The organism is Bradyrhizobium sp. HKCCYLRH1030 (assembly GCF_051168395.1).
Taxonomy (GTDB): domain Bacteria; phylum Pseudomonadota; class Alphaproteobacteria; order Rhizobiales; family Xanthobacteraceae; genus Bradyrhizobium.
Window position 1 is genome coordinate 340,202 of sequence record NZ_JBNPUY010000007.1, and the last position, 57,671, is coordinate 397,872.

The 57,671-nt window shown below is 62.5% G+C and carries 43 protein-coding genes and 2 pseudogenes (1 of these 45 cut by a window edge); 17 read left to right on the top strand and 28 right to left on the bottom strand.

Translation table 11 applies throughout. The features are described 5' to 3' along the window. The 4 genes from ACQR1E_RS22220 to ACQR1E_RS22235 all read right to left on the bottom strand — a co-directional run. A protein-coding gene (locus tag ACQR1E_RS22220; protein WP_315754100.1) for a 3-hydroxyacyl-CoA dehydrogenase NAD-binding domain-containing protein crosses the window boundary here: on the bottom strand, nucleotides 1-851 show its 5' end (the start). It extends 1,291 nt beyond the left edge of the window; the window shows 851 of its 2,142 coding nt (coding positions 1-851); its start codon is at nucleotides 849-851; its stop codon lies off the left edge, out of view. Between the two features lie 13 nt (nucleotides 852-864). Beyond that, nucleotides 865-2,073, bottom strand: a complete 1,209-nt coding sequence (locus ACQR1E_RS22225) for an acetyl-CoA C-acetyltransferase (RefSeq protein WP_315754098.1) — start codon at nucleotides 2,071-2,073, stop codon at nucleotides 865-867. 91 nt (nucleotides 2,074-2,164) lie between these two features. After that, nucleotides 2,165-3,418, bottom strand: coding sequence for a cytochrome P450 (locus ACQR1E_RS22230; RefSeq protein ID WP_315754096.1), 1,254 nt, complete (start codon nucleotides 3,416-3,418; stop codon nucleotides 2,165-2,167). A 100-nt stretch (nucleotides 3,419-3,518) separates the two neighbouring features. Next, complete coding sequence (locus ACQR1E_RS22235; RefSeq protein WP_315828351.1) at nucleotides 3,519-4,493, bottom strand: helix-turn-helix domain-containing protein; 975 nt, start codon at nucleotides 4,491-4,493, stop codon at nucleotides 3,519-3,521. A gap of 130 nt (nucleotides 4,494-4,623) precedes the next feature. Here ACQR1E_RS22235 and ACQR1E_RS22240 point away from each other — a divergent pair, with 130 nt between their 5' ends. The 5 genes and pseudogenes from ACQR1E_RS22240 (at nucleotide 4,624) to ACQR1E_RS22260 (ending at nucleotide 10,535) form a co-directional block, all read left to right on the top strand. Beyond that, the gene (locus tag ACQR1E_RS22240) at nucleotides 4,624-5,832 is read left to right on the top strand and encodes a CaiB/BaiF CoA transferase family protein (protein WP_315754092.1); all 1,209 of its coding nucleotides are present in this window, start codon (nucleotides 4,624-4,626) and stop codon (nucleotides 5,830-5,832) included. A 76-nt stretch (nucleotides 5,833-5,908) separates the two neighbouring features. Further along, nucleotides 5,909-7,144, top strand: coding sequence for an ABC transporter substrate-binding protein (locus tag ACQR1E_RS22245; RefSeq protein ID WP_434897561.1), 1,236 nt, complete (start codon nucleotides 5,909-5,911; stop codon nucleotides 7,142-7,144). A gap of 513 nt (nucleotides 7,145-7,657) precedes the next feature. Then, nucleotides 7,658-8,635, top strand: coding sequence for an NADPH:quinone oxidoreductase family protein (locus tag ACQR1E_RS22250; protein ID WP_315754088.1), 978 nt, complete (start codon nucleotides 7,658-7,660; stop codon nucleotides 8,633-8,635). A 34-nt stretch (nucleotides 8,636-8,669) separates the two neighbouring features. Next, a complete protein-coding gene (locus ACQR1E_RS22255; RefSeq protein WP_315754086.1) occupies nucleotides 8,670-9,341 on the top strand; it encodes a nitroreductase in 672 nt (223 codons plus the stop codon). Between the two features lie 209 nt (nucleotides 9,342-9,550). Then, a pseudogene (locus ACQR1E_RS22260) lies at nucleotides 9,551-10,535 on the top strand (NAD(P)H-dependent flavin oxidoreductase). A gap of 251 nt (nucleotides 10,536-10,786) precedes the next feature. Here the strand turns inward: ACQR1E_RS22260 and ACQR1E_RS22265 are convergent. Next, entirely contained in the window at nucleotides 10,787-11,035 is a 249-nt protein-coding gene (locus tag ACQR1E_RS22265; RefSeq protein WP_409998687.1) for a helix-turn-helix domain-containing protein, read from the bottom strand. A gap of 223 nt (nucleotides 11,036-11,258) precedes the next feature. Here ACQR1E_RS22265 and ACQR1E_RS22270 point away from each other — a divergent pair. Then, nucleotides 11,259-11,426 (top strand): annotated as a pseudogene (locus ACQR1E_RS22270) (ion channel); the annotation flags it as partial. Between the two features lie 340 nt (nucleotides 11,427-11,766). Here ACQR1E_RS22270 and ACQR1E_RS22275 read toward each other — a convergent pair. Further along, nucleotides 11,767-12,237 (bottom strand): Lrp/AsnC family transcriptional regulator, encoded by a 471-nt coding sequence (locus ACQR1E_RS22275; RefSeq protein ID WP_315754084.1) that lies wholly within the window; start codon nucleotides 12,235-12,237, stop codon nucleotides 11,767-11,769. Nucleotides 12,238-12,383: 146 nt separating this feature from the next. On the opposite strand from ACQR1E_RS22275, the gene putA reads away from it, so the two are divergent. Beyond that, nucleotides 12,384-16,082, top strand: coding sequence for a trifunctional transcriptional regulator/proline dehydrogenase/L-glutamate gamma-semialdehyde dehydrogenase (gene putA, locus ACQR1E_RS22280; protein ID WP_315828357.1), 3,699 nt, complete (start codon nucleotides 12,384-12,386; stop codon nucleotides 16,080-16,082). A 92-nt stretch (nucleotides 16,083-16,174) separates the two neighbouring features. On the opposite strand, the gene ACQR1E_RS22285 is transcribed toward putA, so the two are convergent. From ACQR1E_RS22285 to ACQR1E_RS22310, 6 genes are read right to left on the bottom strand one after another with little or no spacing between them, the layout of a single operon-like run. Continuing rightward, nucleotides 16,175-17,005: an ABC transporter permease gene (locus tag ACQR1E_RS22285; protein WP_315828350.1), complete on the bottom strand. Its 831-nt coding sequence runs from the start codon at nucleotides 17,003-17,005 to the stop codon at nucleotides 16,175-16,177. Between the two features lie 8 nt (nucleotides 17,006-17,013). After that, nucleotides 17,014-18,042, bottom strand: coding sequence for an extracellular solute-binding protein (locus ACQR1E_RS22290; protein ID WP_315828349.1), 1,029 nt, complete (start codon nucleotides 18,040-18,042; stop codon nucleotides 17,014-17,016). A 32-nt stretch (nucleotides 18,043-18,074) separates the two neighbouring features. Then, complete coding sequence (locus tag ACQR1E_RS22295) at nucleotides 18,075-19,127, bottom strand: ABC transporter ATP-binding protein (protein WP_315754078.1); 1,053 nt, start codon at nucleotides 19,125-19,127, stop codon at nucleotides 18,075-18,077. Between the two features lie 20 nt (nucleotides 19,128-19,147). Then, complete coding sequence (locus ACQR1E_RS22300) at nucleotides 19,148-19,948, bottom strand: ABC transporter permease (RefSeq protein WP_315754076.1); 801 nt, start codon at nucleotides 19,946-19,948, stop codon at nucleotides 19,148-19,150. Continuing rightward, on the bottom strand, nucleotides 19,945-20,478 hold the full coding sequence (locus ACQR1E_RS22305) for a GAF domain-containing protein (RefSeq protein WP_315754074.1): 534 nt from the start codon (nucleotides 20,476-20,478) through the stop codon (nucleotides 19,945-19,947). Before ACQR1E_RS22305 ends, ACQR1E_RS22300 begins: the two co-directional genes overlap by 4 nt. Further along, the gene (locus ACQR1E_RS22310; protein ID WP_315754072.1) at nucleotides 20,475-22,241 is read right to left on the bottom strand and encodes a CocE/NonD family hydrolase; all 1,767 of its coding nucleotides are present in this window, start codon (nucleotides 22,239-22,241) and stop codon (nucleotides 20,475-20,477) included. The genes ACQR1E_RS22305 and ACQR1E_RS22310 overlap by 4 nt, the downstream gene beginning before the upstream one ends. A gap of 182 nt (nucleotides 22,242-22,423) precedes the next feature. Here ACQR1E_RS22310 and ACQR1E_RS22315 point away from each other — a divergent pair, with 182 nt between their 5' ends. Further along, the gene (locus ACQR1E_RS22315) at nucleotides 22,424-23,359 is read left to right on the top strand and encodes a LysR family transcriptional regulator (RefSeq protein WP_315754070.1); all 936 of its coding nucleotides are present in this window, start codon (nucleotides 22,424-22,426) and stop codon (nucleotides 23,357-23,359) included. 666 nt (nucleotides 23,360-24,025) lie between these two features. On the opposite strand, the gene ACQR1E_RS22320 is transcribed toward ACQR1E_RS22315, so the two are convergent. From ACQR1E_RS22320 to ACQR1E_RS22345, 6 genes are all read right to left on the bottom strand, one after another. Next, nucleotides 24,026-24,652: a GAF domain-containing protein gene (locus ACQR1E_RS22320; protein WP_316159595.1), complete on the bottom strand. Its 627-nt coding sequence runs from the start codon at nucleotides 24,650-24,652 to the stop codon at nucleotides 24,026-24,028. 90 nt (nucleotides 24,653-24,742) lie between these two features. Further along, on the bottom strand, nucleotides 24,743-25,606 hold the full coding sequence (locus tag ACQR1E_RS22325) for an ABC transporter permease (RefSeq protein ID WP_315754067.1): 864 nt from the start codon (nucleotides 25,604-25,606) through the stop codon (nucleotides 24,743-24,745). 2 nt (nucleotides 25,607-25,608) lie between these two features. After that, entirely contained in the window at nucleotides 25,609-26,649 is a 1,041-nt protein-coding gene (locus ACQR1E_RS22330) for an ABC transporter substrate-binding protein (protein WP_315754065.1), read from the bottom strand. Nucleotides 26,650-26,654: 5 nt separating this feature from the next. Further along, nucleotides 26,655-27,725, bottom strand: coding sequence for an ABC transporter ATP-binding protein (locus ACQR1E_RS22335; RefSeq protein ID WP_315754063.1), 1,071 nt, complete (start codon nucleotides 27,723-27,725; stop codon nucleotides 26,655-26,657). Then, nucleotides 27,725-28,453 (bottom strand): ABC transporter permease, encoded by a 729-nt coding sequence (locus tag ACQR1E_RS22340; protein ID WP_315754154.1) that lies wholly within the window; start codon nucleotides 28,451-28,453, stop codon nucleotides 27,725-27,727. The genes ACQR1E_RS22335 and ACQR1E_RS22340 overlap by 1 nt, the downstream gene beginning before the upstream one ends. Nucleotides 28,454-28,581: 128 nt before the next feature. After that, the gene (locus tag ACQR1E_RS22345; protein ID WP_315754061.1) at nucleotides 28,582-29,958 is read right to left on the bottom strand and encodes a M24 family metallopeptidase; all 1,377 of its coding nucleotides are present in this window, start codon (nucleotides 29,956-29,958) and stop codon (nucleotides 28,582-28,584) included. Nucleotides 29,959-30,211: 253 nt separating this feature from the next. Here ACQR1E_RS22345 and ACQR1E_RS22350 point away from each other — a divergent pair, with 253 nt between their 5' ends. Beyond that, nucleotides 30,212-31,420: a M24 family metallopeptidase gene (locus ACQR1E_RS22350; RefSeq protein WP_315754059.1), complete on the top strand. Its 1,209-nt coding sequence runs from the start codon at nucleotides 30,212-30,214 to the stop codon at nucleotides 31,418-31,420. Here ACQR1E_RS22350 and ACQR1E_RS22355 read toward each other — a convergent pair. Further along, nucleotides 31,413-32,348: an AraC family transcriptional regulator gene (locus tag ACQR1E_RS22355; RefSeq protein WP_315754057.1), complete on the bottom strand. Its 936-nt coding sequence runs from the start codon at nucleotides 32,346-32,348 to the stop codon at nucleotides 31,413-31,415. The genes ACQR1E_RS22350 and ACQR1E_RS22355 overlap by 8 nt on opposite strands. Nucleotides 32,349-33,181: 833 nt before the next feature. Here ACQR1E_RS22355 and ACQR1E_RS22360 point away from each other — a divergent pair. After that, a complete protein-coding gene (locus ACQR1E_RS22360) occupies nucleotides 33,182-34,468 on the top strand; it encodes a site-specific integrase (RefSeq protein ID WP_434897562.1) in 1,287 nt (428 codons plus the stop codon). Between the two features lie 236 nt (nucleotides 34,469-34,704). Here the strand turns inward: ACQR1E_RS22360 and ACQR1E_RS22365 are convergent, their stop codons facing one another. Next, nucleotides 34,705-35,691, bottom strand: a complete 987-nt coding sequence (locus tag ACQR1E_RS22365; protein WP_315802217.1) for a Bug family tripartite tricarboxylate transporter substrate binding protein — start codon at nucleotides 35,689-35,691, stop codon at nucleotides 34,705-34,707. A gap of 291 nt (nucleotides 35,692-35,982) precedes the next feature. On the opposite strand from ACQR1E_RS22365, the gene ACQR1E_RS22370 reads away from it, so the two are divergent. Continuing rightward, nucleotides 35,983-38,856 carry an ATP-binding protein gene (locus ACQR1E_RS22370; RefSeq protein WP_434897601.1) on the top strand — a complete coding sequence of 958 codons (2,874 nt, stop codon included), beginning with the start codon at nucleotides 35,983-35,985 and terminating at the stop codon, nucleotides 38,854-38,856. Here the strand turns inward: ACQR1E_RS22370 and msrA are convergent. The 7 genes from msrA to ACQR1E_RS22405 form a co-directional block, all read right to left on the bottom strand. Beyond that, nucleotides 38,807-39,319, bottom strand: a complete 513-nt coding sequence (msrA, locus tag ACQR1E_RS22375) for a peptide-methionine (S)-S-oxide reductase MsrA (protein ID WP_315802215.1) — start codon at nucleotides 39,317-39,319, stop codon at nucleotides 38,807-38,809. The two genes, ACQR1E_RS22370 and msrA, sit on opposite strands and share 50 nt — an antisense overlap. Before the next feature lie 228 nt (nucleotides 39,320-39,547). Continuing rightward, on the bottom strand, nucleotides 39,548-39,970 hold the full coding sequence (locus ACQR1E_RS22380) for an OsmC family protein (RefSeq protein ID WP_250171816.1): 423 nt from the start codon (nucleotides 39,968-39,970) through the stop codon (nucleotides 39,548-39,550). Nucleotides 39,971-40,000: 30 nt separating this feature from the next. Then, nucleotides 40,001-42,172 carry a molybdopterin cofactor-binding domain-containing protein gene (locus ACQR1E_RS22385; RefSeq protein ID WP_434897563.1) on the bottom strand — a complete coding sequence of 724 codons (2,172 nt, stop codon included), beginning with the start codon at nucleotides 42,170-42,172 and terminating at the stop codon, nucleotides 40,001-40,003. Between the two features lie 2 nt (nucleotides 42,173-42,174). After that, entirely contained in the window at nucleotides 42,175-42,645 is a 471-nt protein-coding gene (locus ACQR1E_RS22390) for a (2Fe-2S)-binding protein (RefSeq protein ID WP_250171818.1), read from the bottom strand. A gap of 107 nt (nucleotides 42,646-42,752) precedes the next feature. Next, nucleotides 42,753-43,601, bottom strand: coding sequence for an enoyl-CoA hydratase/isomerase family protein (locus ACQR1E_RS22395; RefSeq protein WP_315802213.1), 849 nt, complete (start codon nucleotides 43,599-43,601; stop codon nucleotides 42,753-42,755). Nucleotides 43,602-43,665: 64 nt separating this feature from the next. Further along, the gene (locus ACQR1E_RS22400) at nucleotides 43,666-44,979 is read right to left on the bottom strand and encodes an epoxide hydrolase family protein (RefSeq protein ID WP_250171820.1); all 1,314 of its coding nucleotides are present in this window, start codon (nucleotides 44,977-44,979) and stop codon (nucleotides 43,666-43,668) included. Nucleotides 44,980-45,260: 281 nt separating this feature from the next. Continuing rightward, nucleotides 45,261-45,950: a VOC family protein gene (locus ACQR1E_RS22405; RefSeq protein ID WP_434897564.1), complete on the bottom strand. Its 690-nt coding sequence runs from the start codon at nucleotides 45,948-45,950 to the stop codon at nucleotides 45,261-45,263. Between the two features lie 215 nt (nucleotides 45,951-46,165). On the opposite strand from ACQR1E_RS22405, the gene ACQR1E_RS22410 reads away from it, so the two are divergent. Further along, nucleotides 46,166-49,030, top strand: a complete 2,865-nt coding sequence (locus ACQR1E_RS22410; protein ID WP_434897565.1) for an ATP-binding protein — start codon at nucleotides 46,166-46,168, stop codon at nucleotides 49,028-49,030. A 49-nt stretch (nucleotides 49,031-49,079) separates the two neighbouring features. On the opposite strand, the gene ACQR1E_RS22415 is transcribed toward ACQR1E_RS22410, so the two are convergent. Further along, nucleotides 49,080-49,748 carry a sensor histidine kinase gene (locus ACQR1E_RS22415; protein WP_250171823.1) on the bottom strand — a complete coding sequence of 223 codons (669 nt, stop codon included), beginning with the start codon at nucleotides 49,746-49,748 and terminating at the stop codon, nucleotides 49,080-49,082. Between the two features lie 203 nt (nucleotides 49,749-49,951). On the opposite strand from ACQR1E_RS22415, the gene ACQR1E_RS22420 reads away from it, so the two are divergent. From ACQR1E_RS22420 to ACQR1E_RS22440, 5 genes are all read left to right on the top strand, one after another. After that, nucleotides 49,952-52,795, top strand: a complete 2,844-nt coding sequence (locus ACQR1E_RS22420; RefSeq protein WP_434897566.1) for an ATP-binding protein — start codon at nucleotides 49,952-49,954, stop codon at nucleotides 52,793-52,795. Nucleotides 52,796-52,914: 119 nt separating this feature from the next. Beyond that, a complete protein-coding gene (locus tag ACQR1E_RS22425) occupies nucleotides 52,915-53,619 on the top strand; it encodes a hypothetical protein (protein ID WP_434897567.1) in 705 nt (234 codons plus the stop codon). Nucleotides 53,620-53,815: 196 nt separating this feature from the next. After that, complete coding sequence (locus ACQR1E_RS22430; protein WP_434897568.1) at nucleotides 53,816-54,868, top strand: alpha/beta fold hydrolase; 1,053 nt, start codon at nucleotides 53,816-53,818, stop codon at nucleotides 54,866-54,868. A 153-nt stretch (nucleotides 54,869-55,021) separates the two neighbouring features. Next, complete coding sequence (locus tag ACQR1E_RS22435; RefSeq protein ID WP_434897569.1) at nucleotides 55,022-56,782, top strand: MOSC domain-containing protein; 1,761 nt, start codon at nucleotides 55,022-55,024, stop codon at nucleotides 56,780-56,782. A 45-nt stretch (nucleotides 56,783-56,827) separates the two neighbouring features. Further along, entirely contained in the window at nucleotides 56,828-57,424 is a 597-nt protein-coding gene (locus ACQR1E_RS22440) for a redoxin domain-containing protein (RefSeq protein ID WP_434897570.1), read from the top strand. Nucleotides 57,425-57,671 lie beyond the last annotated feature (247 nt).

Below are 57,671 nucleotides of genomic sequence, written 5' to 3' on the forward strand. Positions count from 1 at the left end.
GCAACGCTACCAACCGCGACGTTCGCGAGGTAACGGCTCTCGATCCGAGATGCCGTGTCAAAATCGAGGGCAGCCCCTTCGACCGCCGCAGACATCGCGGCTTCCAGGGCCGGGTAACGCAGGCGGTGCTTCTTCATCAGCAGCGTGGGCGCGGTTCGCAGCCAAGCCAGCGGCGCCGCGGCATTGGGCGTCGATCCTGGAATGCGAAAGCCTTTGCTATCCCACGGCTGGCTCGCCTCGGGATTGTCCAAGATCCAACTGCGCGCCTGCGCGAGCAACTCGTCTTTGTCCCGCGCGAGCCCATTCAGCAATTTCAGTTCAAGGGCGCGTTCCGCACCGAAGACTACGCCGTCGAGGACGAGCGGCATCGCAGCTTCGAGCCCCAGCATGCAGACCAGGCGCACGATACCTCCGGCACCCGGAATGAGCCCGAGAGTGGTCTCCGGAAGACCGAGTTGAAGGCCTCCGTCGTTGATGGCGAACCGCGCATGACAGGCGAGGCCGAGCTCGAAACCGCCGCCGAGCGCAGCACCATTGATGGCCGCGACCACGGGCTTTCCCAGCTTCTCCAGCCGACGCATCGTCGCCTTGGTGGCTTCGGCACGGGCAAAGAGCGCCGCGGCGTCATCGGCGGCGAGCAGCCCCTTGAGATCTCCGCCGGCAAAGAACGTCGGCTTGTTCGAGGTGAGGATGACCCCGATGATCATCTCGCGTTCCTGCTCGATCCGCTCAACCGTCCCGCGGTAAGCATCACGGAACGCCTGGGTCATGGTGTTCACGGCCTGACCTGGCATGTCCATGGTCAGCGTGACGATGCCCTGATCATCCCTGGCATAATCGATGGCGGTCATTCCGAATCCCCAATCAAACACGTTCAATGACAGTTGCGACGCCCATGCCGTCAGCTGCGCACAATGTGACAAGGCCCCGCTTCAGCTCGCGCCGCTCCAACTCGTCGAGCAACGTCCCAACCAGCACGCATCCGCTTGCGCCCAACGGATGCCCAAGCGCGATCGCGCCGCCGTTGACGTTGACTTTCGCCAGCGGCACCTTCGTTTCATCCAGGAAGCGCAACACTACGCTCGCAAACGCCTCGTTGACCTCGTAGAGATCAATGTCTTCGAAGCTCAACCCCGCCTTGCGGAGCGCCGCTTCCGCGACCGGTGCAGGCCCAGTGAGCATGATCGTCGGTTCGACGCCGAGCGCGGCCGTCGCGATGATCCGCGCGCGTTGCCTCAGGCCGAGTTCGCTCCCCTTTTCGGCGCTGCCGATCAGCATGAGCGCAGCGCCGTCGACGATGCCCGAGGAATTCCCGGCCGTATGAACGTGCCTGATCTCCTCGACCTGAGGATATTTCGACATTGCGATGGCGTCGAAACCGCCGAACTCGCCCATCTCGGCAAAGGACGGCATGAGCTTCGCCAGCCCCTCCACGGTCGCATCTGCCCTGATTGCCTCGTCCGCCGCAAGCAGGACGACGCCATTGATATCGCGCACCGGCACAAGAGATCCATCGAAGCGGCCTTCGGCGCGCGCTTGCGCCGCCAGTTGTTGCGAGCGCAGCGCGTAGGCATCGACATCCTCGCGCGTCCGACCATCGAGCGTGGCCAGCAAGTCCGCGCTCACACCCTGCGGAATCATCTTTAGCTCGAACGACAACCGCGGCTGATGATCACGCACACTCGGTGCTGCGCCGATGCCCATGCGCGACATCGATTCGACGCCACCGGCGACGATCAAGTCGTCCCACCCGGAACGGATCTTCTGCGCTGCCAGATTCACAGCATCGAGGCCCGAGCCGCAATAACGGTTGAGCTGAAGGCCCGGCCCCGTCCAGGACCATCCAGCGGCGAGCGCGGCGGTCTTGGCGATCACGCCACCCTGCTCGCCATACGGCTGCACGCAGCCGATCAGAACATCGTTGATCAGCGCGGTGTCGATTTCAGTCCGCCGCTCCAGCTCTTGCATCAGCCCGGCCAGGAGTTGAACCGGCCCCACTTCGTACAGCGCGCCGTCCCTCCTTCCCTTGCCTCGCGGCGTGCGGATCGCATCGAAGATAATCGCTTCACTCATTTCTGATTCCTGAAGTCGGTCTGAAAGATGATGTCGGAGCGCCCCCGCGGCAACGCACGGCACCTCGACCATCCGGCACGCGATGGCTTGATCACTGCACCGGGCAGCTCTTCATACGGTACGTGATCGGCAACCGCTTCGGGCCACTGACCAGATTGGCCTCAATCCACGCGGGCTCCCCCGCCAGTTCGATCGAGTCCACCCGAGCAACAATTTCCGTGAACAGCGCTTTCATCTCCATCCGCGCAAGGTTGAGGCCAAGGCACTGGTGCACGCCGTGCCCGAAAGCGATATGGCGGTTGGGCGTCCGATCGACACGGAACGCGAAAGGATCGACGAAAACCTCCTCGTCGCGATTGCCGGATGGAAAGCACATCATGAGCGAATCGCCGGCACGGATCTGCTTGCCCCGAAGCTGATAGTCCTGAGTCGCCGTGCGGAAGAAGTGCTTCACCGGCGAGGTCCAGCGCAACATCTCTTCGACTGCGGAATTCAGCAGCTCCGGCGACTCGCGCAACCGACGGAACTCCGCCGGATGCTCGATCAACGCATGCAATCCACCGGCCATCGCCGAACTTGTCGTATCATGGCCCGCGGTCGCAATGACCAGGTAGTACGAGAGGCTCTCGAAGACTCCGGCCGGATTGCCGCCGACCGACGCATTGGCGATTACCGAGGCGAGATCGTCCTTCGGGTTCCTGCGACGGTCCTCCGCGATAGCGCCGAAGTAAGCAAAAAACTCCTGAGCCGCGACTTGGCGGCTTTGGAAGTTGTTGCTTCCTCCCGACAAATCCTTGTCAGACGAAGCGAGCAGAGCTTGCGTGAACTTGAGCATCTTGGCGTCGTCTTCGCGCGGAACGCCGAGGATCGTCATGATGATCCGCAGCGGGTACCAAAGCGCGACGTCGTTGACGAAATCGCACCGGCCACCGCGCTCGTCCATCAAAGCGACAAACTCTCCGGCAAGATTCTTGATCTCCCCCTCGATCTTGCGCAGGTTCACCGGCATGAACCACGCCTGTGTGATGCCGCGGTAAGCACGATGGTCGGGCTCGTCCATGGTGATGAGCGTCCTGACTAATTTCGCGTTCCCCGCGCGGACTCGTCTTTCTTCCTCCTCGATCGGCACGAGGCTATTACGCGGATCGTTGATGAATTTGTCGTTCTGCCGCTCGATTTCGAGGATGTCGCTGTGCTTCGCGATGGTCCAGAATGGCCGATAGCCGGCAGGTTCTGTCCATCGCACGGGGTCGCTTCGCCGCAGTTCGGCGAAGATTTCGTCGTACTTGCGGGGCGTTCCGTATGTGACAGGGTCTACGACCTGGTCATCGATCCGTTCGACCATCGGTCTCCTCCAGATGTTTGATTATTTTCTGACACCCTAACATCGGCACGAAAATCAAACCTGCCTCACAGCGCCAGGCACGTGACGCACGGTGCCAAGTTTATCTCGCAGCGGCCTGCCCGTCGGTGCGGGACGACGACCATTGCCTGGGCGATTGACCGTACCGTGCCCGAAACACCCGGCTGAAATGCGCGGGGTCGACGAAGCCGACGAGGTACGACACGTCGGTGATGCTCTGAGGTTCCTCCGCGCGATCTCGCAACAATCGCGCAGCTCGCGCGAGACGTAGCTCTTGGACCAACCCCATAGGCGTCTGATTGATCCGGCGGACGAGCCGGTACAGCGAGCGGCGGGACAGGCCGACAGATCGGCCGATGCCGTCGGGGCTGAGATCGGGATTACTCAACTGAACCTCAATGGCCTGTCTCACTTGGTCGATTTTCGCAGCGTTCGGGATGAAGGCGCTCCGTTTGGCAGCGCTCGCAGGCAGACTTGCTTCCACAGCATCCATAAACAGAACTTCCATCGAAGCCTGAACCCGCAAATTCGGCCATTCGGGAGACCCCAGGGCCTCGGAAATCATTGAGAGTGCAACCCGGCTCTCAGCCGACCTCGCGAGGCGGGTTCCGCCAAGCTGAGAGCGCGGCCAATGTTCGCAGTATCGATGACTAACGGTCACCCCGATCGTTCGACTGCCGTCCGGAATCAGAAATGAAGTCGGCACGGAAGCGTCAAAGATGGCCCATTCGCCGGCCCGGAGTTCCGTCGCACGATCAGACTGCTTCACGAATGCGCTTCCGAATCGCTGCAGCAAAATAAAGCAGCTTCCCGTCTCGGTCGGATCGATCGAAAATCCGTACGTGTCGTTGGCGCGGCCCAGTCCAGATGCGGCAACATAGTTGTCAACCAGCAGTGCATCGCCCAGTCGCTCAAGTCGTCCCCACACAGAGAACGAATGCGCCCGCCTCGTGTAGCAGCTTCCCGCGAAGTGCGGCTCGATAGCGGAGTGCCATTCGTCCGGCGACGTGAAGCGCCGGTGCATCGCGGAAATCGAATGGACGGGGCCGTAGGGCATTCTGCTCTCCAGGTCCCAATTATGAATGGTTGAACCTTTGCGTCAAGAGTGTTAGGTAGATGCCAATCAAAAGATCTGGCTGTCATCTGGATGGCCGGCAACAAGTCTGCTTGGCGGCAGGGAGGATCTGGTGGCTGGCGTGTTCCAGGGTCTGAAAGTCATTGACAGCGCCACCTTTGTCGCCGGCCCGGCGGCGGCCGTGATCCTCGCGGACTTCGGTGCGGACGTCGTCAAGATCGAGCCGGTCGGCGCCGGCGATCCGCAGCGGGTCCTCGGTCGTCTTCCTAACCTGCCAAAAGCCGACCATAACTACGCGTGGACAGTTGCCGCGCGCAACAAGCGTACGCTGGGGTTGGACCTCAAGACCGAGACTGGTCGAACCATCCTGGGGCAGCTCGTGCGTTCCGCCGATGTTTTCGTTACCAACCAGTCTCCGGCTTCACGCACTCGGCTCGGGATCAGCTATGAGCAGCTTTCGGAAATCAATCCGCGTCTCGTCTATGCGGCGCTCACCGGCTACGGGGAGACAGGCCCCGAAGCTGAAAGACCGGGCTTCGATGCCCATGCCTATTGGGCTCGATCGGGATTGGCCGATAGCGTACGCCCCGACCCCGAGAGCTCTCCTGCGGCACCCACTATGGGGATGGGCGATCAGCCGACAGCGGTCACCCTCTACGCCGGGATTGTCACGGCGCTCCTTTACCGGGAGCGCACGGGCCGGGGGAGCTGCGTCACGTCATCGCTGCTCGCCAACGGAGTCTGGTCGAATGCGGCATCGATCCAGGCGGTCCTGTGCGGTGGCGAGATCCAGTACCGCCTCCCCCGAAAGGCCACCCGGAACGCTTTGACGTGCTTCTATCGGTGCGCTGACGACCGCTGGTTCATGATCAGTCTGGTGCAGGAGGAACGCGATTGGCCGCGCTTCTGCCACGCAATCGGCCGCTCCGCCTTAATCGAGGACTCACGCTTTTCGGCGCTTGCAACACGGCGCGCCAATGCGGCCGAGCTTGTGGCACTTCTCGACGACCTGTTTGCGAGCCGCATCTCGTCCGATTGGCAACGCATCTTTCAGGCGGCTGACCTGACCGCGGCGATCGTGGCCAAGGCCGGAGATCTGGTCGGCGACGACCAGATGTATCATGCCGGTGCGCTTGTCAGAGCCGAGTGGATGCCGGGGCATGGCGCAATCGTGGACAGCCCGTTCCGAATAAGCGGTATCACGAAGAGGCCCCCAAACCCCGCACCGGAATTGGGCCAGCACAGTGGGGAAATCCTGGAGGAGCTTGGATATTCCGACGAGGACATTGCTCGCCTGAAAGTATCTGGCGTTGTCGGCTGATTGACGGCCGAAGTCCCGGCCCACTGTTCCAAATCGGTCGTAACCGAGCTGAGTTATGTCGATGGGAGGATCAACCATGCCACGAAGATACCTGCCCTATTTCGCCGCCGTTGGGTTGGCGGCGAGCCTCGCGGCTCTACCGGCCAATGCAACCGAAAAGAAGTACGATCCGGGCGCCACAGACCAAGAGATCAAAATCGGAAATCTCGCTCCCTATAGCGGGCCCGCATCAGCCTACGGCATCATCGGTCGCGTCGCTGCAGCGTTTTTCCGCAAGGTCAACGATGAAGGCGGCATCAACGGGCGGAAATTCACTTTCGTCAGCTACGATGACGCGTTCAGTCCGCCGAAGGCCGTGGAGCAGGCGAGAAAGCTGGTCGAGAGCGACGAGGTGCTCATGATCTACCAGTCGGTTGGAACGCCCTCGAACGCGGCGATCCAGAAATTCTTGAATGCCCGGAAGGTGCCGCAGCTCTTTGTCGCAAGCAATGCCACCCGCTGGGGCGATCCGGACCATTTTCCATGGACCATGGGCTGGCAGCCAAATTTCCAGAGCGAAGGGCGCGCCTACGCAAAATACATCCTGCAGAACTATCCGAACGCGAAGATTGCCATGCTCTGGCAGAATGACGACGGAGGGCGCGACGAGGCGAAGGGTTTGCGCGATGGGCTGGGAGAAAGGGCCTCGATGATCGTCGCCGAATCGTCATTTGAATTGTCGGAACCGACGATCGACGCTCACATCGCGCGGCTGAGAAACTCCGGCGCGGACATCTTCGTGTCCTGGACCACGCCGAAAGCAAGCGCTCAGGCCATCCGCAAGCTTGCAGAACTCGAGTGGAGGCCGGTCGTCTTCCTCGCAGGCGTCTCCACCTCCGTGGCGAGTGTGCTCCGTCCTGCAGGTCTGGAGAACGCCAAGGGGATCATCTCGAATGCCTATTTAAAGGACCCCAGCGATCCCGCCTGGAGCAACGACGCGGCCACGAGAGGTTGGAATGCGTTCATGGACAGGTATCTTCCAGATGGGGACAAGGCAGACCGCGTCACCGTCTATGGCTACGCCGTTGCGCACACGCTGCTCGAAGTCCTCAAGCGATGCGGCGACAACCCCACGCGCGACAACATCATGCGGCAGGCCGCGAACTTAAGGGACCTGGACGTTCCGATGCTCTTGCCCGGCATCAAGATCAATACGTCTGCTAAGGATTATTTTCCAGTCGAACAGATGCAACTCATTCGCTTCGACGGTCAGAGGTGGCAGCCTCTCGGAGAGCTGATCGACGGCGAAGTCGGAAGCGCCGGGACCAACTGAGGTGAGCTCGGTCCTGTGCTTTCCCAACGCAAATGCGAGAAGCAGATCCCATGCCTCGGCTCACGCCATCGTCGCGCGTGCGTCTGCGAGCCCTGGGAATCGGTTTCGTCGATGGCCTCAAGGTGCAGGACCTCTATCTCATGAAGCGTCGGAGAGGGGGTGACCGAGTATGCCCCGGGGGCATGCAGGTCATGGGAATTTATCGCTCGGGCGCACTCGCCGAGTACGTCGCCGTTCCAGCGGAAGCAGCACTAATCCTGCTGGATGGCACTTCCGCCGAGGCAGGGCCTCATTTTGCGCAGATATCTCACGGCCCATTCTGCGCTGACAGAGGGCGCAAGCTACAAGCTGGCGACCAGATGCTCGTCCCGCGCCCAGCCGGAGGCGTCGGAACCGCCGCGATACATTTGCGGATGATATTCGCAGGCCCGTCATTGCGGCGCCTCGACCGAAAAGAAACGAAAATCTTGCGTTCGATCAATTATACGCACTCCAATTCCGTAAGAGGCTATCATGAAAGCAGTCGTCGTCGAGAACTACGAAGCCATCGACAATGTCGCTCTAAAGGATGTGGCTCAACCGGACATAACGCCTGGGATGGTTCGTGTCCGGATACAGGCTGCAAGCGTTGGCTTTGTGGACGGCTTGAAGGTCCGGGGCCTATATCAGACCAGGGATCCCCTGCCCTTCACACCGGGCACAGAGTTTGCCGGCACAGTCGATGCAGTCGCCCCGGACGTGGAAGGCTTTGCACCAGGGACGCCGGTTATCGGTATGGCCAGATCGGGTGGGCTTGCTGAGTATATTTGCCTCCCAGCTTCAGCGCTTTTCGTCAGGCCGGAAGACGTGGCACCGGAAGTTGGCGCTTCGTTTTTTGCGAATTATCTTACAGCGCTCTATTCGCTGAAGGTGCGGGGAACGCTTCGTCAGGGCGAAACGCTGCTGGTGCTTGGCGCAGCCGGCGGGGTTGGCATCGCCGCGGTACAAGTCGCAAAGCTACTGGGCGCCTCGGTCATAGCAGCCGCATCGACTGAGGCGAAACGGCAGTTTGCGACGGCGTACGGCGCCGACGCAGTGGTGAACTACACCGTCGACGGCTGGCGTGACGAGATAAAGACTCTCACCAGTGGCCGCGGCGTCGACGTGATCTTTGACCCGGTGGGCGGTGACCTGAGTCTGCAGGCATTCCGTTCGATCGCCTGGAATGGGCGTCATCTTGTCGTCGGGTTTGCGGCCGGCAGCATTCCCGCGCTGCCGTTCAATTTACCACTTCTGAAAGGAGGCGCATTGCTGGGCGTCGACCTCGCTCAGATCGGCCGCCGCGAACCGGACGTGCGCGACCAACTGATTGCCCAGCTATTCGCCTGGTTGAGCGAAAAGACACTCCTTCCGGTCGTAGGGAAGATCTTCGCCTTTCGGGATTTCCGCGATGCCTTCAAGGCAATGACCACGCGTTCCGCACTGGGAAAGATGGTTGTTCGGATCGATTGACGATCGCCTTCGACGCTTTGCATGAGGACAACCTATGAAAGTTTCCGACGCCCTAAACTCACGAATGTCGGTCCGCGCGTTTCTGGATAAGCCGGTCCAGGGAGAGATCGTGAAGGATATCCTGCTGGCGGCCGGTCGTTCGCCTTCGGGCGGCAACCTTCAGCCCTGGCATGTCTGGGCGCTGGCTGGTCAAGAGCTCGAACGGTTCAGGTCGCTCGTCGCCGAGCGGATGAAGATCAACCCAATGGGCGAAAAAGCAGAATACAACATCTATCCACCCGAGCTGAAGGAGCCGTACAGGACCCGACGCTTCAAGAACGGCGAAGATCTTTATCGCACAATTGAAATTCCACGCGAGGACAAGGCCGCGCGCCTGAAGCAGCTCGCGAAGAATTTTGGATTTTTCGGCGCTCCGGTCGGCTTGTTCTTTGCCATCGATCGCGAGATGGAGCCGGGACAGTGGGCTGATCTTGGCATGTACTTGCAATCCGTCATGTTGCTGGCCTTCGAAAAGGGATTGGCCACTTGCCCGCAGGAAGCGTGGGCAATCTGGCACAGGACGATAGCCGAATTCATCGCTTTGCCGCCTCATCTCATGATCTTTTGCGGCATGGCTCTCGGCTACGCGGATGCTGAGCATCCCATCAACAGCCTTCGCACGGAGCGCGCCGACTTATCGGAATTTGCGACGCTTCGAGGCTTCTGACTTGCGGGGCACGATGAAATCATCGACACGACCACCTTCATGTTGGGTCTGAAGGGGCTTCGCTATCATGGCGGCACCATCCCTTCGCGAATGACCCTTGGAGCAAGGTGCTCCAAGGGTCCTGTCGTGTGCAGCGCTGGCGCTTAGACTCCAATGACAGAGCTCGGCGCAAGCGCAGGAAAGCTCTTCCAAGAGCAACTTAAGGCGACATGACTCTCACGAACCGAACCGGCCTGCCCTCGAAGATCGCATCGCGGTTGCGCCTGCCTTTGGTGGCCGCTCCGATGCTCCGGGTATCGGGCGTCAACCTCGTCACGGCGGTTTGCCGGTCGGGGGCGATCGGCGCCTTTCCCACTGCCAACGCTGGATCGGTCGAAGAACTCGATCACTGGCTGAGAGCGATCGAGCATGGCGTTGCAGACTTGGGTCATCAGGCTGCACCACACTGCCCCAATTTGATCGTGCGGCAGCCGCGCTTCCAGGAAGACCTTGCTTGTCTCGTCCGCCACAAGGTGGAGATCGTCATCACCAGCGTCGGGTCTCCTGCAGCGGCCGTTGGACCGCTGCAGGATGTAGGCTGTCTCGTATTCGCCGATATCGCGTCTCTGAATCACGCAGAGAAAGCAATCAAGGCCGGGGCGGATGGGCTGATCCTGTTGAGTGCCGGGGCGGGCGGCCAGACCGGCTGGGCAAATCCATTTTCCTTCGTCCGAGCCGTCCGAGCAATCTTCGACGGACCGATCGTTCTTGCGGGCGGCGATGGCGTCGCGTTGGCTGCTGCGCAGCTGCTCGGTTGCGACCTTGCTTATATGGGAACGCGCTTCATCGCCACGCGGGAAAAGCATGGCGAGTGACGCCTATCGTCAAATGCTCATCGACAGCACCATGGATGACGTGATCTTGACGAAGGCCTTCACCGGACTCGAGGCGAGCATGCTGCGTCCTTCGATCGTCGACGCCGGTCTCGATCCCGCTCATTTGGATGAGTCCGTTTCGCAAGAGCGTGCCAAGGAGGTGTTTGGGACCAAGTCGGGCGGCCCGCGTCGTTGGGCCGAGGTCTGGAGCGCAGGCCACTCCGTGTCCGGCGTGCGCTCCGTGATGGGAGCGGCGGAATTGATCGACGAGATCGCCAGAGAATATGTAGCGTCGGTCAATTCGGATCTAGTCCGAAGCAGCAAGCAACTGCGAACGTGACGAACTGGTCCGCCGCGCGACAGTCAACGCATGATCAGCAGGCGAACCGTGTCGCAGGAAATCGTAGTTTGGCGCACGACGTCGTGCAAATGGCGGAGAGGGAGTCCGCGAGACGGCGCAAAATATCTCTTTTATTCAACTGGTTGGGAGATTCACGGACCAGCGGTTCCACAAAATTACCCTCACCCACTTAGTGGATTGGAATGGAAAAAGACGGACAAACGCGGCCAAGTCTCACAAGGCGCGAACTGTTACCAAATCTTTCTCATACCTCCAGGCTCCGACGGGTTCACGTCGAGCAGTGCTTGGAGCGAGCTCACGAGTTCCAACCGCCGACGTCCTACGGTTGTAGTAATGAGATCCCCTGTCCCAATCAACTCGTAAAGCTTCGTGCGTCCCAAGCCAGTGATCTCGCATGCTTCGTTAATCGTGCAGGTGAGCCGTAGAACGAACGGAATCGACCTCGGTTCTCCAAATGGCTTGGATGAAGCAATCGACACCCCTTCGCCTCTGTCTCCTGACCTTGCCCCCAAGTTTTATCCAGATCTGAGTTCGTTCGGGCGGTTGGATGTGCCCATCCGGGCGGTCGTAGCGGCGGGAGCTGGCGCGACCTCATATTTCTTGACGATTTACGCCTTCGCCATTGCTTATCGCCTCGTTGAGGCTCTTCAGCATAGCGCGTTTGAACAGCACCTGGATGGGCTATGAACAGCGCTCTATTTCAGCACCATCACAATAGCGACAGTTGGCTATGGCGATATCGTGCCGAAGACCGCCGCGGCGCGGTCGCTTGTGATGGGCCATTGGGCTCCTTTTTTTAATGCTACTGGGCTCGTCGGCCGAAGATCCACCGAAGTTAAGCGCCGCCTTCAGTATTCGACCACCGATTGACCACCGCTACACCGTGAACGAACGTGGAAGCTCGTGAGCCGACGCCACGAAAAACGTCAATGTTTTTCAAGACCTTCGAGCAAGCAGGCCCGCTCATAACGGCCTGGTTTCAGGTTCTCGCTGATTGCTGATCAGGGCTAGCGATTCTGGCCGCAAGATCGGCAAGATCGAGAACAATCTCCCCCCGCGGCCGACTATGCGTTGTTTCAGATCGGCAGTTGGGTGACGGGACGGCGCGGAGATCGACCGCTCGATGAAACGATTCCGAGATTTCGCGGCGTGGCCTTGTCCGTGGCGGAAAGTCACGGCCGACGACGATGCGACGTCCTCCGCCGCCCGACTATAATCCGCTGTCTTTCACAGACTGCATGACGACAAATGTCGACGTATTCGACACATGCGGAAGGCTCGAAATCTTTTCGCCCAATACCTGCCGATACCTTTTGATATCAGCGGTTCGAACCTTCAGCAGGTAGTCAAATGAACCTGCGATCATGTGGCACTCTTCCACCTCCTTGATCTTCATGACCGCCGAGTTGAACTCGGTCAACGCCTTCTCCCGTGTGTCCGAAAGCCGGACTTCCGCGAAAGCAACGTGCTCCAGTCCGAGCCGTCGTGGATCCAGCACGGCCCTGAAACCAACGATGTAGCCGTCGTCCATCAGGCGCTTCAATCGCACCTGACACGGCGTTTTGGATAGGCCGACCTGCTTGGCCAGGTCGGTTACCGACATCCGGCCATCTTCGGCCAAGGCCTGCAGAATTCGCCCATCGAACTGGTCTATTTCACTATTTTCCTGCGTTTTCGCCATGCGATTGGACCGACTTGCTCCAGATGAAAGGTCGATAATACCATATTTCGGCAGAAACAAAGTCTGAAAGCCGGAGCCGCCAATGCTATTTCTAACTCGGTTCGATCAAGCGTCAGATGAAGGCTGAGGTGATGTCCAACTCCACCATGACTGTTCTTCCGCAAAGCGACTCCGAGGCGGACCGGCATGCAGTCTTCTCCAACTTCGCTCCGCCGATCCATCCGCAGCGCGCATTGCGTCAAGCGATCACGGCGGCCTACCGGCGTCCGGAAACGGAGTGCCTGCCCCCACTCGTGGCGGCCGCAACACTCCCGGCGAGACTCCAGTCGGCGGCGACGGAGACCGCACGACGTCTCATTGAAAAGCTGCGCGCCAAGCAAACACGTTCCGGAGTCGAGGCGCTCGTTCAGGAGTACGCGTTGTCGAGCCAGGAAGGTGTGGCTCTGATGTGCCTTGCCGAGGCGCTGCTTCGCATCCCCGATACGCCGACGCGCGATGCACTGATCCGCGACAAGATCGCCACCGGTGACTGGACGTCGCACCTTGGCGGCGGACGGTCGCTGTTCATCAATGCCGCGACATGGGGACTCGTCGTCACCGGCAAATTGAGTTCGACCGTCAGCGACGGCAGTCTGGCTTCCGCACTGGCTCGCCTGATCGCGCGCTGCGGCGAGCCGGTCATACGTCGCGGCCTCGACATGGCGATGCGCATGATGGGAGAACAATTCGTCCGAGGCCAGACGATCGAGGAGGCGCTCCGCCATTCGAGCTCTCTAGAGCAACAAGGCTTTCGCTACTCGTATGACATGCTCGGCGAAGCGGCAATGACCGCCGCCGACGCCGAACGCTACTACAAGGACTACGAACACGCGATTTTCGCGATCGGACAAGCGTCCGCAGGACGCGGCGTCTATCAGGGCCCGGGCATCTCGATCAAGCTGTCCGCACTGCATCCACGCTACTCCCGGGCGCAGTCCACGCGCGTCATGGATGAACTCCTACCCAGGGTGAAGGCGCTGGCACTCCTGGCCAAGCGATTCGACATCGGCCTCAATATCGACGCCGAGGAGGCAGAACGGCTCGAATTGTCGCTCGATCTTCTCGAACAGCTCTGCCTGGATACGGACCTCTCAGGCTGGCATGGAATGGGGTTTGTCGTACAAGCCTACGGCAAGCGCTGCCCATTCGTACTCGACTACATCGTCGATCTTGCGCGCCGCGCCGGCCGCCGCATCATGGTCCGCCTCGTCAAGGGCGCCTATTGGGACGCTGAGATCAAGCGCGCCCAGGTTGATGGGCTGAACGGGTTTCCCGTCTACACGCGCAAGGTCTACACGGACGTCTCCTACATTGCTTGCGCCAGAAAATTGCTCGCAGCACCCGACGCGATCTTCCCCCAGTTTGCGACCCACAATGCCCAGACCCTCGCCACGATCTACTATATGGCCGGTCAGAATTTTCAGCCCCGGCAATACGAGTTCCAGTGTCTGCACGGCATGGGCGAACCGCTCTATGAAGAGGTCGTCGGTGACGCCAAGCTCAACCGCCCTGTGCGGATCTACGCACCGGTTGGCACGCATGAGACCCTTCTCGCATACCTCGTTCGGCGCCTGCTCGAAAACGGGGCGAACTCCTCCTTCGTCAACCGCATCGTAGACCCGAACATATCGGTCGACGACCTCGTGAGCGATCCCGTGGAAGCCGTCAAGGCGATGGCGACGATGGGCGCACAGCACAGCAAGATCAAACTGCCGGCCGAGCTGTTTGGAAGCAGTCGAACGAATTCGGCAGCCCTTGATCTGACCGATGAAGCCATCCTCGCGTCGCTCACACGCGCGTTGAAGGCGAGCACCGGCATCGAATGGAAGGCGACACCTCGACTCACGACCAACGAGGCGAGCGCTCCAGCACGTCCGATCTGCAATCCCGGAGATCGCCGCGACATCGTCGGCTGGGTGACTGACGCATCGGACGACGATGTGCTGCGGGCGACTGAGCAGGCTTCCGCTGCAGCCGCGAGTTGGGCGTCCGTACCACCGCCGGAGCGCGCCGAATGCCTCACCCGGGCTGCCGATTTCATGCAAGATCGGATGCCCACCCTTCTCGGCCTGATTTCGCGTGAAGCCGGCAAGTCGTTGCCGAATGCGATCTCCGAGGTGCGCGAGGCGATCGATTTCCTGCGCTATTATGCAGCGGAAGCACGCCGCACCCTCGGCCCGGCTCAAAAGCCGCTTGGTCCGGTCGTTTGCATCAGCCCGTGGAATTTCCCGCTGGCGATTTTCATCGGACAGATCTCAGCCGCACTGGTCGCCGGCAATCCGGTGTTGGCAAAACCTGCCGAAGAAACCCCGCTGATCGCGGCCCAAGGCGTTCGCATCCTGCATGAAGCGGGTATTCCGGCCGACGTCCTGCAACTGGTGCCGGGTGATGGCCGCGTCGGCGCCCTTCTGGTCGCCTCGCCGGCGATCTCGGCCGTGATGTTCACTGGATCGACCGAGGTCGCGCGTCTGATCCAGTCGGAGCTTGCAAACCGACTTTCGATGGAAGGTCGGCCGATCCCATTGATCGCAGAGACCGGCGGGCAGAATGCGATGATTGTCGACTCTTCGGCGCTTGCAGAACAGGTCGTCGGTGACGTGATTGCATCGGCCTTCGATAGCGCTGGCCAACGCTGTTCGGCTCTTCGGGTCCTTTGTCTCCAGGAAGATGTTGCGGATCGCATTCTGAACATGCTGAAAGGCGCAACGCGTGAGCTGACCATGGGGCGCACAGACCGCCTGTCGGTCGATGTCGGTCCGGTCATCACGTCGGAAGCAAAGAAGACGATCGAGGAGCACATTGAGACGATGCGCGGCTTGGGTTGCGCGGTCGAACGGATCGGCCAGAGCGCGGACACCACCAATGGCACGTTCGTATCTCCAACGATTATTGAACTCGATAGGCTCTCTGATCTGACACGGGAAGTCTTCGGACCTGTTCTTCACGTTCTGAGATACCGCCGTGAAGATCTCGATGCCCTGATCGACGACATCAATGCAACGGGCTATGGCCTCACCTTTGGCCTGCATACACGTCTGGACGCAACGATCGCGCACGTCACACATCGCGTCAAAGCAGGAAACATCTACGTGAACCGCAATGTGATTGGCGCTGTCGTCGGTGTCCAGCCATTTGGCGGCCGCGGACTGTCCGGTACGGGCCCCAAGGCCGGCGGCCCGCAATATCTGGGGCGACTTGTCACGCCCTCCCCGATCGCGCTGCAGCCCAGCTCCAACAACACCAACACGGCGCTTCTCGATTGGGCGAAGTGGCTTGAGGACAAGGGGGCGAACGCGGCCGCCGACGCGGCTCGTTATTTCGGTCAAGTCTCCGCGCTCTGGCATGAGGTCGAGCTCCCCGGGCCCGTCGGTGAACGCAACGTCTACGCGTTGCATCCGAGAGGCCTCATCCTTTTGGCACCCGAAACGGTGACCGGCCTCTATCATCAGCTTGGCGCAGTCATCGCCACCGGCAATCACGCGATAATCGACGCTGCATCGGGATTGCAGAGCTCGCTGGCGGGGCTACCGCCACACTTGGCCGGCCGCGTGTCCTGGTCGACCGACTGGGACGCTCACGGTCTCTTCGGGGGCGCCCTGGTCGAGGGCGGGGTCGAGCGCGTCCAGTCCGTCTGCAAGCGGATCGCCGCCATCCCGGGACCACTCGTGCCGGTTCAGGCAGCTTCAGCAAACGAAATTGCCCGAAATCAGAATGCTTACAATATCCAATGGCTGCTGGAGGAGGTGTCGACGTCGATCAACATGGCCGCGGCCGGCGGCAATGCGAGCCTGATGACGATCGGGTAGGACGTCGAGCGCACGCGCTTCCCGCGCGTGCACTTCGAGATGCGATCGCAGCAGACGTACGTCCTGGCCAAGCAGCCTGAAGATCGACGCCGCTACACAGCCTTGTACTTGCGGGCGAGCGCAGCGCTTCCGACGATGGTCATCATCAGCGTGACGGCGAGCAGGATGAAGGCGAGAGCGGCGCCGAAAGGCCAGTTGCTGACACGGTTGAACTGATCGTAGACCGCCGGGGCCATCATCTGGAACTGTGGCCCTCCCAGCAGGACGGGGGTGGCATAGGCGTTCATGCTCAGGATGAACACCATGACCCCACCTGCAATGACGCCGGGCATCGCCAGCGGCAGGACCACGCGCCGAAACACGGTGAACGGCCGCGCCCCGAGATTGGCTGCGACCTCCTCTGTCTGGCGCGGAATGCCCTCGATCACCGCGGAGAGGGTCAGAACCATGTAGGGCAGGACGATGCCGATGATGCCGATGACCACGGCACCGGGGGTATAGAGCAGTTTCAGGGGAGCCGTGCCGAGGCCTGCGCCCTGCAGCGTGGCATTGATCAACCCGTCATTTCCCAGCAGGGCAATCCAGCCTGCCGAACGAACCACGTTGCCGACCAGCAGCGGGAACATCGTGAGGATGGTCACGAGGCTCTTGAGCTTGCTATCCATCCGCGACAGCCAGTAGGCCGCAGGAAACGCGAGGATCACCGTGACCAGGGTGCAGAGGACGGCGACGCCCAACGTCATCAGCAGGACGCGCTGATAGTAGGGGTCGGCCACCGCGCGCAGATAGTTCTCACCGGTCAGGGCCTCGATCATCAGCGAGGCCGCGTCAAAATGGTTCAGAGAGATGCGGGCCATCATGACCATCGGCGCGACAAGGAGCACACAGACGAGAAGACCGGCAGGCAGGATGAAGATCGCCATATCGCGCCTCAGCCCTTGAAATCTTTGTTCCAGAAATCGAGAAAGGCGGCCTGCTGCTCCACGAGATAGGTGAAGTTCGGCGTCCAGAGGCGCGCCCGCTCGGCCTCGGAGAAGTTGATCTGCTTGTCGAGCTCGGGCGGCAGCGGTGCGTCCGTGACGGTCGGGACGTATCCCATCTTGGTGGCAAAGGCGATTTGCGACGAGGGCTCGAGCATGGAGTTCAGATATTTGAAAGCATCTTCCTTGTTGCGTGCGTTCTTGGGAACCGCAGCCTCATAGATCGTCGGGAAAGCCCCCTCTTCGGCGATCACATGGCCCAGCGGGATCCCGGCCTGTTTCCACATGAAGCCCCGCGCGGCCGCGATGATGGTGAACCAGATGTCCTCGGATTTCAGGGCCGCGGCGACGGCTTCCGTGGAGGCCAATACCTTCACGTCCAGGGACCGCCATTCCATCAATTTCTTCTTGGCGGGCTCGAAGTCGTTCATTGAGCCGCCGCCGGCGATCGCGGCAAACGCCATATTGGTGGTGAAGAGGAAATCGGAGAGGCCGACCCTGCCCCGATATTTCGGATCCCAGAGATCGTTGATCGACCTGGGCGGCGTGGGCACGCGGTTCGTGTTGTAGACGATGGTATGGGCCGAATAGATATGAGGAATGGAGTTCGGCTTGCGCAGGAACGGCAGCACTTTGGCGGTCCGCGGCACGACCTGCTCCGAGACGCCTTCGAGCACGTCGCGCTGAGCGGCGGCGAACATGTCGAAATCTGCGAGACAGGCGACATCCATGCTCCCGCGCCGGCTCTGACGCTCGGCGAGCAGCTTGGTCCGGCGCGGAACAGGGCTGGATACGTCCTGAAGAACGTCGATACCCGTCGGCTTCATGATGGCGATGTCAACGCTTTCGCGCAGCAGATCGCCGAAGTCTCCGCCCCAGGTCCCAACGGTGACCTGGCGGCTTTGGGCCGATGCCATGCCTGGCAGCAGAGCGGCGGCTGAGGCAGCGCCGAGAAATCCACGACGGGTGAGTGCGGTCATTGTCGTAACCTTCTGGATTGGATTTTCTATTTTCAGGCGAGGATCAGCCGTGCAGCAGCCGGCTCCCAGTTCACGCGAACCACGTCTCCGGTCTTGAGCTGACGCATGGCATCGCCGGCGGCCGGCGTCGCTCGAATGGCGGTGAGCGCTACGCCGTCGAGTTCGAGCCGGTACTCGGTTTGAGCACCGAGATAGAAGATGCCGGAGATCCGCGCGGGAAGTCCGACAGCGTCGGGAGCGGCGTGGACCGCGACGCGCTCCGGCCGCAGAGCCAGCACACTGGCATTGCTGGGAGCCGCCGCGACATCGCAGGGCAGCAGGCTGCCGCCTGCGCTTCGCAGCGCCTGGCCCTCGATGGTGCCGGTGATGATGTTGCAGCGTCCGACGAAATCCGCGACGAAGGCATCCGCGGGCTGCTCGTAGAGCTCTTCAGCGGTCCCGATCTGCCGCACGCGCCCGCTTTCCATCACCACCAGACGGTCGGACATGGTCAGCGCCTCCTCCTGATCGTGCGTCACCATCAGGGTAGTGAGACCGAGACGCTGCTGCAGGGCGCGGATCTCAGTACGCACATCGGCGCGCAGCTTGGCGTCGAGATTGGACAAGGGCTCGTCCAGTAGAAAGACGGCGGGATTGATGACCAGCGCTCGCGCAAGCGCTACGCGCTGTTGCTGGCCGCCCGACAATTGGCGTGGCATGCGATCCGCCAGATGGTCGAGCCGAACCAGCTTCAGCGCCTCGGCGATGCGCCGATCGCGGTCGGCGCGATTGACCTTGCGCATTTCGAGGCCGAACCCGACGTTGTCGGCGACGCTCATGTGCGGAAAAAGCGCGTAGGATTGGAAGACCATGCCGGTCTGGCGAGCGTAGGGCGCGGTGCGCGTGACGTCCTGCCCCGCGATGACGACGCGGCCGGCGGTCGGCTCGATGAAGCCGGCGACCATCCGCAGCGTAGTGGTCTTGCCGCAGCCGGAGGGGCCGAGCAGCGAAACCAGTTCACCTTCGGCGATCGCGATGTCCGCGCGCTCGACGGCGACGGATAGTCCGTATTCCTTGCGCAGTCCCTCGAGACGGAGCGTGCCCACGGTGTATCCTCCTCAAAGGGTCAGACGACCCGGGACAATTTCACGAAACGGTCGGTGACGAGCATCAGCGCCGCGACGACCAGGATCTGCACCGTCGCGACCGCGGCAAGGGTCGGATCCATGCGGAATTCGAGATAGTTGAGCATCGCGACGGGCAGCGTGGTCTTGCCAGCGCCCACCAGGAGCAGGGTCAGCTCGAGGCTCTCGAAGCTCTGGATGAAGGAGAACATGGTCGCCGCAACGATCCCCGGCCGCAGCATCGGCAAAGTCACGCGGCGAAACACGGTCCAGGGGCGCGCGCCGAGATTGGCGGCCGCTTCTTCGGCGATGGTGTCCAAGCCCTGCAGGCTGGCGGTCACCACCCGCACCGTCCAGGGGATGGTGAGCAGGACGTGGGCCGCGATCAGGCCCGGCAGGGTGCCGACGATGTCGAGGTCGAGCCTGTTCTCCAGCTTGAGATAGAACAGATACAACGCCGTTCCGGCGACGATGCCGGGCACCGCCAGCGGACCGAGCAGAAGCGTATTGATGGCCGACTTCGCCGCGATGGTGCTGCGCGACAGCGCAAGCGCCGCTGCCGTGCCGAACGCGACGCCAATTGCGGTTGCGATCAGCGCCACTTGCAGGCTGAGCAGAAAGCCATTGGCGAATTCGCGCCGGGTCCAGGCATTGAAGTACCAGCGAAAGGTCAGGCCGCTCGGTGGAAACGACACGATCTCGTCGCGGAAGAAGCTGGTCATGATCACCATGACCACTGGCGCAAGCATCAGCACATAGGCGATCGCCACCAATGTGCGATGAGCGAGACGGCTCGACGTCATGGCCCGCCCCTCCGTGCCTGCTGAGCTGCGAGGAGAAATGCCGGGACGACCATTTGCGCCAGCATTTCAACGATGGGCAAATGCCCGTCGTGAAAATGCCCCGCCTCGTGCAGCAGGTTGATCTGGCCGATGACTTCGCTGTTCCAGCGCACGGGCATGTTCAGGATGCTTGCGCATCCGAGCGCGAGGATTTTCTCATGATCAGGAAAGTCGCGTGCAATGTCGCTGGCGTTTCGACCAATATAGGGCACGCCCGACATGAGCACGCGGCGCATGGTGGGGGCTTCTTCCAAGGCCTTTGAACCCTGGGCCGGAAACCGATCCGGCGCGCTGCTATAGAGCCGATCGGCGACACCGTCCGCCGGCCGGTAGAGCAGAGCCGTAAACAGCTTGTGGCCGACGGCCGCGGCGAGCAGGCGGTCCAGCACGCGCAGGCTCGCGCCGGGCTGGTCCCGCTCGGCCAGCGCAGTCGCCAATGCCGCGAGCGGCGCCATGGAGCTACTATACTGAAGCGCGTCGCGGGTGCTCATGCGCCAGGTCCCCGGCTTGCAACAAGCGGAAGATGCAGTGCCGATGGGCGCTCGCCGCCAAACGCCACCGTGAGGAGCGGAGGCCTGCCGTGCGGCACCTGCGCGAAATGATCGGCGTCAGCGCCGGCAATCGACAGACGGATGCGGCTGCCGGCTGCGAAACGCCAGGCGGTCGGCAGCAATGGAATGCGGATGCACTCCCAGGCGCCGGGGACCAGCGGTGCCGCATCGGCCCGCGAGAAGCTCCGGAATGGCCAGGTGGTGCTATAGCTGTCCGGCGCCGGGGTTTCCTTGCGGTGCAGAGCCCGCAGCAGTCCCTCGGTCACGTAGCGCTCGGTGCCATCCGCTTCGATTTCGCTCACATAGACGAACAGCGCCGCATCGGGCTCGCTGGAGGATAGCCAGATATCCGCAACGCCATGACCGGCGAGCTCCATGGCCTCGACCAGGGGCGCCGAGGTGTAGCTCAGCATCCGATCGGTGCGTCCTTGCCAGTCGGTGTAGTAGCTCCGGCTATCGACGCCCGCGATGCGCTCAAAGCGCGTCTGCTGCCCCGTGCCGAGGGTGAAGTCGACCTTGTAGGACTCCGCGCCGCCATGGGTGGCGGTGTCGCCGAGACCGTGGCCGGACGTGAGGAACAGTGTCCGCTGCGCTTCAATCGGCGGCCAGGCGCGAGACGCTCGCCATGCCTGCGCATGGAGGGAAAAATAGTGGATCGGGGCCTCGTTCTTAAGGCCTGTGTCCCACCCGAGAAGATAGGTATCGAAGAATCGCAAGACTTCGCCGAGAAGCGGGAAATCCACGACCTCGGAGGTCCGCCAGGGCGAGATGTCGATCCGGGCGCCATGGTCCCAGGGGCCGAGCAGGAGATGGCGCGGATTGTCCTTCATGGTCAGGAAGCGCGAGATCGCACCATTCATGTAGCCGGCCCCGTCGCACCAGCCGGAGACCGACAGGATCGCCACGTCGCGCCGCACGCCCGCAGACAACGCATAGGGACTGAACGAGGCAGAGCTGAAGCCGGGATCGTAGACAAGCGCTTCTTCGCGGAATTTGAACTCCGCCATGAAATCGGTCTGGCGGAAGTTCGCCAGATGCTCACGGACCGCTTCCCGCACCAGAACGCCGTCGGTATCCGCATCGACCGGCTGCGGGCCTTCGAAATCCGGATTGCTGTAGTAGGAGAACTTCTGGAGCACGTCGCGCCGATCATGATCCAGGCCGATGAGCAGCTCATCATAGATCTGCGTCAGCGACGTGACCTGAAGGCCGCCCGGGAAGTAGTTGTCGGTGTAGGTGTCCCACACCGAAAACAGCGGCGCGATGGCCTTGACGGCCGGATGACCCGTGCTGGCCAGGAAGTCCGACGCCGCGCCGAGATAGGACACGCCGGTGGCGCCGATGCTGCCGTTGGACCAGGGCTGGGCCACGATCCAATCGGCAATCTCGCGGCTGTCCTCGCGCTCCTTGGGGGAGCGGAAGCTGTCGCGGGTGCCGAAGCTGGCGCCCGTGCCACGGACATCGACCACCACCACCGCATACCCGCGTGGCACGAAGAAATCGCGGAACTTACCGGTGTTGGGATTGACCTCGCCACTCCCGCCCGGCCGCAGCTTGAAGCGGCGATAATACGGGGTGAACAGAGCGATCGTTGCGAACGATTTGTCGGGTGCCGCGCCGTCGATGGCTTCGGGCAAATAGACGTCCACGGCAATGCGGCAACCATCGCGCATCGTGACGTAGCACGAGACAGGCTCCGTCAAGCGGGACGTCACTGGTCGACGCTCAACATAGTCGCCCGGGGCCATCTGCCAGGCGCGATCGGTTTCGGCACACACGGTCATTGCGGCTCTCACATGCCCATCATTTGGGCTTCCACTTGAGCTGCAAAGAAACATTGCAAATTTCATGCGTCAAATGCGTAATATGTCGTATTATATGCGGAATGCGCATTCAGGAGCTGGATTTGCCCAATCACCGTGGTCTGGAAGCCCTCCGGGCGTTTGTGGAAACAGGGTCCGTGTCGCGGGCGGCCGAGCGGCTGGGGCGCACGCAGCCCCAGGTCGGGCGGCTGCTCAGCGCGCTGGAGAAGGAGGTGGGCTTTCCTCTGTTCGGACGCGACAGCCGTCCTTTGACGCTGACGCGCGAGGGGCGGGAGTTTTACGCCCATGCGGAGCGCGTTCTCCTTGGCCATGATGGACTGCAACGTTTTGCGGTGCAGATGAGCCGCGGAACGCGCCATCATCTGCGAATCCTCACTGCTCCCTTCATTGCTCACGCCATGGTTGCCGATGCCGTAGCCACCGTGGCCAAGCGCTCTCCGAACTTCACGGCTTCGATCGAATCCCGGGTGCGCCTGGATATCGAGACCTGGGTCGGCCAGGAAACCTTCGATCTCGGGGTCACCATCCTGCCGCTCTCGCATGCGGCTTTCGGGACCGAGGAGTTCCTGCGCGTCGAAGCCATGGTCGCAATGCGCCCGGATCATCCGCTCGCGGCGCAGCAGATCGTGACCTTCGATCAGTTCGCCGCCGAGGACGTCATCGTCACGCATCCGCGCTCGATCCTGCGACAACATCTCGAACGCCTGAGCCGTGAAGCCCGCAAGCCGTTAAAGGTGCGATTTGAAGCCACCAATGGCGTGATCGCCTGTCAGCTCACCGGGAGAGGACTCGGATGTTGCCTGTCCGACCCCTTCGTCGCCCGCTCCAGCGGTGTGCCGGATCTGGTTCTCAGGCCATTTCGTCCGGCCTTTCCGCTCCAATACGGCTTCCTGCATCCCATCTGGCAATCCCGTTCGCCGATGGTCGTCGAGCTGGCTGCGGAAATCAGCGGGGTCGCCAAGTCTCAGTCCGAAGCATTCCTCCAGGCCCCTCGTTGAGCCGCCCAATCAGGCTGTTCTGACGCCGGTGCTTGTAAGGTGCCGGCCGTATTCTGGCTTCTTTTCTCGAGACCCCAGCGGCGAAATGCCTGCTCCACTGAGAGAAACTATCTAAGAAAGACGCCATGGTCCGCGAACCTGTTTCGCACCAGAACCAGGCGCAAAAAGCACGATCAACCTGAACGAAAGCTAGCAAGAGCAAGGAAGCTGATCGCTCGGTCGCCGGCTCGCAGCATAGAGAAGCTTGCCGCTCAAATGGTAGTTGATTGGTCATCGGCTTCTTGCGTCCGCTAAGCGGATCTGACGAAGTTTCAATTTGATCCTTCAGACTTCATCGCAAACCCTGGTTGAAACTCGCTAAGCGAGTCGAGACGTGCGTTGCCCGGCTGTTGACGATGATTTCCGCGCTCGCTTGCTCGATCTGGTGAACGAAGTAGAGCGTAACTCCTCGAAATCGAATGAAATTTCTGCGGAACCAACGAACCTCATCAATACCCTGCCGCTCATAACGGTCTGGTTGCAGGTTCGAGTCCTGCCGGGCCCACCACGCTTCGTCCTTCGGGCTACGCGTGGCGCAGCCATGCGGAGACCGAGGAGCGAGAGAAAGCGAAGACGGACTGTCGCCGAAGTCGGCTTCCGCGCCAGAAATGCCGACGCAAGCGTTCGTCACTTCCAGCCGCGCACAATATCGAGGAGGGCCGGAGCCGACAGTGCAGCGAAGGCACCGATCGCGGCGACCTTGTGCTCGTCATACCATCCGGCCTGGTGAAGTAAATTGAGCGATCCGATTGTCTTTCCGTTCCAGCGCACGGGATAGTTGACGGCACTTTCGCAGCCGAGCGACCGGATAAGCTCATGATCGAAGAATGCGCGCTTCATGTCTTCGTAGTCGTAGCAGATGCGCGGCTTACCGGTCAGCACGATCTCCTTGTAGAATGCGCTTGATCGATCGATGGGCTTGCTTCCGCCGACGGGATAGGCCCCTGGCTGGTTGGAATAGTAGCGCTGGTTCTGCCCGACATCCTCGTTGAGCACCAGAACGGTGAACAGCTTGTGTCCAACCGTTTGCGCCAACGCGAGGTTGAGGCTGGCCAGAATGACATTGGGCTGCCCCGGCTCTGTCCCCGCCCGCGCAACCTCGTCTATCGCAGCCAGACGAACCTTCGAATCAGGCGCGATGCTCGCCTCCGTCGCGGCCCGAGCTGAACCGCATATCGGCGTCGCAAGAACCGTCCCCAGTCCTCCTGTCAATAGGCCACGGCGCGCGAAGACCGGTGAGCTGATCGACAGCATTGCGTATCTCCTTTCCATCAAAAATTGACAATAGAAGCTTCTCTCCCGAGAGGCGCCAACGACCGCGGAGCGGAATCCAGATTGAAACATTCACGCCGGCGCAAGTCGCTCCGGCGGAGCACGAGACAGCTTGCCGTAGCGCCGAGCGAAACCAACGCTCCCGAGCACGGTGAAGGCCATGGTGAAGATCAGAAGCAAGAACGCCAACGCCGCTCCCATCGGCCAGTTGTTGCTCCTTATGAACTGGTCGTACACGGCAGGCGCCATCATCTTGAACCTGGGACCGCCCAGGAGAACCGCAGTCGCGTAGGTGTTCATGCACAGAACGAACACAAGCGTGCATCCAGCTGCGACGCCCGGCAGCGCGAGCGGAAGAACGATGCGCCGAAAGACCACGACCGGGGACGCTCCGAGGTTGGCGGCCGCTTCTTCCAATTGGAGGGGAATACTCTCGATCACCGACGAAATGGTTATGATCATGTACGGCAACACCACCGCAATGATGCCGAATACGACCGCTTTCGGCGTATATATGAGTTGCATAGGCTGTGCGATCAGACCCAGCCGCGCAAGTCCCCAGTTGATGAGACCGTCGCGATCGAGCAATGCCATCCAGCCCGCGGACCGGACCACGTTGCCCACAAGCAGGGGAAACAGAGTAGCGATCAGAACGATGCTCTTCCACCGGCTCTCGATGCGTCCCAGCCAATAGGCTGCCGGAAATGCGATGATGAGCGTGACCATCGTACACAGCAGCGCAATGCCAAGCGTCGTGAGAACGATCTGCTGATAGTACGGATCGGTCGCTGCGCGTAGGTAGTTGCCGGCGGTCAGCGCCTCTACCATCATCTGCGTCGGACCTAGCTCGTTCAACGAGATCCTGAACATCAGAACGAGCGGACCGACGAGCAAGCCGAGAATGAGAAGACATGCGGGAACGAGCAGGATCGCCATGATCAGGCCTTGAACTGCTTGTTCCAGAAATCGAGGGTACGTTGCGAGCGCCCCGTCGAGTAGGCGTAGTCGAGCTTCAATAGCCTGGTCCGCTCCTCCTCGGTGAGAAGCACCTCCCGGGCAAGATCTTCCGGGAGCACCGCATCGCGCACCGTCGGGGCATATCCCATCCTTTCGGCGAAGCCCGTTTGCGCCTTGGCGTCCAGCATCGCATCGAGATAAGCGAAGGCTCCCGCCTTGTTCCTGGCGTTCCGGGGAATACCCGCCTCGAACACAACGGAAGGAGTTCCTTCCTTCGGCACCACATGGGCGAGGGGGATTCCGGCTTTCTTCCACATGAAGCCACGCGCCAGCCACATGATCGTGATCCAGACTTCCTCCGATTTGAGGCCCGCTGCCAGCGCTTCGTTGGACGGATATATCCTCGCGTCCAGTGACCGCAGCTCCAGGAGCTTCTTGTCGGCCGGCTCGAAATCGTTGACGCTTCCGCCGCCCGCGAGCGCTGCAGCAAGCGTGTTCGCCCCATAAAGAATATCGGAAAGCCCGACACGACCACGCCATTTCGGATCCCATAGATCCGCATATGACTGCGGCGGAACGGTCACCTTGGTCGGATTGTAGAGGATGACCTGCGCCGAGTAGATGTGCGGAATCGAATATCGCTTGCGCAACTCCGGAAACACGGCGTCAAGTCTGGACAGTTGCTCGGGCCGGATCTCCTCCAGGACCTCCGATTGCGACATCAGGTAGGCGTCCGTATCGGACAGGCAGGCTATCTCCATCGAGCCACGGCGGCTGCCTCGCTCGGCCAGCAACTTGGTCTTCCTGGGATCGACATTGGCGACGTCCTGAACGACCTCGACGCCCTTGACCGAAGCCAGCGGCTTGTCCAGGAGATCACCCAACAGCTGGCCGTAGTCGCCTCCCCATGTTCCTACCACGATGGGTCCATTCGCCGCTGCGACCGATCGGGGGTTGCCGAAGAGAAAGGTGGCTCCGGTGCCGCAGCCCAGCGATAGAAAGTTACGCCGTGAGTATCTCATCTTGCCTAATCCTTCGCGGTTTCGGGAATCAGCCGAGGAGCATCCATGTCCCAGCTCAGCGAGACCGGATCGTGCGGGCGCACTGAGAGCATCGGGTCGTCCCGGACCGGCGTTGAACGGGTAACGACCACCCGTTCCGCCTCGCCCAGCAGCACCTGGTACTCCGTCTGCGCGCCGAGATAAGTCACAGCCTCGAGCCGCCCCTGGATCGCCGCGCGATGGCCGGGCTCGATCGCGATGCGCTCGGGGCGGATGGCAATCGTGTCTGCCGTGGAACGTTCGTCCTGTCGTTTCCTGGACGGCAGCAGAAGACCGCCGCGCGTTCTGACGCGCTCATCGTCTTCCCGCCTCGCCGGCAACAGATTACAGCGTCCGACGAATTCGGCGACGAATGCATCGCAAGGTTCTTCATAGAGCTCGCGCGCGGAGCCCACCTGCCGAACCCGCCCTCCTTCCATCACGACCAGCCGATCGGCCATCGTCAGCGCTTCCTCTCTGTCGTGCGTGACGATCAAGGTCGTCAGGCCGAGCCGCTGCTGAAGCGCGCGGATCTCGGTACGGACCTCCGCCCGGAGCTTGGCATCGAGGTTGGAGAGTGGCTCGTCCAGCAGGAACAGCTTCGGGCTGATCGCGAGTGCGCGGGCAAGAGCGACACGTTGCTGCTGTCCTCCAGACATCTGTTTCGGGAAACGGTCGGCCAGATGTGACAGCCTGACGAGGTTCAACGCGTCCGCAATGCGCGGTGCGCGCTCCGCACGGCCAAGGCCGCGCATCTCCAGACCGAAGCCGACGTTCTCGGCAACGGTCATGTGCGGAAACAGCGCATAGGATTGAAACACGAGACCCGTTTCACGCGCATGCGGCGGGCTTCGTGTGATGTCGGTTTCCGCCAACAGCATTCGGCCGCTCGTCGGCGTCACGAAACCCGCGATCATGCGCAACGTGGTGGTCTTGCCGCAGCCCGATGGCCCGAGCAGCGCCACCATCTCCCCCTGAGCAATCTCTAGATTGAGATCATTCACCGCGACCGAGGCTCCAAACTGCTTCGTGAGCCGCTCGACTGTCAGCCTGGCCATCAAACAATCCTCGAAAGCTTCACGAATCGATCGGTTGCGAGCATGAGCGCGCCGACCAGCACAATCTGAGCCGTCGCCACGGCCGCGAGCGTCGGGTCCATGCGAAATTCCAAATAATTCAGCATGGCCACGGGCAACGTGATGCGTCCGGGCGCGACCAGGAGAAGCGTAAGATCCAGATTCTCGAAGCTCTGGATGAACGAGAACATGGCGGCGGCGACAATGCCCGGCCTCATCACCGGCAGCGTGATCCGCCGGAAGACCGTGAATGGTCCGGCTCCGAGATTTGCCGCAGCTTCCTCGATGGCTTGGTCGATACCTTGAAGGCTGGCGACGACCAGCCGCACCGTCCACGGGATGGTGAGCATAGTGTGGGCAGCCACCAGACCGGCCATCGTCCCCTTGATATCGGTGTCGAGGGCATCTTCGACGGCAACGTACGTCATATAGATTCCCGCACCGGTGACGACACCGGGCAAGGCCAAAGGGGCCAGCAGGAGCGCATTGATGCCACCCTTTGCCGGAAACTTCGAACGCACGAGCGGCAATGCAGCCGCAACCCCGATGGGAACCCCAACCGCGGTCGTCGCCAGCGCAATCTGGAGACTGGTCAGAAGCCCACGCGAAAACTCCGGCCTGGACCACGCGTTTTCGTACCAGCCCAGCGTCAAGCCATCCGCAGGAAAACTCACGATCTCCTGGGCGAAGAAACTTATCAGCACGATCATCGCCACCGGAGCGAACACCAAGAGGTATGCGCCGGCGACGCTCGCCGCGAAGACCAGGCGCCCAAGTCTCGGGTATCCCCGACCTGTCGAGGGTGACGATGCCAGACTTCGGAGTGCATCCTCGGACATCAATTGACGATCTGGCTCTTGATGTCTCTTGGCGCCTTGGTCAAGATCTCCGGCTGGCGCCCCACGACGACGGTGTCATCCATGCGGAAGCCCCCGAGACCATAGACATAGATGCCGGGCTCCGCCGAATACACTTCATTGTCCAGAAGGGGCCGATGGTTGAAGGCCATATCATGCGGGTACTCGTGACCGAGCAACCCCATTCCGTGGCCCGTTCGGTGACGAATGAAGCTGCCGCATCCAGCCTCTTCGATGATCTTCTGCGCGGCTGCATCGATCGATGACACCGGCGCACCCGTCACGGCCGCTGCTGATGCGGCTTCATTGGCCGCGCGAGCGACCTCGTAGTACTTGCGCTGATCCGGCGAAGGCTCGCCTGCAAACCAGGTGCGCTCGTTTTCGATCACGACGCCGTTCAGGCGCGGAATGACGATGTTGACCAGAACGTCGCTCTTGCCGATCTTCGCTCCGCATGAAGCACCGTCGCCATGCGGAGACGCCGATGCGGGACCGCTCAGCGTCCAGCACCTCAGCACTTCGAGATTTGCACCGGGAAAGCGCCGCGCCCCCTCCTCGACCATGCTGACCGCCATCTGACAGTCCAGCTCCTGGACCAGGCGGCCGGGCCTTATGTTTTCCCGGTAGCGATCCTGGATGTAGTCCGACAGCGAGGCTGCCTGCCGCATGATCTCGAGCTCCTCGGCATGCTTGACCCAGCGCATTGCCCGCATGTCCTCCAGACACGGGATCAGCTTGACCTCGGGCGACATTCCGGCGGCGCGGGCAAGACTAGGCTGGCTCGCATCAATACCGATGCGAGATGCCCTCAATCCGCAGCGACTCAACAGATCGTGGATCATCTCGGGAAGCTGAGGCAGCGAGAAGCCGCGCTCCGTCAGCTTCGGATGCTCGAAATAGAATTGCACGTCGTCGACCCAGAATTGCTCCCGCTCGCGCGCCATGCGGACGTGGTGCGTCGACAGTTCGTTCATGATCGCGCGCGGCTCGCCATCGAACGGCACGCAAACCAAGATCGGGCGCTCCCATGTCTGCACATCGACGTTGAAATTGGTCGCAAACTGAAAGAAGTCGGCGGTGGAGAACAGAAGCGCGTCGAGGCGATTTCGGGCCATGACGTCACGCATCAGTTTTCGTCGATAGTCCCAGACCGAACGGCTCAGAAACTTCATGATTCTCCAACTCTCCCAGTCGCGCGATCGATTGTCCCGGCTCATCGCCCAATCGACGCGGCCCGAACGCGGGGCCCCGCCCGCACCCGCGAACCTGCCTTCAAATGACGTTGGCATAATGGGTGTGAAGGGGCGAAAGCATCCGGCAGATTCCTGCTGAGACCGGCCAATTCCTGCTTTTTTCACCCAAGGGATCGTCGCGTTCTTCCCTGCAATATGCTTCCGCCGAAGGCGCACGCGCCGGTCGAATGGCCGTTTCGTGCGGAATGTTGCCCGATCCTGCCAATTTATTTTCGACCGCGTCACTTTACGGTCATCGTCAATTCCTGTTCGGTGCCCCGCACGAATTCGGCGGTCGCAGCGGTTTTGCAACCATGCACCACGACGGATGAATGCCGACCGTCGAGCCGGCAATGCCGCCCTTTGGATGGACTCTCCAATGATCTCGAAATCGGAATACGCTCACCGGCTGAAGCGTCTGCAAGACAGAATTCGCGACCTAGATGTATTCATCGTTACTTCGCGCGAGAGCATCTACTACCTGACCGGCGCAGGTTTCGAGCCGTTGGAACGGCCGTTCTTCCTTCTCGTACCGAGCAGCGGCTCTCCCACGCTGCTGACGCCGATGCTCGACCTCGATCACCTCGGTAAGGCGCACAATATCAGGCCGGCGAACCTGAAGGCCTATTGGGACTACCCGGCGCCCCATGGCAGAGGTTGGCGCGAGACATTGCTGGAGTTGATCGGCTCGCATTCGGCCATCGGCGTCGAAGCGAGCCTCCGCATGGAGATCCGGGCCGCACTTCCTCACGAGGTACAGGTGCTGCCGCTCGTCGAGGAATTACGGCTGATCAAATCGCCGGCCGAGATCGAAATGATCCGCCGCGCAGCGCGATATGCCGATACTGCCGTGCAGCAGCTCATCGCAGCGGCCTATTTCGGTTCAACAGTCGCCGAAGGGATCGCCCGCACCCGACACGTGACCGCCGCGATGATCCGCGAAACATCCGATTTCGAACTGGCCGACTCCAACGTTCTCATGGCGACCTGGGCAGCTCCCCAAAGCGCTCAGCCCCATTCCATCCCCGCGCTATCGGACAGAACCCTCGAGGGTCCGCACGTAGCGCTCGCGCTGACGCGCTGCAACGGCTACGCTGCCGAGTGCGAGCGGACTTTCTTCACCTCAAGACCGCAAGGCTGGTCGGTTGGCGCCTTCAAGGCGATGATGGCTGCGCGCGAGCTCGCAATTTCCCTCGTGCGTCCTGGCATTCCATGCGCGGAAGTCGACAAGCGCGTAACGGATTTCCTGAAAACCGAGGGGTATTCCGGCGACGAGGCTCGCCTGCACCGGGTCGGTCACGGGTTTGGCCTGGGTAACCACGAGGGCCCGTGGATCTCGGAAGGAAGCCAGGAGACTCTGCAGGAGAACATGGTGATCAGCATCGAGCCCGGCATCTACGACAAGCGAGAGGGCGGCGTTCGTCACTCGGACACGATACTGGTCACCCGAGACGGCGCGGAAATGCTGACAAAATTCCCTGACGGACTGGATGATCTCATTGTAGGTGGAGCGAGGCTTAGCGCCCGCATCCAGGGGGCGCTCGTCAAGCGCGCCCTGAACGTGCAGCAGAGGGCCGCGATCAGTTGAGGCGACGATAATCCCGTGGAGACTGGCCAACGACGGATTTGAAGGATCGGCTGAAATGCGAGGGATCCTTGAATCCGCAGTCGAGCGCAACTTCCAAGATGTCGGCACGACGATCCAGCAGCTGTTCCTTGGCCCACTCGATCCTCTTGACGAGCGCATATCGAGCAGGAGATAGGCCCGTCGACGAACGGAATTGGCGCGAGAAGTGAAACGGACTCATTCCGGCTTCCCTGGCCATCTCGTGCAGCGATACGCCGCTCGCGATTCTGGAGGCGATGAGATCCATCACCCGTCTGAGCTGCGCTGGACGCAAGCCGGACGCCGAATGCGGCAGGCTATTCCGCGTGTATTGTTGCAGCAGATAGGCCAGCAGGGCATGTGTGAGCCCGTTGGCAAACTCAACGCCAAAGCGGCCGTCCTGCTGCATGGCCCACAGCAGTTGATTTCCGATCTGAAGAATCCTGTCGTCGCGCGAGTAGAGCGGATCGACGAAACGGATCCTCTCCTCACTATCGATCATTTCCGCGATAGCGGTCCTTGGGATCATGCAGTGGAGCAAATCGAAGCCGTCGTCGGTGGACCATTCCCGTTCACAATCCGGATCGACAATTCGCACCGAATTTGCGGGGATCGGTCCAGCCCAGATCTGACGTCGGTCGACGAACGATCGGGCCTTCATAGGCTTCAAGACGAGCGACAGGAGATAGTGGTTCGCTCGCGGAGCCTTCTGACTGAATGGACTGCCCGCCTCCGTTCGCCGCCAACGAGCGAGGCTGATGCCGGATTTCGGCAAGGGCTCAAGAAATGCCGCCGGAGGCATACCCCATCTGGCTGCGATCTTGGCCTCAGTCACGGATGTCATTTCCGAAACTCCATATTTGCCCTCGGCGATCTCTGAACGTCGTTGAGTGAGGGAGACATTGCGCATCCCTACTCTACGTTCAGGGCGGGAGAACCCCGGGGGCAAAACAAGACGAAAATTACGTGCTCCGAGACGGTCTACTACGTAGATTTCAAAAGACAAAGTGGAATGTTCCGCACGTTCTGCGCCATAGCCGAGACCGCCCTACCGTCCCAGTTTCGCACCAGAAACGACGACACCGAAACGCAACGAAAGCGATCGAAAGCAAGCAAAATTATAGCAAGACCAACGAACCCGACCAATATACCGCCGCTCATAACGATCTGGTTGCAAGTTCAATTCCCCGGGCTTCCCGTGTGTACAATCGGTTGCGGGTGAGTGGAGGCCCGGCGGATGGGGTGCGACACCAGGAACGCACCAATTTGCGGTAAGTCGGGTTGCTTCGAGATCGGACTGGTGCCGCGCCTCTTCGTGCATCGGATAGGTGTTCTGCTTCCCCTCTCGGGGCTCTTAGTCAGAATTGCCCGTCCTTTGCGCGCGAAAATCTGCGACAAGCTTCGACCTGGCAAGTTCGTCTCTGATTTGGGAAGTCTGGCGATGATAGATGTAGGTCGCTTGTGACCGGACAAGTCCCACGAACTGCGCTTGGAATCCATACGACTGCCGCGGCTGTCGAGATTGAGGCCCTTAATGTCGAAACGAGTCATGCAGCCTACGGCTGACACGATCGACCCATCTGCGCCGCTACGTCTAGATGTTGCCGCCAAAATAGCCTTCCCGGATGGATCTATGACCGCTTCTGGCCTGCGAAGAGAAGGCGCTAGAGGTCGACTGACTCTCGAACGGATCGCGAATAGAGACTATACTACCCTTGAAGCTATCAAGGCCATGAGGGAGTTATGTCGCGTCCAAGCAAAGGGATCAGACTCTACAAGAGAAAGGCCCGATACCGAGACGGAAAACTTGTTCACCAGGCGGTCTGGATTATCAAAGATGGAGATCGCCACATCGCCACGGGATGCGTTGCAAGCCCGACTGAAACGAAACCGCCTCGAGAGGCAGAGCAGGCCCTAGCGGATTACATCGCCGAAAAGTATCAACCCGAACGCCGCCGGCAGGATATCGAGGATATCGACTGTGCTGACGTACTGTCGATCTATCTGACCGATATTGGCGAACCGAGCGACCAGTTCGAGATCGGAGCTAGGATTGACCGCCTCAATGAATTCTGGGGCGGCAAGAGACTGTCCGCGGTCAATGCCCAGACCTGCGCCGCATATGTCAGGCATCGTGGCAACCGCGGTGGTGCACGCCGGGACCTGGAGACATTTCGTGCTGCCATCAACCATCATGCGAAAGAAGGCTTTCACCGGGGCTTAGTGCGCGTATCACTTCCGCCGAAGGGAGTTCCGCGCGACCGATGGCTTACGCGACAGGAAGCTGCGGCGCTTATTTGGCATTGCTGGCGGCATCGAGAGAAGCAGACGATCCATTCAGGAGCGTCGAAAGGTGATCCGGTCAGCACGAACCGTCGGCCACTGAGACATGTGGCCAGATTTATTCTGATCGGCCTTTACACTGGCACTCGGGCTGGGGCTATTGCGTCAGCCTCGCCGTATACGGAGCGGGACCGCTCTTACGTCGACCTTGAGCACGGGATATTCTACCGAAAGCCGATCGGGAAGCGTGCAACCAAGAAGCGCCAGACTCCAGCGCCCATACCCCCGCGGCTGCTCGCCCACCTGCGGCGGTGGAAAGATCGCAAGCTGATCGCCACGTGCTTCGTCGAGTTCAACGGCAAGCCAGTCGCATCGGTAAAGAAGGGGTTCAGCAGAGCCGTCGGGCTGGCTGGCCTGCCCGGCAAAGTCACCCCGCATACCTTGCGCCATACCGCCGCGACCTGGCTGATGCAGCGGGGCGTATCAATCTGGGAAGCAGCCGGGTTCCTAGGAATGTCCCCGGAGATCTTGCAAGACACCTATGGCCACCATCACCCCGACTACCTGCAAGGTGCGGCGGTTGCGATCGGTCAAAAGGGCTTCAATGTTTCGGTGGCCAAAACGGTGGCCAGCCCCATCGAAGATCGTACGCAGGAGAGAAACTCTGGGAAAAAATGGTCGGAGCGGCAGGATTCGAACCTGCGACCCCTGCGTCCCGAACGCACGGGATATTTCCTAAGTTATTGATTTTTCTTCCATCGCGATTCGTATAGTCCCGTTTTGTTCACGTTCATTTCACCCATTTCGTTGCGAATTCGTTGCGGCGTTCTGGTCGAAAAAGGCTCTCAGTTTTCGGCTTCTGTTCTGCCATTGCTGGCGCTCGGCATGTCTTGCTTCAACAGTGCGCCCAAGAGGTGACGAGGGCTGATGGCCCGTGTGGCGCAGGTCGGGGGCTCCGCGGTCGCGTCGAATTCACCATCTGACTAACCAGAGCGTAGCCCGATCGACTCGATCACGGGGGCCAAACTTGCAGACGTGGCTTCGACAATTCGTTGGAACTTGTCTGGGCTCGACTGGCTGTCTGGCTCCAGACCTTGGGACCGATAGGCCTCCTGCAGAGCCGGGTCCGCCATGACGGCGCGCGTCGCCAGCGCGAGCCGGTTGACGATCGAATCTGGGGTGAGCCTGGGTGCAAACAAGCCGAACCATCCCTCATAGCGGAGGTCCGGCATGCCGGATTCGACTGCGGTCGGGATCTCCTGGGCCGCGCTGAGCCGCGCGACGGTGGTGACCGCGAGCAGTCGAATCGTGCCGGCCCGGCTCAGTTGCTGCAATTGGACCGACATGACGGCGATCAACACTGGGATCTGACCGCTGACGAGATCATTCGTCGCCGGCGCCACGCCACGATAGGGAATATGGACGACATCGAGCCCGCCGGCCTGCCGCTTGAACATTTCGCCGACGAGGTGATTTCCGGTGCCAACGCCGGGCGTGCCATAGGACAGCTTGCCGGGATGGGCCTTGGCGTAGGCGATCAGGGTTTGCAGATCCTGCGCGGGCACCGAAGGATGTATCGCGAAGACCAGTGCGCTCGAGACCAGCCGGTAGATGGCTCGGAAGTCGCCCGCGGAATAGGCAGGCCGTTCCGCCAAGGGAATGATGACCTGCGTGCTGCCGTTGCCCAGTAGAAGCGAATAGCCGTCGGGCTTTTCGCGCGCGACGGACGCAGCACCGATCGCCCCGCCCGCTCCCCCGATGTTTTCGGCGAAAACCGGACCAAGCTGCGCCGCCATCCGATCGACCCAGGGGCGCCCGATCTGGTCACCCGATCCCCCCGCCGAATATGGAATGACCAACCGAATGGGGCGGGTCGGATAATCGGCCGCTGTTCCGTTGCGCGCGCCCACGGCGAGCGCGCCCGCCCACGCGGCGGAACTGATGAATTGTCGGCGCGAGAGCCAGGGCATGTTCAATTCCGCAAGTCGTCAAGCCCACGAGGGCAACCGGCAGTCATCGGTCCCGGCGCGACCGCAGCAGTTCGAACAGGCCCCTCCCTGCGCGCGTCCATTGCCAACCGGCAGTCTGCCGATCGGGCCCGGCATGGATTGGGCCACTCGTTCGAACGAGCAAGTCCTCGCCACGTGGCTCGGGAACCAGGCTGCGCACCAGGCTGGTCCTGCCGCTTCCACCAGTTTACTCCACGCCTCGATCTGGTACAGAAAAACCATGCAGTTTCCCTGCCGAGGGGACGTTGGCGCGTGCCGGATAACGACACTCAGGACTCGGCCATTTCATTTGGGCCATTTCGCCTCTTTCCCAAGTCCAGGCTTTTGGAAAAGGATGGCGCGCCGCTTCATATCGGCGGTCGCGCCCTTGACATCCTCATCGCCCTGACCCAGCGGCCCGGCGAGGTCGTCGACAAGCGGGAGCTGGTCCAGCGCATCTGGGCCGACGTGCATGTCGACGAAGGCAGCCTTCGTTTCCATATCGCCGCCTTGCGCAAGGTGCTGGGCGATGGCGGCAAGTCGGCCCGCTATGTCGTGAACGTTCCTGGGCGCGGCTACTGCTTTGCCGCGCCGCTCACCCAACCGCCGGTCGCACCTGCCGCCGTCGAAGCCGCCGCGCCTCGCGCACCGCTGCCGCCGTCGCTCGCGAAGATGATCGGGCGGGAGGACGTCGTCGAGAAGATTTCAAGCGGGCTCTCGCAGCACCGCTTCATCACCGTGGTCGGCCCGGGCGGCATCGGCAAGACCGCCGTCGCGGTCACTGTCGCGCATCGCCGCTCCGCTGACTTCGCCGGGCAGGTTGTCTTCATCGACTTCGGACCGCTGCGGGATCCCAGGCTCGCCGCAACCGCCATCGCCTCCGCGGTGGGGCTCGCCGTCAACGCGGACGATCCGCTCCCGGCGCTGCTGGCAAATCTGCAGGACAAGCGGACGCTGCTGATCTTCGACAGCTGCGAGCATCTGCTGGAGACCCTGGCGCCGCTCGCCGAACGCCTCGTCCGCGACCTGCCGATGCTGCACGTCCTTGCCACCAGCCGGGAGTCGTTCCGCAGCGAGGGCGAACGGATCTTTCGATTGTTCCCGCTGGATTGTCCGCCCCAGCGCGACGATCTCGGCGTTGCGGAGATCCTCGCCTACCCCGCGGCGCAATTGTTCGTCGAACGCATCGCCCAGGGCTCCGGACCATTCGAGCTCAGCGCGGAAGACGCGCCGTTCGTCGCCGACATCTGCCGCCGCCTCGACGGCATCGCGCTTGCGATCGAGCTGGCGGCCGGCCGGGTCAACGCCTACGGCATCGCCGGCACGGCGTCGCTGCTCGACAGCCGCTTCTCGTTGCAATGGCGCGGCCGGCGCACGGCCATTCCGCGACACCAGACTCTGAGCGCGGCGCTGGATTGGAGCTACGATCTTCTGCCGGACCCGGAACGCACCGTCCTGCGACGATTGTCCGTGTTCGTCGGACCGTTTACGCCGGAGGCAGCCGTAGCCGTCGCATCCGGCGACGGGCTCAGCGCGGCCGAAACGAGCGAGGCGATCGACAACCTCGTCGCCAAATCGCTGATCGTCCCGTCCGGCGCGCGGACCTTGCGCTACCGCCTGCTGGACACGACACGAACCTACGCGCTCGGAAAGCTCGCCGAGTCGGGAGAGCAAAGGCGTCTTGCGCAGCGCCACGCGGAGTACTTCCGCGATGTGCTCAATCGCGCCGAAACCGAGACATCGGCGCCACTGCACGCATGGTTGAGCACGTATGGCGGCAAGCTGGACAATGTGCGCGCGGCACTGGAGTGGGCCTTCTCCGCCGACGGCGACGCTGCGCTCGGCGTTGCGCTGACGGCCGCCGCCGTCACGCTGTGGGTGCGCCTGTCGCTGCTCGCCGAATGCCGCGAACGGACGCGGACTGCGCTTGCGGTGCTGGACGACAATGCCGACGGAGTGGATCGGCTTCGCATGCAGCTGCTGAGCGCCCTCGGCTGGTCGCTGATGTACGGCGAAGGCCGCGCGCGCGAAGCCCGCCCGATCCTCGAGGAAACGCTCGAGCTCGCGGACCGGCTCGACGACAAGGACTTCCGGCTGCGGGCGCTGTGGGGATTGTGCATCGACCAGTTCAACAATGGTCAGTTCGGCAAGGCGCGCGCGCTTGCCGAACGATTCACCACCATCGCGGCGAGCTCCCCCGACAAGACCGACCTGATGCTCGCCGACCGGCTGATGGCCGTCGCGCTGCATTATCTCGGCGACCAGACCGAGGCCCGGATCCGTATCGACCGGGTGAATGCCTCCCTGCATGTGCTTACCGAGAAGCCGAAGATCTTTCCGCTCGATCTCAGGGTCTCAACGCAATACTTCCGGGCTCGCATCCTGTGGCTACAGGGCCTGGCCGACCAGGCGCAGGAGCTCGCCGCGCGCAACATCGAGGAAGGACGAGCGAACGGCCACGCGCTGACCTTCTGCAGCGTGCTCGGACAGAGCGCCTGCCTTCTCGCCTTCTTCGCCGGCGACCATGATGCCGCGCAACGCCATGGCGCTGAGCTGCTCGGACACGCCGACCGCTACGGGATCCGACTCTGGAGTCTCTGGGCTCGCTCCTTCAATGCGATGATCGTGTCGAGGCGCGGGGATAGCGCGGCAGGCCTGGCGCTGCTGCGCGATGAGCTCGATCGCGCCGGCGACGCCCGCGTCCTGCCACGCTTTCTTCCCCTGCTTGGCGAACTGGCCGCGTGCTTTGGCGAGGCCGGCCAGGTCGATCGCGGCCTCGCCGCCATTGAGGACATCCTGAAGCGCTGCGACGATCGGCAGGAGCGGTGGTATCTGCCGGAGCTGATCCGCATTAAGGGCGAACTGATGCTCAGGGACGGGGAGCAATCGGCCGGCGCCGAGAATTACTTTCGCGAGGCCATGGCGATCGCAGCCCGACACGGCGCCCGCTTCTGGGAGCTGAGATGCGCGATCAGCATCGCGCGCCTCGGAATGGATCAGGGCCGGACCGCGGAGGCGACGGAGGTTCTCGAGACGATCTGCGGACGGCTGACCGAGGGGGCTGATACCGCCGACATGCGCATGGCCCGGCGCCTGATCACGCAGCTTCGGGCTCGCGCCGCGGCAACTTCCAGCCCGGGCGGATGAAGTGACATGTGTAGCCGTCCGGAAAACGTTCCAGATAGTCCTGATGCTCGGGCTCGGCCTCCCAGAATTCGCCGGCGGGCGCGACTTCGGTGACCACCTTGCCGGGCCAGAGATGCGAGGCCTCGACATCAGCGATCGTGTCCTCGGCAACCCGCTTCTGCTCGTCCGTCGTGTAGAAGATGGCCGAACGGTAGCTCGATCCCCGATCATTGCCCTGACGATCGCGCGTGGTGGGATCGTGAATCTGGAAGAAGAACTCCAGCATCGTCCGGTAGCTCGTCGTCGCGGCATCGAAGATGATCTCGATCGCCTCGGCATGTCCTTCGTGATTGCGGTAGGTCGCGTTCTTCACCTCTCCACCGGTGTAGCCGACCCGGGTCGAGATCACGCCCGGCTGCTTGCGGATGAGATCCTGCATGCCCCAAAAGCAGCCTCCGGCAAGCACTGCGCGCTCTGTCGTCATCTGACGTGCTCCAATTGTTCGAGGTGGCGTTTCAGCGGGCATAGAGATTGAAGACAAAGTCTCGCGCTTTGACAATTGAATGGCAAGCAAAGCAGTTCCCTCAGACCGGCTTGCCATCGGACGACGTGAGACCCAGGCTCGACGGGACGGCCGACCATGACGGCCAGCCGCGCGCCCGGCCGAAACGCGGATCCCGGTGGGCCATGCCCCGCTCCCTGCCGTGTTCGCCTAGATCAGCTTGGCGTCGAGCGTGATCGCAGCGTTGAGCACTTTCGACACTGGGCAATTCTTCTCAGCCTCAGCGGCGATGCGGGCAAAGCCGGCCTCGTCGAGGTTCGGCACCTTGGCGCGCAAGGTGAGCGCCGATTTGCTGATCTTGAAACCCTTGCCGTCCGGCTCGAGCGTGACGGCCGCCTCGGTGGAAAGCTCGGTCGGCGTGAAGCCCGCCAGCTGCAGGCCGAACGCCAGCGCCATTGTGAAGCAGCCCGCGTGCGCGGCCGCGATCAGCTCTTCCGGATTGGTGCCCTTCTCGCTCTCGAAACGGGTCTTGAACGAATAGGGCGTCTCGGCGAGCACGCCGGATTCGCTGGACAGGTGCCCACTGCCGTCCCTGCCGGTGCCGCGCCAAAATGCCGTTGCCTTGCGGATCATGCTGTTACTCCTTGCTGGTGGTGGTTCCGTTCACGCCTTGAGCGCGTTGGGGTCGATCGGCATCTTCCGCAGCCGCTTGCCTGTGGCGGCAAACACGGCGTTGGCGATGGCGGGAACGATGCCGGACGTGCCGGCCTCGCCCATTCCTCCCGGCGGTTCCACGCTGTTGACGAGGTGGACCTCGACGGCCGGCGCCTCGTTGATGCGCAGCAGTTGATAGCTATCGAAATTGGCCTGCTGCACACGGCCGTTCTTCAGCGTGATCTCGCCATAGAGCGCCGCGGTGACACCGAACATCACGCCGCTCTGGAGCTGGGCCTGAACCGTATCCGGATTGACCACGGTGCCGCAATCCATCGCGCAGACGACACGATGAACCCGGACCGAGCCGTCTTTCGCGATCTCGACCTCGGCCACCTGCGCCAGAATGCTCCCGAAGGCGTTCTGCAGGGCAATGCCGCGCCCCCACCCGTACGGCAGTGGAGCGCCCCACCCGGCCTTTTCCGCGGCGAGGTCGAGCACCGCCTTCGCCCGCGGATTGTGATCGAGCAGCGCGCGGCGATAGGCCACAGGATCCTGCTTGGCAGCCGCCGCCAGCTCATCGATGAAGCTCTCGGTAACGAAAACGTTGTGCGAAGGGCCGACGCTGCGCCAGAACGCCGTCTGGATGCCCGGCGGCTCGACGCGCACATACTCGACGTGGAAATTCGGAAGCGCATAGACCAGGTCGATCGCGCCTTCCGTCGTATCCGGATCGAGACCGTTGTTGAAGGCGGGCGGAAGATAGCGCGCGATCACCGACGAGCCGGCGAAGCGGTTGGTCCAGGCGACAGGCCTTCCATCCTTGTCCAGGCCCGCCTCGATGCGATCCACCCAATAGGGCCGGTACATGTCGTGCTGGATGTCCTCCTCGCGCGTCCACACCACCTTCACGGGACCGTCGACCTGCCTTGCGATCTGGACCGCGCGGACCGCGCCATCCGCATCCAGACGGCGCCCGAAGCCACCACCGATGAGATGATTGTGGACGATCACCTGCTCGATCGGCAAACCGGCGGCCTTCGCCGCCATTGTCTGGACTCGCGCGATCGCCTGGGTGCCGAGCCAGATCTCGCATGCTCCGCCGCGGACATGCACCGTGCAGTTCATCGGCTCCATCGTGGCATGTGCGAGAAACGGCACGTGATAGCTCGCGGCAATCCGTGTCGCGGCATTCACCATCGCCTGTCCGGCGTCACCGATGTTCTGCGCGACCGGGCCAGTTCTGAGGGTGGCCTGCTCGAGCTCGCGCGCGACGTCCTCGGTGGCCAAGGCGGCGTTGGCACCCTCGTCCCATTCGATCTTGAGAGCTTCCAGCCCCTTCTTTGCGGCCCCCATATGATCGGCGACGACGGCGACCGCATCCTCGAGCCGAACGATCTGGCGCACGCCCTTGACCAGCTTGGCGGCACCGTCATTAACGCTCTTCACGCGGCCGCCAAACACGGGCGATTGCGCCAGCGTCGCGATCTTCACTCCCGGCGGACGGGCATCGATGCCGTAGACCACCGAACCATTGACCTTGCCCGACGCGTCGAGCCGCTTGGCTGGCGTTCCGATCAGCTTGAATTCCGCCGGGCTCTTCAGCACCACGTTTGTCGGAAGCGGCAGACGCGCCGCATCCGCGACGAGGTCGCCATACGACAGGCGCCGCCCGCTCGGGCGATGGATGACCTCGCCCGCTTCGGCATGACAGGACTTAATTTCGACGCCCCACCGCTTCGCGGCCGCCTCGATCAGCATCAGGCGCGTAGCGGCACCGGCTTCGCGGAGCGGCTTCCAGGCACCTCGCATGGCGTTCGAATTGCCGGTCGCCTGAATGCCCAGCAGCGGATTGACGTAGCGCTTCTCGTCCGGCGGCGCATGCTCGAGCCTCACCTGCTTCAGATCGACCTCGAGCTCCTCGGCGATCAGCATCGGGATCGACGTATAGGTGCCCTGACCCATTTCGACATAGGGCATGGTCAGCACGACCTCGCCGTTTTGGCCGATACGAATGAAGGCGTTGGGCGCGAAATCCTCCGCGCCCGTGGCGCTGCTCTGGCCGAGCGGCAGCGTGAGGCCGATTACGAGGCTTCCGCCCGTCATCGCGGCGGAGACCAGAAAGCTTCGGCGGGAAAGGCTCGCCTGGGGCGAGCGGGATGTCGTGCGATCGAAGATCATGGTCAGCCCTCCTTCACGCGCGTTTGCGTGGCGAGCTTGATCGCCTCGCGGATGCGGACATAGGTGCCGCAACGGCAGATGTTGCCGCTCATGGCATCGTCGATATCGGCATCGGTCGGATGCGGGTTGTCCGCGAGCAGCGCCGTCGCCGACATGATCTGGCCGGACTGGCAGTAGCCGCACTGGGCGACCTCGCGGTCGAGCCAGGCCTTCTGGATCCGCTCGCCCGCCGGCGTCGCGCCGATCGCTTCGATCGTCGTCACCTTGGAGTCGCCGATGCTGTCGACGGCCGTGATGCACGAGCGAATGGCAGAGCCGTCGAGGTGGACGGTGCACGCGCCGCACAGCGCCTGGCCGCAGCCGAACTTGGTGCCGGTCATGCCGAGCACGTCGCGCAGCACCCAGAGCAGCGGCGTGTCGCCGTCGACGTCGACGCTGCGCTGTGTTCCATTGATGTTGATCGTAAAGCTCATGATCAGGTTCCTTTGTTCTTGACTGGCCGGCACGAGTGGCGGTCGCGCCGGGGTTCTTGTCGACGCCGGCGCTCCGCGCCCGGTCGTCGACCGCCGCAGCACTATTTTCAGTCGCCGATCTGCCCGACGTGGAAGCCCAGCCGGCTCTCCACATCGCCGGCGCGATGGAAGCCGCGCGCCATGAGCGCCTTGATCCTGTTCCGGCTTGCCGGACGGCCGAGCGAGGCCAGGAACGCGTCCCACTCCGGCTTGATCTCGACGTCCGGCGGCAGGCTTGCGACATCGACGAGATGTTTGGTCTCGGCGATCGCGTCCTTGTCGAAGGATGCGATCCGCATGGCGAGCGCCTCAACGAAGCCGTCGAGCTCAGCATCCGGCAGCGACCGGTTGACGTAACCATAGCGTTCGGCGAGATCGCCATGGATGTCGTCAGCGCCGAGCAACACCTCGAGTGCGCGGCCGCGACCTATCAGGCGCGGCAGCCGCGCCATTGGCCCGCCGCCGGGCACCAAGCCCGCGCCGACCTCCCATTGCGATAGGATGGCCTTCTCGCGGCTGGCGAAACGCATGTCGCTGGCGAGCGCGAGCTCGCTGCCGACACCGGTCGCGCGTCCTCGGATCGCGGCGATGGACACGACTGGCGCCCGGCTGAGGCGCACCAACATGTCCGGAAGCGCCTGAAGGCCGGTCGGACCGGGCGGGACCTGCAGGGAGTCTTCGAGAGGTGCGAGGAAATCGTAGTGCGTGATGAAGAAGCCATCGACGGCGCTGTCGAACACCACGACCTTGAGCTGCGGATCGGTCTCGATCGCGGTGATGATGTCGCCGAGCTGCGGAAGGTGTCTCGGGCCGAAGATGTTCACCGGAGGCATGTCGAAGGTGACACGCCAATATGACGGCAGCCGGCGCTCCAGCTTGATTTCCTGGGTCGTGAAACTGGGTTCTGGTCGATTCACGGTTTGCACTCCTGACATGGTCCTGAATGAGAGGACGCGCTTTGGTACGCGTCCTTGTTTCGTCTCAGATCGACTGGCGCAGCGGACGGAATGCGGTGCGCATTTCGGCGCAGAACAGCGCGGGCTGCTCCCAGGCGGCGAAGTGCCCGCCCTTGTCGAGGCGGTTGTAGTGGATGAGCTTGGGATAGGCCTTCTCGGTCCAGCTGCGCGGCGCCGCATAGATCTCGTCCGGGAAGACACTGACGGCAACGGGGATCTTGATGTGCTTGGGTTCGAAGAAGACAAGCTTGTTCTCCCAGTACAAGCGCGCCGACGACACGGCCGTATTGGTCAGCCAATAGAGGGTGATGTTGTCGATGACGTCGTCCCGCGACAGGCCTTCGGTCGTTCCGTCGAACACGCGCGCGATCATGGCGGCGCTGCGCGCGTCATGATCGAGCATCCAGGACGCGAGGCCCGCCGGCGAGTCCACGAGGCCATAGAGCGTCTGCGGCCGGTTGGACATCTCGATCGCATAGCCGAGGCCGTGCTTGTAGAAATCGTCGAGCTGGTCGTAGGCATGGTTCTCCTCGGCGGAGAGTCCGGATGGACGCACCCCGCCCGGCTGCAGTGCCTTGGCGATCTCATCAGGAACCGTTGCGGGCATGTTGGTGTGAATGCCGAGCAACTCGGGCGGCGCCAGCAGCGCCATCTGCTCGGTCACAGCATTGCCCCAGTCCCCGCCCTGGGCCACATAGCGCGTGTATCCGAGCCGCTTCATCAGCACGACCCATGCACGCGCGACGCGCTGCGGGTCCCAGCCTAACGTCTTCGGCTTGCCGGAAAAGCCGTGGCCCGGAAGCGACGGGATGACCAGATCGAACGCATCGGATGCCCTTGCGCCGTGCGCCGTGGGATCGGTCAGCGGACCGATGATCTTCATCTGCTCGATGACCGAGCCGGGCCACCCATGCGTGACGATCATCGGCAGCGCATTCTCGTGCTTGGCGCGCACGTGAATGAAATGGATGTCGACGCCGTCGATCTCGGTGACGAACTGCGGCAGGGCATTCAGCCGTGCTTCCATCCTGCGCCAGTCGTAGCCGGTCTGCCAATAGCGCACGAGCTGCTGGACCGTCGCCAACTGCACGCCCTGGGACTGGTCGGCGACGATCTCGCGATCCGGCCACCGCGTGGCCGCAAGGCGGCGGCGCAGGTCAAGCAGATCTTGCTCGGGAACGTCCACCCGGAATGGGCGGATCACGTCGCCCGCCGTCGCCTTCGCTTGGTTGAGCGGCAGCAGGCTCGCCATGCCGGCGGCAGCCGCGCCCATCGCGGCATGACCCAGCAACTGGCGGCGGTCGGGATTCAGGACATCGGTGCGCATCTGTGTCGACATTGTCAATCTCCCTGGTTTCGCTGGCGACGGTGACCGAAGTCGAAGTGGATCGATCGGTTCGTGCTAAAAACAAATTGGCGCAAGCGCAGGCAATTTGCCCGTTATGGATTGTTAGACCGCGTTAACCGTCGCGAGACGCGCGATGCGCGCATCCCACCATGGATCCCGTGCGCAAAGTCGAGGCGATGCGTCGCGGATGGACCGAGCATCGCGGCGCTGCGACCCTCGACACCATCGAGGTAACGCTGCGCCATCACGATGATTGATCCCATTGTCACGCATCAGGACGGCAAGGGCTCGCCGGACTGTTCACGCACGATGTAGTCGGCGTACCAGTCCGCCCAATTATCGTCGTGCCCTCCCCCGCGCTTCTCGTGCTCGCCGTGCGCGGACGCCGCGCGCCGCAGCGCTGCAGCGAGTTCTAACGACGACCTGAAAGATGTGCCGGCAGGCTCCACGCGTCCAGGAAGTCGTGCGGTCACCTCCTGCAGGAGCCAGCCATTGCCGTCGGGATCACTGAACGACGCAAACGAACGATAGCTGCGACGCCCGGGGTCCACGCCGTCGACGCGACGGCGGCCGAAGAGGTATGGCTCATCAGGCCCAATGAAATTGCCGCCAGCGTCGTGGAATGGCTCACTGACATCGACATCGCGGCCGAGCAGCTCCTTGCGAGCGGCTTCGAGATCCGAGACGATGAGGTACAGGCCTTGCGCCGAGCCGGGCGCCGCTGCCGTGACGTTCGTGCCGAAGATCATCGCGCAGGCCGAGCCGGGCGGCGTGAACTGGACCACGCGGTAGTCCGGGCCGGACGCAAAATCGGCGTCCAGACTCCAGCCCAGAACCGTGTAGAAGGACTTCGCGCGATCGACGTCGGAAACGGGAATGACAATGACCTCGAGCTTCAGATCAACTCCGCGCGACGTCGAGCGCTTGACGCCGGCTTGCCGGCTCGTCTCGGTCGTAGTCATGGCGGCCTCCCTAGCTTGTTGGTTCCAAATTCACAATCCGCACGATCACCGTCGCGCAATCCGGGACGCATTGCGCGTTATGGGTTGTTAAAGGCCGTTAGCTGTTGCGAGCAGCTTGGGCGACCCGTCACGCCTGCCCGAAGATCTGGCGCCGACGCGGCTTCCGGCCTAAACTTCAGACCAGTTCCAACGCGCTAAAGAAGGGCTACGCAACGATGGCGCCGCCAGCGCAGAGGCATGACACGATCTCATTCGGTCCGTTTGAGCTGATCGTCAGCGAGAGGCAGCTGACGAGACATGGTGTCCGGGTGGAACTTGGGTCGCGGGCCTTTGAAATTCTCATGACGCTGGCGTCGCGTCCCCACGAGATCATCGACAAGGCTGAGCTGATCGCGAAGGTCTGGCCCGGCATCGCGGTCGAAGAGGGCAGCCTGCGCGTCCACGTCGCGGCCCTTCGTAAGGTGCTCGGCGACGGAAAGGACGGCGCGCGCTACATCTCGACAACACCCGGCCGCGGCTACAGCTTTGTCGCGGCGATCTCGCGCACGCCCCGCTTGGTTCGCAACCAGCCTCATCCCCTCCCCGACGGTTCGCCGGCGTTTGCGCACTACAATCTGCCCAACCGGCTGAGTGCGATGATCGATCGCGAGGACGACCTCGAAAGGCTGTTGAACCAGCTCTCCGCCAATAGATTTGTGACCATCGTAGGCTCTGGCGGCATTGGCAAGACCACCGTCGCGGTGGCGGCTGCCCATCAACTACGCACCGTCTTCAACGGCGCAGTTCTCTTCGTCGATCTGAGCATGCTGAGCGACCCCCGTCTTGTCGCCACCGGCGTCGCCTCCACGCTCGGCCTGCCCGTACAAAGCCAGGACGTGACGTCGAGCCTGATAGCCCATCTCACGGACAAGTCTCTTCTGCTTGTTCTCGATACCTGCGAGCACCTGATCGCGGCCGTCGCAGTGCTCGCAGCGGCCATTTTCAATAGCGCGCCGCAGGTCCATATTCTCGCCACCAGCCGCGAAACGCTCCAGGTCGAGGGCGAGCATGTCTACCGGCTGGACCCGCTTGCCTTTCCTGTCGACGACCGGGAGCACCTGTCGGCCGACACAGTCCGGACGTTTCCGGCTACCCGGCTGTTCGTCGAACGCGCAATGGCCAGCGGTGCCAATCTGGCTTTGGACGATTCCGATGCTGCCATCATCGCACGCATCTGCCGCAAGCTCGACGGTGTGGCACTTGCGATCGAGCTCGCCGCACGCCGCGTCGACGTCTACGGCTTGAACGAGACGGAGGCTCTTCTCGACCGGCGGCTGTCGCAAGTGTGGGCGGGGCCCCGTACGGCACCGCCGCGTCAGCGGACGCTCCAGGCGACACTCGACTGGAGCTACGGCCTGCTCTCCGAAATCGAGCGCAGGGTGCTGCGCAGGCTTGCGATCTTCGTCGGTCACTTCACGTTGGACGCTGCACTCGCCGTCGTGGCCGGCGGCGGGCTCGATCAGGCCGACGTGTTTGCGGCGATCGATAGCCTGGTCGCCAAATCCATGGTCGCGACCCGTTCGCTCGGCACCGTCATGCGATATCGCCTGCTCGACACCACGCGCACCTACGCGCTCGACAGGGCGGTCGACGACCGCGAGGCCGCGGCGCTGGCCGTTCGCCATGCCTGCTATTGCAGGGACTGGCTCAAGCGAGCCGGCTCCGAATGGTCCAGCCTCATGTCTGGGACAGAACGGGCTCCCTATTTTGCCGCCGTCAGCAATGCTCGCGCTGCGCTGGAATGGTGCTTCGGGCCGAACGGCGACCTGCGAACCGGCGTGGAACTCGCAGCCGCCGCCGCGCCAGTCCTGCTGGCCATGTCGCTGCTGCCTGAGTGCCATCATTGGACGGAACGGGCCTTGGCCGCCGGCCAGGCTGCCAGCAGATCGGAGCAGATGCATCTGCAGGCTGGCCTCGGCATTTCGTCCATGCATCTTTACGGAGAAAATGAGCAAGCACACGCTGCCCTGAACAGTAGCCTGGCGGTCGCACAGGAAGAGCATGACTCCTCCAATGAAGCAGGTCTACTCGGCATGCTCCACATGTTCCATTTCAGGGGCGGCAACTTCGATGTTGCGCTATCCTTTGCGCTGCGGTGCCGCGCCATTGCCGATGATGTCGATGACCCGGCAGCCCTTGCGCTCGCACATTCCATCCTGGGCCGATCGCTGCTGATGAAGGGCGATCTGAGCGGCGCGCGCATGGAGCTCGAGGAACTGTTCAAGACCTGGTCGCCCGCGCAACAGAGCAGCACGATCTATCTTGTCCATGACAGGCATTACCGGGCCGGCATCGCCTTGGCACGCACGCTGTGGCTGCAGGGCTATCCGGCCCAGGCCGTGCAGCGCGTTCATGAGTTCGTCGATGGCGCGCGGCAGATGGATCATCCGGCCTCGGTGACCGTCCTGCTCGCGTGGTCCGCATCGATCTTCCTATGGACCGGAGACCTGCGCAGCGCCGAGAGACATATCGAAGCGTCCATCACCATGGCCGAGTCAAATTCGCTCGGCCCGCTCGCGGCGGTCGGGCGTGCGCGCATGGCGCAGCTCGCCATTCGACAAGGCGATGCCATCGAGGGCGTTGCGAGCCTGCGCGCGTCCCTCACAGAAATCCACGCCGTGCGTTACGAACTCATCACCACCGAGTTCGACATCTCGCTGGCTCAAGGACTCGCAGCGACGGGCCGGCTCGACGCGGCAATCGCGCACCTCGATGAGACGATCCGGCATGTCGGTCGTCATGGCGACACCTGCTACATGCCGGAACTGTTGCGGGTGAAGGCAGGATTGCTTCTGTCGATGGTCCCGCCGCGCATTGAGGCCGGCCAGGCCTGTCTCACGGAGTCCCTGGCGTTGAGTCGCAGTCAGGGTGCGCGAGGCTGGGAATTGCGCGCAGCGCATGATCTTGCGGTGGTGTTGGCCGGCAAAGGCGAACGAAGGGCCGCGCACCAGACGCTCCGGCCGGTGTTTGACAGGTTCGAGGAGGGATTCGATACCGCGGATCTGATTGCCGCAAAGCGGCTGCTGGCGGATCTGTCGTGATCGCTTCCGAGGCTGGCCCCGTCGTCGGCAACAATCCAGCAGACCAACTTCAATCGGCGAGGGCTGACATGGCAATGGTCACGCGCGTGCCGTCTTGTCCGGTCTCACCGTGCATCCGGGCGTGGATGCTTCGCGCCAGGCCTTCCAGAATACGACTCCCGGTGCCCTGAAGCGGACCGGTCGCACCGATCCCGTTGTCGGTCACTGTGCAGAGCCAGCAGCCGTCGCGCTGGAGCACGTCGATGCGGATCAGGGCATTGTTCCTGGTCGGAAAGGCATGCTTGGCGGCATTGGTGATCAGCTCGGTCAGCATCAGAGCGAGCCGATGACATTGCGATGCGGGCAGCATCCCGTCCTCAATGGCGGCTTCACAACGGATCCCCGCAGGTTCCAGAATTGCCTCGGACACCGCCGCGCAAAGTGCCTCGAAGAACGTCGCAACGGCTACCGCCGGACGACCCTCGTCATTCGATAAAAATTGATAGAGCCTGCCGAAGGCGACGAGGCGCCGCTCGAACCGGTCCACGGCAGCCGACACTTCGCCGGGCCTCGCCCGCGTCAGATCGCGGCGGACTGACGCACCGAGCAGCGTCAGCGTGTTCTTCATGCGATGATGCGATTCCCGCAGCACCAAGTCCCAGTCGGCCTGGTCGCCGAAATTGGCGGCCAGATGAGATTGAACAATGTCGTCTTTCGGACGGGTTCCAATACCGGGCATCGCAGCCTCCCCGCTGATCATCAGCCTTGGCTTGCCGTCACAATGGAGGAGGCCTGCGATTTTTGCTCGTTAGACGTTGCAAGATTTTGTTATGATCATCGCGGCGCGGCGGCGATGCCGCCGGTTTGCAGGCCGCTGGACTGTTGTTTCTGGTTCGAAGACTCCTCCGCAAATGAGCGAAACGTTCGACGGACGAGAAGTGCGTGGCAGAGAATGACAACCAGGATTCGGCCGTTGCTTTTGGGCCATTTCGGCTATTTCCGAAATCGCGGCTGCTGGAGAAGGACGGCGCCCCGCTTCACCTCGGCGGCCGTGCGCTCGACATCCTGATCTGTCTTGCCGAACGGGCCGGTGAAGTCGTCGACAAGCGCGAGCTCGTCAAGCGGGTGTGGGCGGACGTGAATGTCGACGAGGGCAGCCTGCGGTTCCACATCGCCGCGCTGCGCAAGGCGCTTGGCGAGGGCAATGAAGGCTCCCGCTACATCGTAAATGTGCCCGGACGCGGCTATTGTCTAGCTGTGCCGCTATCGCGGCTTGCGCTCCCGGAGAGACGCCCGACCGAGATCGCCTCGTCGGTCCGCCTCCTTCCGACGCCTCCTGCCAGGATGATCGGGCGGGACGATGCGGTTGAAAAGATCACGTCCGAGCTCTCCCTTCATCGGTTTGTCACGATTGTCGGTCCGGGCGGCATCGGCAAGACATCGGTCGCCCTGGCCGTCGCGCATCGCCAGCTTGCTGCATTCGACGGCCAAGTCAGCTTCGTCGATTTCGGCGCGGTGACTGATGCGAGGCTGGTGCCAGGCAGCATCGCCAGCGCACTCGGCCTGACCGTGAATTCCGAGGATCCGATACCGGCACTGTTGACGTTCCTGCGCAGCCGGCAAATGCTGCTGGTGTTCGACAGCTGCGAGCACCTCCTCGACGAGCTCGCACCATTGACCGAACGCCTAATTCGCGAGGCGCCGAACCTGCACGTCATGGCGACGAGCCGCGAATCCCTCCGATCGGAGGGCGAGCGCGTCTATCGGCTGTTCCCGCTGGATTGTCCGCCACAACAGGACCGACTTGGCGTCGCCGATATTCTCGCCTATCCCGCGAGCCAGCTCTTCGTCGAGCGAATTGCCGAGAGCCTCAGCGAATTCGAGCTGAGTCATGACGATGCGCCTCTCGTGGCCGAGATATGCCGGCGTCTCGACGGCATCGCCCTGGCGATCGAACTCGCCGCGGGCCGGGTCAACGCCTACGGAATTGCCGGCACGGCCGAGCTTCTCGACAGCCGTTTCTCGCTGTTGTGGCGCGGGCGACGCACCGCGATCCCTCGGCATCAGACACTGAGCGCGGCGCTTGGCTGGAGCTACGATTTGTTGCCGGCGACCGAAAGCGCCATGCTGCGCGGCCTGTCGGTATTCGTCGGCCCGTTCACGCTCGAGGCCGCGCTTGCAATCGCATCATGCCAGGGCATCAACGAGCCGGAGGCGATGGAGGCGATCTCGAACCTGCTCTCCAAATCCCTGATCGCGACCTCTGCTGCACAGCGGAAGCTCCGGTATCGACTGCTCGATACAACCCGCGCCTTCGTGGCGGACAAGCTCGTCGAGAGAGGGGAAGCGCCGCTTGTCGCTCGCGCTCACGCCGAGTATTTCCGCAGCTTCCTGCGCGATATCTCGCTCAAGTCGAACGGCTTGCAGAGCGCCGGTGGCTTCCTGCCCTACGCAGATCACCTGTCCAACGTGCGGGCCGCGCTGGCCTGGAGCTTCTCCGACGAAGGTGACCGTGTCATCGGCATCGATCTGGCCGCTTCGGCGGCGCAGTTCTTCCTTGAGCTGACGCTGCTGACGGAGTGCTACCGCTGGACCCAGCAGGCGCTCGCGCCGCACGCCACGGCCGCTGCCGACGCGCGGCGGGAGATGACCCTGCAGGCCGCGCTCGGCGTCTCCGTGATGTTCACGCAGGGCAATACCGAAGCGGTCCAGTCGGCCTTCACACGAAGCCTGCAGCTCGCCCGGGAGCTCGACGACCTGCACTGGCAGCTATGGCTGTTGCGTGGACTGCACATCTACCTGACCCGTGTCGGGGATTTTCACGGAGCGCTTGCAATCGGCGAGCAGGGCAAGAGCGTCGCCAACAGATTGAACGATCCGACGAGCACGCTGAACGTCGAATGGATGCTTGGCGTGGCGCATCACCTGATCGGAAATCAGGACAAGGCCGTTCAGTTCTGTGAAAGCGCGATGGTTCACAACCCGAACTCGCAGCGGCTGAACATCGGGCATCTCGGCTATGACGACCGCATCGTCGCGCTGGTCGCGCTGGCGCGCGGCCTCTGGCTGACCGGCCGGCCCGATCGCGCCATTGAGGCGGCCCGATACACGGTTCGCGAGGCCGAGCAGCTCGAACAGCCCCTGACGCTCGGCATTGCGCTGATCTGGACGATCTACGTGTTTCTGTGGGTCGGCGACGACGCCTGCGCCGAGAGCATGATCGAGCGGCTGATCGACCATGCCGCGCGGCATTTCCTTGGTCCTTACGAGGCGGTCGGCATCGGCCAGAAGGGCCTGCTTCTCCTGCAGCGCGGCGACGTCGACGGCGGCATCGAGCACCTGCGCCGCAGCCAGGCCACCTTGTATGCGACGCGGCACCGGATCATGACCACCGTCTTCGCGACGGCGCTCGCGGAGGGCCTCGCGTCGCAAAACAGGCCCGAAGAAGCTCTGGGCACAGTCGACGAGGCGATTGCCCAGATCGGCGACCACGGCGAATCCTTCGACATGCCGGAGATGCTGCGGGTCAGGGGGGACATCCTCGCCCAATTGGGACGCAACGCAGAGGCCGAGATCTGCCTCGCGAGCTCGCTCGCCCTGTCACGCCGGCAATGCGCCCTCGCCTGGGAACTGCGCGGAGCGCTGAGCCTTGGCCGCATCTCGCAGCGGACCGGACGCGCCAGCGAGGCAAGCCGCATGCTGGCGCCGCTCGTGGCACAATATCAGGAAGGGCTGGCCGGCCGCGATCTGGCCCGAGCGAAGGATTTCCTCGGCATCGTCGATTGAACGCATCATGATGCGCCATCGCCCGCGTCGAGTCCCTTGCAACTCCTAACAATTTCTAACGCGCCAAGCCGTCCGAGCCCCGCCATGGTGAGTGCGCTCCCAGGTGGATACGACAAGACATGGCTCTTCTTGACGATGTCATTGACGCGAATGGCGGCATCGCGCGCTGGAACAGCCTGAGCCGGTTCACACTGCATCTTTCCGCTGGCGGGACGCTGTTCTCGAGCGCAGGACATGCCCGCGAATTCAAGGACCTCATCGCCGAGGGCTCGACACGAACGCAATCGGTCCGCTTCACCGGAATCACCGGCGGAGAGCAGTCCGGCTCGTTTCAGCCGGACGCTATATCGATCGAAACCATCGATGGCGAGGTCTTGCAGACCTGGAGCAACCCCGACCTCGCATTTGACACCGGCCCCCAGGTCCTCGCGGACGAACTGCATCTCATCCTCTTCTGCGGCGTCACGATCTGGAACTATCTGACCACACCCTTTCTCCTGGCCCGTCCCGACGTGATCGTGGAGGAACTGCCGTCATGGACAGAAGGCATGGAGACCTGGCGGCGCCTGCGTGCACAATTGCCGCCCGATCTCGTCACCTTTGCGGGCGAGCAGATCTTTTACTTTGACGAGAATGCCCTGCAGCGCCGGACCGACCACAACTTTTTTGGTATGAAGGTCGCGCACTACTCCTGGGCCCATGAGCGCTTCGACGGCGTCGTGGTGCCGACCCTTCGTCGCTCGCAAACGCGTCGACCCGATGGAACCGTGGACGCCAAGCCTGTCCTGATCGACGTCGAGATCTTCGACGCGTCCTTCGAGTAACGGCCGCGAGACACGAGCGCGGGATGCCTGCTCTCAACGTCTAACAGGACATAACGGGCCAACGGCCCGACTTCGGTGCAGATTTGATCGCGAGCCGCCCTGCAAGGGTCCGTCATTTCTGGGCGGCTGGATGGACACAAGGAGTGACGTGTCCGTCCCCAGGACTTGCGCGAAACAACGAAGACAGGAGAATGCCATGTCAGATAAACTCAATCATGGTCGACGTCGCTTCTTTGGCAGCGCAGTCATGACGCTGGCGGCGGCACAGCTTTCGCTCAGCGCGACCGCCACTGCCGAGACCGGCGAGTCCGCGAAAGCGGGTATAACCGTCAAGCCGGGAGGCAATACATCCTTTGCATCGCTGAAGCAGATCAACGCCGGTCTCCTCGACATCGGCTATGCTGAGGCCGGCCCTACCGGCGGACCGCCCGTGATTCTCCTGCACGGCTGGCCCTATGACATCTACAGCTTCGTCGATGTCGCGTCCATCCTTGCCTCGGCGGGCTATCGCGTGATTGTGCCCTATTTGCGCGGCTATGGAACGACGCGTTTCCTGTCCGAGGCGACCCTCCGTAACGGACAGCCGTCGGCCATCGCGGCCGACGTCATCGCGCTGATGGATGCTCTCAAGATCGAGAAGGCGACCGTCGCCGGCTTCGACTGGGGCGCGCGAACCGCCAACATCATGGCGGCGCTGTGGCCCGAGCGCTGCAAGGCCATGGTCTCGGTCAGCGGCTATCTCATCGGCAGCCAGCAAGCTGGAAAAATGCCGTTGCCTCCGAAGGCGGAACTTCAGTGGTGGTATCAGTTCTATTTCGCGACCGAACGCGGCCGCGACGGCTATGACAGGTATCGGCGCGAGTTCTCGAAGCTGATCTGGCAGCTCGCTTCACCGCAGTGGCGCTTTGATGACGCGACCTTCGAGCGCAGCGCAGCGGCTTTCGACAATCCGGATCACGTCGCGATCGTGGTCCACAATTATCGTTGGCGCCTCGGGCTCGCCGAGGGCGAAGCGAAGTATGACGACGACGAGCGGCGGCTGGCGCAAGCCCCCGTCATCGGCGTGCCGACGATCACCATGGAAGGCGACGCCAACGGCGCGCCGCATCCCGATCCGTCGGCCTATGCAAAGATGTTCTTGGGGAAATACGCGCACCGCACCGTCAAGGGCGGAATCGGCCACAACCTGCCGCAGGAGGCTCCCAAGGCCTTTGCCGACGCGATCATCGACGTCGCCGCCGGCGTGTAGCCGGCGCAGGGTTTGATGCGCGAGCAAAGGGATAGACGATATCATGAGCAGAACGATCGTGGTTGCGATACTGGCCGTCGCCATCTTCCTGGTGGTGATCCAGTTTGGTCCGCCGCTGTTCGGATGAACAAAACTACTCCGGAGAGAAGCCTCATGGGACGCGTGCTTTCGGTGAATGTCGGCTTGCCACGCGACATCCCCTGGCAAGGCAAGACCGTCCATACCGGGATCTGGAAGGCGCCGGTGAGCGGACCGCGCAAGGTCCGTCGCCTCAACATCGAGGGCGACGGACAGGGAGACCTGGCGGGCCACGGCGGCGAGCACCGGGCCGTGTTGGTTTATCAGCATGAGTCCTACCAATACTGGCAGACGAAGTTGGGTCGCACCGACTTCACTTTCGGACAGTTCGGCGAGAACCTCACGGTCGATGGCTTGCCGGACGCTGAGGTGTGCATCGGAGACCGCTACCGGATCGGAAGCGCTCTGTTCGAGGTGACGCAGCCTCGGGTGACGTGTTACCGGGTCGGCATCCGCATGAACGAGCCGGACATGGCCGCACTGCTGGTGAAGCACGGCCGGCCCGGCTTCTACCTTCGTGTTCTCAAGGAGGGGGACGTCGAAGCCGGTGACGAGATCGTGCTGATTGCTTCCGGACCCGAGCGCATGAGCGTGTCCGAGATCGATGCGCTGCTCTATCTGCCCGGTCACCCCCGCGAACAGCTGCAGCGCGCCTTGCGCATTCCGGCACTGAGTGTCGGTTGGCGCCGTTCCTTCGAGGCATTGCTCACCCAAGGGGACGAACGTGGTGCGGCATCGGGAAACGCCGGACTTGGTCCGGCGTCCGGCCCATCGCCGGCATGGTCCGGGTTTCGCTCCTTCCGCGTGGAGCGCATGGTGCACGAAAGCGACAATGTGACCTCGCTGCTACTCGCGCCCGCCGATGGTCGGCCTGTAGGCACCGCCCTTCCCGGCCAGTTCGTGGTGTTGCGCCTCGGAGCGCCGTCCGAGACCGCGCTCATGCGCAGCTATTCGCTGTCGGGACAGCCGAACGCCGCAATCTATCGCATCAGCGTCAAGCAGGAGCCGCACGGTGCGGCGGGCACCTATATCGACAAGCACCTCCGTGCCGGCGACCTCGTGCAGGCAAGTGCGGCGCGCGGCAGCTTCACGCTGCGTCCGGGCGACGCACCCGTCGTTCTCCTCAGCGCGGGCATTGGCGTGACGCCAGTGCTGGCAATGCTCCACGCGCTGTCGGCCGAAGCTTCGACGCGAGACGTCTGGTGGCTGCACGGAACCCGCAACGGCCGCGAGCATGCGTTTGCTGCCGAAAGCCGCGAGCTGCTCGCGACGTTTGCGCATCATCACAGCTATATCTGCTACAGCGCGCCCGAACCTGGGGATCGTCTCAAATCGGATTTCGACGCCGAAGGACGGCTGACCACGCAGGCCCTCGCCGAGATCGGCATTCCCCGCGATGGCGACTTCTACATCTGCGGTCCGTCGAGCTTCATGAGCGATTTGACCGCCGGCCTCGCAGCGCTCGGCGTATCGCCGGAGCGCATTCATACCGAGCTGTTCGGCGCCGGCCCGTCGATTTCACCGGGCATTGCCGCATCGCCGCGCAAGCCGCCGCACCCGCCGGCAAGACCGGCCGGCACAGGACCGATGGTGTCGTTCGCCCGGAGCGGTCTCAATGTTCACTGGGACCCTCGCTCCAAGACATTGCTTGAGCTCGCGGAAGCCTGCGACGTGCCGGTGCGGTGGTCCTGTCGAGCCGGCGTGTGCCACACCTGCGAGACCGGACTGGTGGCAGGGACGGTCGGCCATCAGCCGGCTCCCGTCGATGCACCGACGGAGGGGAACGTGCTGATCTGCTGCGCCCATCCTGAGGGCGACATCGTGATCGATCTGTAATGGCCGCCGGCTGCGGCTTCACGAAATCGTGGAGGAGTGGTTGAGATGCGATCCGACATGACGCCAGGAGCGACGTTTCCGGACTACGAGCTCAGCGACCACGCAGGGAAGCATCGGAAGCTCTCCGAGTTGCAGGAGCAGGATCCGATGGTGGTCGTGCTCGGTCGCGGCGGCTTCTGTCCGAAAGACCGGCGACAGGCCGAAGGATTGCTTGAGCTCCACCGTGAGATGGAGGTCGGCTATTGCAGGCTGGTCACGATCACGACTGATAACATTATCCAGACGTACGAATATCGCAGCGGCGTCGGAGCGCACTGGCCGTTTCTGTCCGACACCCGGCGGATCGTGCAGAAGGACCTCGACATCGCCGAGTATACTGATCCCGTCCATAAACCGATGATTCCCCATGTCGTGGTGCTGGAGCCGGGCCGTGTCATTCACAAGATCTACAACGGCTACTGGTTCTTCGGACGTCCCACCGTCGAAGACCTTCGGCAGGACCTGCGAGCCGTCAGCAGGAAATGCAGACCGGACTGGGACATCACCGCGCCGGAACTGAGAGCCGCATGGCAGCAGGGTCGAAAGGATCTGTTCTACCCGTACGGCGGAGCCTCGACCCTGCCCCAGGACGAACAGGATTGAGTGGGCCGCGAGAGCGGCACGCCTCTCGGGATCTCAAGAGTCGATCGGAGGCCATCAACGGCGTTTTGTAACGATCGACAGACGGCCGTCGGCATGGGCGTCATCTGTACGCGCAAGAGCGCTCACTCACCGAACGGTCCGTTTGCGGATCGGTGATGTCAGTCGCGCCAAACGCGCCTTGAGGCAATCGCTTCGCCGGACACTGCGCGGCACGCTGCAGCAACTTCGGCACAGAGAGCAACGATGC

Bases quoted from the DNA above. Each gene is read 5' to 3' on its own strand.
- ACQR1E_RS22225 (WP_315754098.1), bottom strand. From the start codon at position 2,073: ATGAGTGAAGCGATTATCTTCGATGCGATCCGCACGCCGCGAGGCAAG.
- ACQR1E_RS22230 (WP_315754096.1), bottom strand. From the start codon at position 3,418: ATGGTCGAACGGATCGATGACCAGGTCGTAGACCCTGTCACATACGGA.
- ACQR1E_RS22235 (WP_315828351.1), bottom strand. From the start codon at position 4,493: ATGCCCTACGGCCCCGTCCATTCGATTTCCGCGATGCACCGGCGCTTC.
- ACQR1E_RS22245 (WP_434897561.1), top strand. From the start codon at position 5,909: ATGCCACGAAGATACCTGCCCTATTTCGCCGCCGTTGGGTTGGCGGCG.
- ACQR1E_RS22250 (WP_315754088.1), top strand. From the start codon at position 7,658: ATGAAAGCAGTCGTCGTCGAGAACTACGAAGCCATCGACAATGTCGCT.
- ACQR1E_RS22255 (WP_315754086.1), top strand. From the start codon at position 8,670: ATGAAAGTTTCCGACGCCCTAAACTCACGAATGTCGGTCCGCGCGTTT.
- ACQR1E_RS22275 (WP_315754084.1), bottom strand. From the start codon at position 12,237: ATGGCGAAAACGCAGGAAAATAGTGAAATAGACCAGTTCGATGGGCGA.
- putA (WP_315828357.1), top strand. From the start codon at position 12,384: ATGACTGTTCTTCCGCAAAGCGACTCCGAGGCGGACCGGCATGCAGTC.
- ACQR1E_RS22285 (WP_315828350.1), bottom strand. From the start codon at position 17,005: ATGGCGATCTTCATCCTGCCTGCCGGTCTTCTCGTCTGTGTGCTCCTT.
- ACQR1E_RS22290 (WP_315828349.1), bottom strand. From the start codon at position 18,042: ATGACCGCACTCACCCGTCGTGGATTTCTCGGCGCTGCCTCAGCCGCC.
- ACQR1E_RS22300 (WP_315754076.1), bottom strand. From the start codon at position 19,948: ATGACGTCGAGCCGTCTCGCTCATCGCACATTGGTGGCGATCGCCTAT.
- ACQR1E_RS22305 (WP_315754074.1), bottom strand. From the start codon at position 20,478: ATGAGCACCCGCGACGCGCTTCAGTATAGTAGCTCCATGGCGCCGCTC.
- ACQR1E_RS22315 (WP_315754070.1), top strand. From the start codon at position 22,424: ATGCGCATTCAGGAGCTGGATTTGCCCAATCACCGTGGTCTGGAAGCC.
- ACQR1E_RS22320 (WP_316159595.1), bottom strand. From the start codon at position 24,652: ATGCTGTCGATCAGCTCACCGGTCTTCGCGCGCCGTGGCCTATTGACA.
- ACQR1E_RS22325 (WP_315754067.1), bottom strand. From the start codon at position 25,606: ATGGCGATCCTGCTCGTTCCCGCATGTCTTCTCATTCTCGGCTTGCTC.
- ACQR1E_RS22330 (WP_315754065.1), bottom strand. From the start codon at position 26,649: ATGAGATACTCACGGCGTAACTTTCTATCGCTGGGCTGCGGCACCGGA.
- ACQR1E_RS22335 (WP_315754063.1), bottom strand. From the start codon at position 27,725: ATGGCCAGGCTGACAGTCGAGCGGCTCACGAAGCAGTTTGGAGCCTCG.
- ACQR1E_RS22340 (WP_315754154.1), bottom strand. From the start codon at position 28,453: ATGATCGTGCTGATAAGTTTCTTCGCCCAGGAGATCGTGAGTTTTCCT.
- ACQR1E_RS22350 (WP_315754059.1), top strand. From the start codon at position 30,212: ATGATCTCGAAATCGGAATACGCTCACCGGCTGAAGCGTCTGCAAGAC.
- ACQR1E_RS22355 (WP_315754057.1), bottom strand. From the start codon at position 32,348: ATGCGCAATGTCTCCCTCACTCAACGACGTTCAGAGATCGCCGAGGGC.
- ACQR1E_RS22360 (WP_434897562.1), top strand. From the start codon at position 33,182: ATGTCGCGTCCAAGCAAAGGGATCAGACTCTACAAGAGAAAGGCCCGA.
- ACQR1E_RS22365 (WP_315802217.1), bottom strand. From the start codon at position 35,691: ATGCCCTGGCTCTCGCGCCGACAATTCATCAGTTCCGCCGCGTGGGCG.
- msrA (WP_315802215.1), bottom strand. From the start codon at position 39,319: ATGACGACAGAGCGCGCAGTGCTTGCCGGAGGCTGCTTTTGGGGCATG.
- ACQR1E_RS22380 (WP_250171816.1), bottom strand. From the start codon at position 39,970: ATGATCCGCAAGGCAACGGCATTTTGGCGCGGCACCGGCAGGGACGGC.
- ACQR1E_RS22385 (WP_434897563.1), bottom strand. From the start codon at position 42,172: ATGATCTTCGATCGCACGACATCCCGCTCGCCCCAGGCGAGCCTTTCC.
- ACQR1E_RS22390 (WP_250171818.1), bottom strand. From the start codon at position 42,645: ATGAGCTTTACGATCAACATCAATGGAACACAGCGCAGCGTCGACGTC.
- ACQR1E_RS22400 (WP_250171820.1), bottom strand. From the start codon at position 44,979: ATGTCGACACAGATGCGCACCGATGTCCTGAATCCCGACCGCCGCCAG.
- ACQR1E_RS22405 (WP_434897564.1), bottom strand. From the start codon at position 45,950: ATGACTACGACCGAGACGAGCCGGCAAGCCGGCGTCAAGCGCTCGACG.
- ACQR1E_RS22410 (WP_434897565.1), top strand. From the start codon at position 46,166: ATGGCGCCGCCAGCGCAGAGGCATGACACGATCTCATTCGGTCCGTTT.
- ACQR1E_RS22415 (WP_250171823.1), bottom strand. From the start codon at position 49,748: ATGCCCGGTATTGGAACCCGTCCGAAAGACGACATTGTTCAATCTCAT.
- ACQR1E_RS22425 (WP_434897567.1), top strand. From the start codon at position 52,915: ATGGCTCTTCTTGACGATGTCATTGACGCGAATGGCGGCATCGCGCGC.
- ACQR1E_RS22430 (WP_434897568.1), top strand. From the start codon at position 53,816: ATGTCAGATAAACTCAATCATGGTCGACGTCGCTTCTTTGGCAGCGCA.
- ACQR1E_RS22435 (WP_434897569.1), top strand. From the start codon at position 55,022: ATGGGACGCGTGCTTTCGGTGAATGTCGGCTTGCCACGCGACATCCCC.
- ACQR1E_RS22440 (WP_434897570.1), top strand. From the start codon at position 56,828: ATGCGATCCGACATGACGCCAGGAGCGACGTTTCCGGACTACGAGCTC.